Here is a 57,671-nt window from a genome sequence, read left to right as displayed (position 1 = left end):
TTTGGTTGAAAGAACTTGTCCTATGTGTAAAAAAGACACTTTCAAAAAGTTAACAAGAGAAGAATACAATCAGTATGCCAGCTATGTATGCTACGGTGATTCAATTCAAAAAAAGCTAACATTATCTGACAAGTTTGGCAGAGAGTTCTTTAAGACAGGGTATTGCCCAAGTTGTCAAGAAGTGTTGTTTAATTCAAAACTTGCTGATAAGTCAGAATATTTCACAGAGGATTCAATAAGAGAAAATGTTGTGAAAACTTTTATTAAAGAAAAAGAAAAAGAAAAAATGACATGGAGCAAAGCACTTCAGTCGGACATTGCAGATATGTTGACTGCTAATGAAAAGTTATTGATTTTACTTGAGTTAGACTTAATGGATGAATTTTATCTTGATGAAAACGGTCAAGTAAAAGTTGTAGAATAAGTGTGTTTCAAGCAAAGATTGGAGGAAATTATTACATTACAAAGTTTTAGAGAAAGGCAGGTAAATATGAAGAGAATTAGTGATGAATGTTTTGTAAAAACAAAACCAAATAAAGATAATGTAATTGCAATTAAAATTTGCAACGGAGAAATGTTATTTATTGGATGGATGGAAAATGCAGAAAGTTATAGTATTCAGCTTGCATTGAACAGGGAAAATTGTAGGCTGGATATTTTAGACGTTATTGGTGAAGGTGATTTGAATGGTTCAGTTAATGAATTACGTAAGAAATCATTGTATGTAGCCATTACAACAAGTGATGGTTATAACAATCTAACAGTGATAGACAATGAGGATGGTTTCTCTGACAAGTCGTATGAAACCTTTCTATCGTTTATCAACAAGAATTGTTCAGAAGAAGACCACGATATTTTTGAATTAACTGAAAAGGAATTAATTGATATTTGCGATGTATTGATTAATGGAGAATACATTTTCGTGGTTGATGACTTTGCAAAGAACATATAAAACTACATCAAAAAGGACTGCCTTCACAGCAGCCCTTTTTATTTAAAAGAAAGTTTATCAAGAAAATAATTTTTAATGAGGTGAAACATGAAAAGAAAATATATATTAACAGAAAACACAAAAGAAATTGATGGGCATACTTTGTATCAGATTAAGGCTGTAAAGGATATATACATAAATGGCGAAGACGAAGAACCGGAAGTTGAGTCTGGTGAGCTTGGTGGTTGGATTGAAAGCGAAGAAAACTTAAGCCATAAAGGTAGCTGTTGGGTTGATAATGATTCATGTGTATATGGCAAAGCTAAAGTATATGGTGGTGGCATAATAAGCGGTGATGCGATTGTATGTGAAAATGCCGAAGTATGCGATAGAGCTTCTGTGCATGGTAGCTCAAAAATACGTGGCAATGCTGTGGTTTGTGGAAATAGCAGTATTTTCGAATTTGGCATAGTGGAAGGAGATGCATATGTGAAAAACAGTAGTGTTTCTGGTAGAAGCAAGATTTATGGACATGCATATGTAAAAGAAAGTATTCTCTATGGCGACACAAGAATTTGCGGTAATACTCATATTGAGAATTCAGAAATTTTTGGGTTTGCAAAGATATATGGAGATATACGTGTAAAAAGCGCAATTCTCTATGATAATGCAGATATATCAAAGCCCGGAGATTACTTTTCAATTAATGGATTTGGAATGTCAGGAAAATCAGTGACATTTTTTAAATCTGATGATGGAAAGGTAAAAACAAGTCTGCCTGAACTTTATGAAGCATACCCATATGCGTTTGCTGAAAGCGTAAACAGTTTTAAATCAATAGCTGCTGAGTGTTACAAAAGAGATAAAATTTGGGCTGACAGAGCATCAATGCTTGCAGAGTTTGCTGAAAAATATTTTGCTGAAAAATGCATTAATAAATAAGTAGGAGGAAGTAATATGGTAACAAGAGCATGGAAAGTATATGGATTGAATGAACATAGGCAAAAGGTTTCTTTTCAAAAGTCATGTCAGTATGACTTCTCTAATGAAAAGGATGGAAGACGAATAATTTCTGTTGAAAATTTTGATGTAACTGGCACAAATGAATACAGTGTGATTAGAATTACTAGAAATACCGCAAAACTTTGCGAAAAAGAGTTAGAGGGACAGCTTAGTGATGGTGTTTTTGAGAATTCTAACGTGGGAGATGTTATTGAAATCTTTGACTAAAAAGTTAAAAAAATAAGAGAGCCACAATGTGGCTCTTTTTTTATTGACAAATTGAGAAAATAATATATATTTTAAACAAAGATTGATGTTTGCTATAAGCACCCGTAAGGCTTAATAATTAAGCCCGTAGCAGACATCAGTCTTTTTTGTTGAAAAAAAATAGATATTAAGAAAGGAAAAAGACAATGACATTTAAAGAGTTAATATGTAAAGGGTTACATGATGAGATTATAGAAATAATCAACAATCAAAGAAGCGAAAGAAAAATACAAAGATGAATTAAAATGAAACTAAGATTTACAAAGAAGATTGTAAATACGTGTTTCATTTGAAGATTGGAGGATAGGACATGATTACAAGAGAAATGATTAGAAATGGTTTTGAATCTGGAACTGTTTCAATCGAAGAAGAATATGCAGGATGTATTGGCATTTGCTGTAGAATTGGTGATAACGCATTTTATTTTCTCGGTTCAGAAGATGATAATTTAACAAAAGAAGAATATTGGGAATCATATACATTAGATATGACAATAGATATGATTTTTAATATTCTGAAAGACGTTGAATCTGCTGAAGAACATGGATTAGATGAAACTGAGTTAGATTATTATGCATCTGTATTAGCCGAATGAAACTAAAATTTACAAAGAAGATTGATTGGAATGAGTTAGAAGGAGAGTAACATGACAAACAAAGAATTTTACAAAAATGCATTAGATTCAATATTAGAAAGTGTAGTTGCAGTTGACAAGGAAAGCCTGCAAGTTGTGAGATGCTCAGATACAAATTGTGTCGACTGCTTGTTTGAAAATTTAGCAGGAGAGTGCGAAGTAAATGCTAGGGACTGGCTGCAATCTGAACACCTTGAGCAAGTAGATTGGAGCAAGGTTAAAGTCGATACGCCGATTTATGTAAGAGATAGAACCAGTGACCCATGGGCTAAAGCACATTTTGCCAAATACGAAAAAGGAGAGGTATGTGCATGGTTTGGTGGCTGTACATCATTCACATCAGAAGGTGAAGATGATTATTACTCATGGCACCATGCCAAGTTAGCAGAAAATTAGAGGAAGGAGAAAACAGATGATGAAAAAAGATTTTTACGAATTGGTAATTGAATTACTGGATGAGCCTGTGGAAGATGAAAATAACAGAATCAAATTCACGGAAAGGTCAATTGAACTTATACATCAGATTGCAGACATTTGCAAAGAGTCCTCTCTTGCAAATAAGGGAAAAGAACGAATTGAAACTTATGCAAGAGGAAAATCAGCAGGAGATGTGTACTGTGACATGCTTTATAAAACCGTTGCTGCACCAACAAATATGCATATGGTAAGTACAGTAAAGCTATTGATACCTGTTATTGATGAAAAATTAAAAGAAAAAAATTTATAGTGAAAAAATAGAATTGACAGCATAGAATAAAAGTAAAAATTACAAAAATAGTAACCAATCACAAAGGCAACCAGAGAATACAACTGACTACCTTTTATCATTATGAAATTTAGAAAGAAAGTTAAAGATGTTAGAAATAAAAACATTTTTTGGAGAATGGGAAAAGTTAATAAGGAAGAAGCAGAGCGTTTTTATAGACACTTTTCAGAAGCATTTTGACGATAAATTTCATTCAGATTTTTACTTAGGATTAACCGATGAAGAACCTAATTGGTAATTATAAAACAAAAAATCAAGAAAATAAGAAACACAAAAGGAGAAGAAAATGAAAATTGAAAATATTTCCAAGAAAAACAATGAAGTAAATGTAACTTTGAGTTCTGAAGAGTTGGTAAAAATTTGCAATGCACTATTTGCAATAAGACACGACTGTAAAGATAATCCAATTTATCATAGATTGTATAGTGATATGGTCATTGCGAGAGATTTAAGTCAGTATGGTCAGCTCAATAATTGTAGCATTGCAAAGATAGTGGAGCAAAGAGGTGCAAATGTAATAAAATCAGAATTAGAAATGATTACGGAGAAAAATTCCGAAAGTATAATGGATTTATTAGATTAAGTGAAATTCAAAAAAGGGCTGCAGTTGCAGCTCTTTTTTACTAAGAAAGGAATAATATGATAAAAGTAGAAAAATATGATTATAACCAAGAAAAAGAGCTGTGGTTTGAAACATACTTAAATTACAACGACTATAATCTTTCACATGCATATTGTGCATTTATATCTAACGGATATGACGTAGAAAATCAGGAAAATGCCAAGAAAATGCATAAAAGAAGATTGGAAATTAAAAAAAGATATGGAATAATAGAATAATGAATGTACTAAGAATTTTAAAAACTGAGAATATGAGCCGGGAAAATTTTAATTCATCCCGGCTTAATTTTATTTTTATGATGACAAGTTAAAGAGAGATTGTATATAATAATATTATTAATGAATAAAAATAATATCTACTCATGTAGATACACACGGACTTCTTGGTAATACGAGGCTTAAATAATTAAAAGAATATCTACTGTTGTAGACCATAATAAACACCCCCCTTCAATTTAAAGTTTAAGAAAAAAATAAATATCTACTGTTGTAGACTAATTGAACTTCTCGTATTTTTCATTTGTTTAAGAAAAAAAATAAATATCTACTGTTGTAGACTGTTACCATGATGTATTTGAGGACTGTGTTTAAGAAAAAAATAAATATCTACTGTTGTAGACCTTCTGATGTTTCGTATGCTCTAAGGGTTTAAGAAAAAAATAAATATCTACTGTTGTAGACAATGATTACAAACCATTATTTAGCATTGTTTAAGAAAAAAAATGAATATCTTGACAAACTAAAAAAATATTATATATTTTATGTAAAGATTGATGTTTGCTTAGGCACCCCGGCTTTAATAAAGCCACTAGCAGACAGCAGTCTTTTTTTATTACAAAAAATTATTTTAGGAGGTAAAAATGGCAAAATACAAAATGATAATTAACGCAGATACATACAAGTGTGGAAGATGCAGTAGAAAGAATTGGAAACCGGGAACACGAAACGATTATATGATTGCAATTAACGGTATTTCAAGAACACTATATAATATGCGTGAGGTTATGTGGCAGCTTGAATTGTTCCGTGGAAATTCATTTATTACGTCAGAGTATAGTGATGACAACCCGGAAGAAAATTATGGATTATCTGATAGATACGTTAAATTATTACAGAAAAATACCATTAAATATTACGACAGATTGTGTGAATTAAACAGACAACAGTATTTATCAGGTTATGGATTCATGCAAGGATATTTTAGCATTGATAAAATAATAGAAAAATTAAAAGCAGAAGGAACAGTTAAAATACCGTTTAAATGGCTTTATGATATTAGACAATATGACAAGGCTATGGATGGTTGCTACATGGAAATTACAAAGATTGCATAAGGAGTAATGATAATGGAAATTAAAAATGTTATAAACAATGGAGTAAAAATACCAAACGAATGTACTTGTATCTGGTGTGGCTCAAAAATGAGGCAGGCTGGTCCAATTCATATGGGTGCAGGAGTTAATAGCTTTGCTTTATGGTGTAATAATTGCGGGGCTGTAACTGTACATGCTCGTGATTTTGGAAAGAAAATTACTGGTTATGAAGTGAAATGGAATGTAGAATAGGCAAGTAAACAAGAGTTTCCTTTGGACTTTAGAATGGAGGAATATGATGAAATATCCATCGGACGCAATATCAGACGAACAAATTATGAATATTATTGATACAGTTACAGAATACATGTGCTGTAATTGGAGCGATTGTTGTATGAATGAAGGAATGACATGGGATAAATTACAAAAGGTGCGTAATGAAATCAAAGAAAACGCAATGGAAATGATTAAAATAAATTTGGACATGAAACGATGATTTTTTGATTAAGAAAGTGAGGAAATGATATGGTAAGAAAAATTAACAATAGATTGTATAAAGTTAATACATATGCTTCTGCACACATTATTGAAGTAGATGATAATTATGATAAAGAAGTACAGAAGCTAAGAAAAGAAATCCAATTTGACAGCCTTGGATATAAATTGAATTTACTTGTATATCTTGCTACATTAACAGTACAGGGATATGCAATTTTAAGTGTAACTGAGTTTAATTCAGATGGAAGTAAGCCTAGAGTTGCTTATGCAAGTAATAAAGATTTTAAGAAAATTGTTAAGTATTATTTTGAAAAGAAAGCATAGGAAACGGCGATTTAGATAAGGAGAGTTAATATGATTAAATTGAATGCAAGAATTTTGGGAGTATTACGCTTAATTTATTATTATAAGCATTATAGAATCGCTTTAGCAAATTTATATCCAGACCAGAAGTTCAACTGGTATGAAGATACAAGAAAATTTTACTTTGGTTTAGATTTACCAGAAGGACTTAATAAAAATGAAATGGATTTTGATAGAGATATGTTTTTTTGCCCAGAATTGAGACCATATAGAGAATGGATGGAAACAAATAGGAATGAGCTTGATAAATTCGTTTGGAAAAGCTGATAATGAAACGGAAATTTGCTGTCCTTTTAATAGGACACGAAAATTTTGTTCAGAATATGTGCAAATGAACAAAGGTAGATTTAACTTATTTGATTTAACAAATGGCGCATTAAAATATGCAATGGAAAAATGTAAATCAAAATAAAGAATTGACAAAAATTAAAAAAAATATACATTATAATCAAAGATTGATGTTTGCATTAGCACAAGTCGAAAGACTAACTTGCAGACATCAGCCTTTTTTTATTTGGAAAATTTTTAAGAATGGAGGAAGCGATATGTACTGCGTAGTTATAAACAAATTAAAAGGTATTTATATGCTAAGACATATAATTTATGGAATAAATCCAAAAGAAAGTATGTCAAGTATAAAAAAGAATTATTATAAGAATTATTGCAGAACAGACACAGACACTTTTTACTTATGCAAAAACAAAAAAGAAATAAACAAATTACTACTTATGCATAAAATTTCTTTTTAAAATAAGAAGATGTTAGATATAAAATAGTAATAATTTGATTAAGAAAGTGAGGAAAATATTATGGGACAGAGAAGCCAGATATATATTAGATATAATGTGAACTATGTAAGTGGTTCAGCAACAGCAAATCCAAAAACACGTAATTATAAAGGTTTAATTGCAAGACGTTTTGGATGGAATTATGGAGAAAGAATGATAAGCCGTGCAAGATATGTCATAGAGGAAATTCAGGATGAATTTATGAAATATAAATGGAACTTTGGTGAAAAAGAAAAGCTCGAAAAATTAAAACGGTTTTGCGAAACAAATTTTGATATGAAGGACATTATTTTTAGTTCTGATATTGTTAAAGAGATTGAGGATTATTTTGACGGAGATTTACAATATTTATTCAATCAGGATAATAATGATGGGCAACTTTTTATTGATGTTACTGATAATGGAATTAAATATTGTTTTATGAGTTTCTTTAATGAAGGTGAACCTATGAATGGTGAACATTATATGAAATGGAATTGTGAAAATGAACAGCGTCCGGATTGGCATAAGCCTTATGAGCATATAGATGAAGAAACAATAAAATATACAGAAAATAATATTAAAGAAATCAATAATATGGCTACACTTATGACAATGGATGAAATTGAGGCATTTATAGAAGATGATTATAGTTATTTATTAATGTCTTAATTTTAAATGTTATAAGTAAATAAAAATTTTAATAAAGGAGAAATTAGTATTATGAAATGCGGTTGGAAAGAATGCAAGTTTAATGATGACGGATTATGTCATCAGAAAGTATACTTTGTTTCGAGAAATTATCCATTGTACGAGACGATATATAACAAAAATTCAGAAGAAATAAAGAAAAATTGTAGATGCCTTGAACCGGATTTAGGGCAGGAAAGGAATTAAATGAGAAAAATTACAGAAGAACAAAGAAAAGGATTGGAGAATGATATTGTTAATATAATGAACAGAGTAATAAGCTCAGAATATATAAACAAAATTCTTAATCAATATGATTATACTTCAGATGAAACACTTATAGATGCAGTAATAAAAAATGTGCTTGAAACATCTGCTGATGAAGAATATTATAATGAAGATGATATTCGTCTTGCTATAGGAAGAGAACTTGTTGCAAGATTGGGTGCAGAAGATTAAAAAAGGAGAAAATTATGAAAAGAAAAATAGAACAATTTATTTATCCGGGAAAAGTAAAAATAATTTCTATACCAAAAAGGCAATTATCTCCTGAGAGTGAATACCCTGAGTTAATTGGCTTAGAAGGAAAAATTGCAGCTATATCAGGAAATAGTGTTGGAATTATTGTTGATGGAAAATACAATAAACATAGTCAATTTGGTTGGTATTGGTTCGATTCAGAATGTATAGAAAAGATAAATAAAGAAACACTAGAGAATTTTATAAGAGAAAAAGCAGTGGATGAAGGTTTTCTTCAAGACTGGTATCAAAATTCGGTGGCACAAGAACAATCTCCTGTATGGAGTGACGAACATATTTCTGAAGTTAATAATGACTTTTATTTAATACCAAAGGAGGATATTGATGGAAAAAATTAAAAAATCAGAATTAACAAGATTTGCAAAGGACTGTGCATTTACACATAAAAATGCTGTTATATTTGTATGTATGAGTGAAGAAATTGCACACTCAAAAATTGGAAAAATGTTAAAAGAGGAAAATAGCGGCATTTTGATTGAAGTTTCCAAACGTTTTGCAAAGTATGCAACAGAAGAAATGGAGTTTGACACAGAAACAAGTGAAACACAGGATACACAAAATATAATTAATGATATTATTAATTGTTGTGAAGAAAATAATTGGTTTAGAGAGTGAGACAGATATATGGAAGAGATAAAAAAAGATTGTCTGTCATGTAGTAATAGTTTTCAGAAGAAACTAATGACAACTTATAGAAAAAATACGAGGTGACTAGATGAAAGTATATATATGATGATTGGGAAAACTATTCTCTTGACATGACAATAGACATGATTTTCAATATTTTAAAAAGTGAGCAGGCAGCAGAAGAAAATGGTATATTTGCAATAGAATATCAATATTATGTTGATGTTTTAAAATCACAATAAGATGCTCTGTAAATAATCATTGCCAGAGGAGATGTAAGAATGAATTGAGAAGAGTCGTTATACGGCTCTTCTTTTTTATTGACAAAATGAAAAAAACATATACATTATAATCAAAGATTGATGTTTGCATTGGCACAAGTCCTAAGACTAAATTGCAGACATCAGTCTTTTTTTTACAAGAAAATAAATTATAAGTTTTGTGAAAGGCGAAGGATACATTGTTTCAGAAAAATTAATATAAAAATATAGACTAAATTCGCATTTCAAAGACAGATTGGAGGAAAGTATTATGGCAGATACAAAGAAAACAAAAAGATTGCACATTGGTATGGCTTACACATATGTAGGAGATACAGGAATTGATATTCCTATGGAATTATTAGAAGGTAAGACCGAGGAAGAACAGTTAGAAATTGCTTGTAAATATGCACAGGAACACATTGATGAAATTCCTGTTTCCACTAATGCAGAATATATTCCATACTCTGATAATTTTGGAATTGACGATATTGATTTTAAAGATGAATAAAGCACAGTAAACTAAGATTTAGAAAGAAGTTTGTTATGCAGATGGAATTGGAAATAAAAATAGAAATTGAAAATGTAGACGATTTTTTTCAGGATATTGCAAGAGAATAGGAGTGTAATGTAGCGAAGAGACAATAAGGCAGTTTAAGAAAATGTGCAAGGGAGAGTGATGTAAATGAAAGTTAGAGAATTAAATCTTAATGGGGAACGATTGTATATGTTATATGAAAGTATGTGTAATATGGATAATTGTGAAGATGCATTATTGAACGCAGAGGTAAAAAGTTACGAATGGCGAAGAAGTACAACATTCTCAAAAAGAATGATATTGCTTATTGATTTATAGAAGTGCAAGGCAGTCAGGAGAATAAATAAAAAAATACCTAGCTGCCTATTTTATTACAAGGAGGAAACAAAAAATGTTAAAGGTAAATGACAAAGTAAAAGCACATATGTACGATACATGCAACAGAGAAATCAAAACACGGAACTACGGAACTGTATTCACAGTGAAAGAAGCGAACGGAAAACTTGGCATTGACTGGAATACAGAAAAGTCACCATTAACTTGTAATGGTGAAGTATTTACACCATTTGAAACATTTGCACCTACGGCAATCTTTGAGAATGTAGAGAACGGGAAGAAGTACCATTGGAGCAACGCAGAAAACGGAATTGTAGAGGAAGTCTAATATGAGCAAATGGATAATCCTGAAACGGATTCACGGAATGAAAAAGAGTTTACTTATAACTCACCAATACATGAGAATGATACATTATTTAGTGGCTTCTCATATAGAGAAATTATTGAAGGTTGCAATCAATTTCATATAAAGCGAAATACTGGTTCATTGATTGGCTATATGAATGCAGAACAGTGTTGGTATGCGATTAAAGGAATTATGACAAGTTTATTATATATAGAAAGGCAGGTTGATTAATATGAGAGTAAAATTTGTAGGATTCGGTGGCTATACGGAAGTTCCTTGCTATGAGGACGAAAACGGAAAATTATATTTTGATGAAAATGATGGTCGTAACGGACTTAATCTCTACACAGGTGCTTACAAAGAAGAATGGGGAGAAGTTTGTGGAGAACCAAATACAAGAGTTATAGAGGAAATTGAATGTGATGAGCCATTTGTAAGACATCCAAGAGAATTTGATTACATGATGTTAGCTAGATATAGAACAGATTGTGAATATTTCTTGGGTTATGGAAATGGATATGAAGGACATTTGTATTTCAAATCAGTAGAGGAACACTGTGACGAAATGGAAAAGTTGTGGAATTCGTTTGCTGATGATGAAAAGCCTGAGTGGTTGACGTTGAAACAAATACATGAGTATAGAGAAAAAATGTTAAAGGCAAGGAGAAAATAATGAATACTATATTAATTAATAAAACAGAATAAGTAAAAGAGTCGCTATGCGGCTCTTTTTTTATTGACAAATGAGGAAAATAATATATATTTTAGACAAAGATTGATGTTTGCATTGGCACAAGTCAGATGACTAACCATAAAGCATCAGTCTTTATTTTTTTACAGGAAAATAAAAATTACAAAACGAAAGGAGAAAACAATATATGTTTATAAGACGGAAAGATTATAAAGAAAATTTAGAACAGTTAAAATTGTTGGAGAAAAAGAACAATCATCTAAACGAAGATATAAAAGAATGGAAATCATTAGTTGAAATTTCAGATGATAAGATTGAAAAAATGGAAAATGAAATTTGGAATTTAAAAGAAAAATTACATTTTTCAGAAGAAGAAAATAAAGGGTATTTAAAAATTATTGAAAATATAAAAAATGGAGTATGGGTTGTTCTAAAAAATGATGAGGAACAAATAGTAATTCAAGAGGAAATAAAAAGAATTAAAGAAATTTATGATGAAATGCAGATAATTACAAGAGATTTTGAAGATTTAACTGGAATATGCACTGATGATATATCAGACAACCTTTATGATGATTATTATAATGATATAAAAAATAAAGAGTTAGCATTACAATTAGGATTTAAAATTTCTGATTCTTTAAATGTAGATAGAATGCTTAAAGAAAAAGAATCATTGGATGGATTTTTTGAACAAAAATATAAAGATTTTATAAGAAAATAAAATCAAGTAAATAAAAAAAAGTAGAAAGGAACAAACAGATGAAAGATGATTATTGTGAAAATTGCCCTATGCACTATTTAGAATGTGACTATTGGGGTGAATGGGACGAAGGCTGTAGTGCAGGTTTAGATGGATGGTTTGACGGAAAATATTCTTTAATTTGCAAAATGCCAAAAGTTGTGAAAAAGGTTTATTTAAAATATCGAAAATGGAAAGATGAATTGTATTGGAAAATACATATAAAAAAATATGAAGAAGAATTAACAGAAAGAAAGGAAGAAAATTAAATAATGATGAAAAAACGATGTAGTGTATGTGGAAAGGAAATTGATGCAGTAAACGAAGGATATGTGAAAATATTAGACAATTTTCTTCAAATAAAATATTTTGATACAGATGAAGAAAATTGTTTTTGTAGCAATGAATGTATGGCTAAAAGTCTGTCAGCAGAAACGGTTTACGAGGAGGAATAAAAATGCGATTAATAGATGCAGATAATTTGATAGAAGTATTGCATAAATCATTGGAAGGTGATTGTGATTTAAAAAAAGATTACGAACTTCTTGGAATAGACGATTTTATTGATAATCAGGCAATAATCTACGACATAGAGCATAAATGTGAATGTAAAGATTGTACAGGATGTACTCAGTGGAAGTGTGATACAGCTAATGTAATACAGGAATATAAAGAAAATCTTGTAAAACAATTGGAAATTGTGAAACAAAAACACAAAATTGAAATGCAAAAGGAAGAAAATGAAACAGATTTCTATTCGAACTACATTGTGTCAGAAGAACATGGATATATCATGGGATTGCAAGAAGTAATAGAAATGGTAAAAGGAGGAGAAAATAATGTTAATATTACCAATTACGAAAAAATGGTTTGACATGATTTTGTCAGGTGAAAAGAAAGAAGAATACAGAGAAATTAAGCCATACTATACAACCAGATTAAACAAGATATTTAATATGGTTGATGATATTCCGGTTGATTTAGCCGAAACAGAAGTGAAATTTACAAATGGTTATGGAAATAGAGTACCTTCTTTCATTGCTGATTGTCACTTAGAAAAAAGAACAGGCAAGGAAGAATGGGGAGCTGAGCCTAATAAAGAATACTATGTACTCGTAATTGAAAAGATTCGTTGGAAAAGTATGGATGGTTTAGGTGGGTATTTAGATAAAAATAAGGAGAAGAAACAGAAAGAGTTTAGAACGGAGGAATTAATGAATAATATATCTACAAAAACAAAAGAATTAATTGAAAAGTTAACGGAAGAAGAAATTGATGAAATTTACAGATATGCAAAGTGCAAAAGCATTGCAGAAGATGTAAAAAGTTACGCTGAAGATAATAATATTGAAATATCAGATGCGGATGTTTATAAAGCAGCAAGCCTATGGGTATATCACGGCTTACATAACTGTGAAGCTACTTATTGGGATAATATACATGCAGTAATTTCAGAGGTAACTAACCTTGAATAAACATTTTACATTAACTGTTAGCATAATAGCAGAAAATTAGAAGAAGAGAATGAGAAAAAAGAGAGGATTTTAAACACCCTCTCTTTTTTTGTATTATAATTTCTAATTGACAAATCAAGAAAATCATATACATTGTAATCAAAGATTGATGTTTGCTATTGCACAAGCGAAAGCTAGTTAGCAGTCATCAATCTTTTTTTTGTAAGAAAATAAAAAGAAAGGATGAGATGCGTGAGAAATTTAAAAAATTTGGAAAGATTAAAAAATTTAAAAGATGAAGCAAGGAAAATTAATGATGAAATAAGAACGGAGAACGAAAAACTAACAGAGGAGTTGAATGAACTCATAGAAATTAAGTGTGATGAATTTATTGCAGAATTAAAGCAAATGTCAGAATATGGTCAGGCAGGAGATACAGAAATTGATTTGGATTTCTACTGTTCGTATTCGAACAATAAATATCCACATTTAATTCACAAAGTAACCTCAGAAGGATTTGTATTAAAAGCAAACCCTCCGGGATATAGTCAGCGAGTAATTGTATATAAAGAAAATGTTGGATGGGAGTGGTATAAAAAAGAATCAAAGAAATTTATTGCCATGAATAAAGACAGAATTCTTGATGCAATAGAGAAAAAGATAGCTGATAACATGACAAGGGATATTGAAAACTCAAAAGTGGTTGATGTAAACGTTAAATTGAAAAAAGGAATCGAAACGTTAAAGGAAAATAAACTGATATACGAAATCAGAAAAGCAGATATGTTAAATTATGATGAGTATACTATCAGAAAACATGAGAATGAAGATGTGTGGGAAAAGTGTAGTGATGGTTTCATTTCCGGTTCAGATTCTCTTGTAATGGTAGATACAAAACTTGTGAGGGAATTTGATTATAACAATACCCACTTCAGAGTTTTTGCAAAGCCAAACAACGAGGACAGTTTTACAAGAGTGGAAGAGTTTAAAAATTTAGGACCACAAAATGTTATCTATTACAGGTTTTCAGTAAATGACTTTGTAAATGTACCTATTATATAGAAGAAACTAATAATAGAAACGGAGAAAGCAAATGGTAGGATATGAAATAGATGTTACAAAGATGACTAAGGATGAAGCAGTTAACTATATACTAAATCACTGTAACAGATGTGAGAAAAACTTACAGTGTAGTGATGAAGAATCAGCTAAGTGTAATGGAAAGGTTAAATATCTTCTGAAAAGATTTTCAGAAGCAGAATAAATAAGAAAGAAGGTAGAATATGGAGTTTAACAACAGACAGAAAAAGAAACTGTTAAAAACAAATGCCATAATTGAAGATATTTTCGATAATGGAAACATAAAAAAGTATAACATAACAACAATGGAAGCAGATGTAATCGCAAGAGTTTATTCGAACATAGTTATGGGAAACTCTGGACGAACCATTAATGGAAGAGTAAAAGAATTCTTCGAAAATGAAGGTTACAAAATAAAGGAAGATGGCATCGGCTGGAAAATTAATGTGTAAGAAAGAAAAATCAACTATGGAAGAAAAAAGTCAAAGTTTAATACCTTTAAAAGCAAAGTTATGGATTGTAATGGGAATTAATGATATGGAAGGAATGATTTATGCATTTTGTACAACAAGACAAAAGGCAGAAAAAGCAGTAAAACTGCTAGAACCGGAAGGTCTTGATAATATGCTTACAATCAAACAGGCGCAGCTTGAAATTAACAATGTTTGTTTAAATGGAACAAATATTGAAATTTAGTCACAATGGAAAAATAAGATTAATTATGATAAAATGTAATTAATCAGTTAGGATTTGAAGAAAGTCCTGACTGGGCTTTCTTCAGATAGAAAGCGAGGATAAATGTTAAAAGAAACAGAAATAACCATAAACGCAACAAAAAGCATAAAAGCAAAATATGATGAATGTGCAAAAGCATTGTTTAAAAATCCTGAAATTTTAGCACCGATTCTAAAGTATGTAGTTCCTGAATATAAGGATTATACTGCAGAAGAAATAGTGGATTTTATTGTTAAGGACAGTATAGATGAACCGCCTGTAGACAGTGTGTCAACAATGGCTAATCAATTAGGCACTGAAATGAATTCATTAGGTGAAAAAAAGATATGCTACGACATGCATTTTAAGGCGATAAATCCAAAATTGTCTAATTCAAAGACTACTATTTATTTACATATGGATTTGGAAATACAAAACGATTACAGACCCGGTAATCCAAAATATCCCATTGTAAAACGAGGAATATATTACGGAGCAAGGGAAATCAGTTCTCAATTGGGAGTCTTAACAGGAAAAACAAATTACAATGATGTGGAAAAAGTGTATAGTGTTTGGATTTGCAATGAAAATATACCAAAGGAATTGCAAAATACCGTAACTGAGTATACAATTAAGAAAAACGAAGTAATTGGAAAGGTTGACGAACCTGAAGCTGATTATGACCTGCTTAGTGTAATTATGGTTAGATTGGGAAGTAACGAAGGCAAGGAAGAAATTTTTGACTACCTGAATTCGGTTTTTAAAGGAGACGTTGAAAAAGTAAAAGAATACATTGACATTGAAGACAATGAAGATATTGTGGAAGGAGTGAATGGTATGGATGGTTTCAGTGAATCTATAAGCAGAAGGGCAGAGAACAGAGGATTTCAGAAAGGCTTACAAGAAGGCTTACAAATGATATATAGACTTGTTGAAAAAGGACTTGTAAAAATATCTGATGCTGCAGTTGAAGCAAATATGACGGAAGAAGAATTCAAGAAAGGATTCGAGGAATACTCAAAAAAAGAAAATAAATAAACAAAACGATATAATACCCGGCAGAAATGCCGGGTAATTTTTTTTATTGACAAAATGAAAAAAACATATATATTTTAAGCAAAGATTGATGTTTGCATTGGCACAAGTCAGATGACTAACCATAAAGCATCAGTCTTTATTTTTTACAATAAAATAAAAATTACAAAACGAAAGGAAAAAAAGAATAACAAAGAAAATATATGATAAAAAATTTAAAATATACGGAGGTAATTTAAATGAAAACATATAAAGGATTTAATAAAGATATGACTTGTAGAGGATTTCAGTACGAAGAAGGTAAATCTTATGAAGAGAAAGAAGCAATTATATGTGAAACAGGATTTCATGCTTGTGAATATCCATTAGCTTGTTTTAAATATTATAGACCAAGTGAAAGTATATTTCATGTTGTAGAACAAGATGGAAAAATTAGTAAACATAATGATGATTCAAAAGTAGTATCTACAAAAATAAAAATTGGAACAGAAATTAGTATTTCAGGATTAGTTAAAGCTGCAATTGAATACACAAAAGAAAGAACAAAGACTGAAAATGATAGTGATAGTAATTATGGAGCATCAAATGCGACAGGTAACTATGGAGCATCAAATGCGACAGGTAGTTGTGGAGCATCAAGTGCAACAGGTGATTGTGGAGCATCAAGTGCAACAGGTAATTATGGAGCATCAAATGCAACAGGTAATTATGGAGCATCAAGTGTGACAGGTTATTGTGGAGCATCAAGTGCAACAGGTGATTGTGGAGCATCAAGTGCGACAGGTAATCGTGGAGCATCAAGTACAACAGGTTATTGTGGAGCATCAAGTGCAACAGGTAATTGTGGAGCATCAAGTGCAACAGGTGATTGTGGAGCATCAAGTGCAACAGGTGATTGTGGAACATCAAGTGCAACAGGTGATTGTGGAGCATCAAGTGCGACAGGTTATTGTGGAGCATCAAGTGCGACAGGTGATTATGGAGCATCAAATGCAACAGGTAATTATGGAGCATCAAGTGTGACAGGTTATTGTGGAGCATCAAGTGCAACAGGTGATTGTGGAGCATCAAGTGCGACAGGTAATCGTGGAGCATCAAGTACAACAGGTGATTGTGGAGCATCAAGTGCGACAGGTTATTGTGGAGCATCAAGTGCAACAGGTGATTGTGGAGCATCAAGTGCGACAGGTAATTATGGAGCATCAAGTGCGACAGGTAACTATGGAGCATCAAGTGCAACAGGTGATTATGGAACATCAAGTGCGACAGGTTATAAGGGAGCATCAAGTGCAACAGGTGATTATGGAACATCATATGTAACAGGTAATTGTGGAGTTTCATCTGCAACAGGTTATAAAGGAAATTCAAAAGTTGATAATCCAGAAAGCATTGCAGTTGCATGGGGGTATCATAGCAAGGCAAAAGGTGTTATTGGTTCATATCTAGTTTTTGCTGATTGGAAAGGAAATGAAAAAAATTATTGGATTCAAGATGAATGGCATTTACAAGGAGCAAAAATGGTTAGAGTTGATGGTATTAATGTAAAAGAAAATGTATGGTATACATTAAAAAATGGTGAACTTATAGAGGCTTAAAGAAATGGAAATAAACTTTTTCTGTTATGGATTAGTGTAATTGATTAATAACAGGAGAGTAAAAAAGGAAAAATGTTATGGCAATTAAATCAAGAGAAGAAATAATTAAAGGACTGGAACTTTGTTCTTTGGGAAACGAAAAGAAGAAAATAAATAAACAGAACGATATAATACCCGGCAGAAATGCCGGGTAATTTTTTTTATTGACAAAATGAAAAAAACATATATATTTTAAGCAAAGATTGATGTTTGCATTGGCACAAGTCAGATGACTAACCATAAAGCATCAGTCTTTATTTTTTTACAGGAAAATAAAAATTACAAAACGAAAGGAAAAAAAGACATGGATAAAAATTATGAATTGGAACTTTACAAACTAATAATGAATCCAGATGAAGATGATTCTGATATTTTATATGTAGATGAATTTGGATGGACTAACGATGATGAATTTATCGTTTGGATTGACATTGCTTGGTTTTATGAGTTCATAAAACAGCTTAGAGAAATCTTTGATGTAACAATTTTTGATGAAGGCGGCTTTGAGGCAACAATTGGTGATAACTATGTTTGCATTGACCTTAAGGATGTTCTTAGTGGCTATGGTATTGACTTTGAAAAAGTGTTTCCAAAAAGTAAATTTAAACATTAAAAAGAAGAAAAAAAGGAGAATAGCAATGAAAGTAAATGAATTATCAGGATTATATGTAGTTGAAAATAAGAAAGAAAATTTTAAAATTCTTGTTGCAGCATTGGATGAGCAGGAAGTAATGGAAATAGCAAGAGATTATTTTATGGACTCACACATGGAACATGAAAATCTTACAGTACATAAGTTTACGGATGTTGACACAAATTTTGACTGTGACTACATAGTGACTAAAGGACAGTAAGTATAATAAGCGTAAGAAAGGACTCAGACATGGAAAATAAGAAAAGAAAATATTATAGAGTAAAAATAGAAAGAATCCCACCGTACAGTGCAGTTAATGGAAGTTACTGTTATGAAGAAGATATTTGGGCTTATTCAGAAAAAGGAGCTGTTAACAAAGTAAACAAGGAGCATAAAAACAGTTATGGAAGAAATTATGTTCTTGATGTTAATGAAATCACCAAAGAAGATTTTCGTGGTGACAAGTTTATAAAAAGTTAAACGAGAAAGGAAAAATGTTATGGCAATTAAATCAAGAGAAGAAATAATTAAAGGACTGGAACTTTGTTCTTTGGGAAACAAAAAGAAGAAAATGGATGTCAGTTGTGATGACTGCCCGTATCATCCATATGCATACGGATAACCATTATACAAAGGAACAAATTGTGACGAAGAATTAATGAAAGATGCTTTGGAATACATAAAAACAAAAGCATAATAAGTGAGGTGCTATATGACGGTACATGAAAATGCAAGGTTTACCTGCGACAGATTAGTACAGGAGTACGTAAACAATGGTTCCTTTAAGGATGAAAATAAGTTCTGGGAAACATTGGCTATCATTAAAAATTCATTAAAAATTAATGCAATAAGTATGGAAGATGCAAAGCGGTATTGTTATCATTTGCATGTTACATTTGATGAAATGATGACAGCTTAAAAGAGAAAATTTGATAAGTAAAGTTTGAAAACTACTCGGTGCAAATGCCGGGTAGTTTTTTATTGACAAAATGAGAAAATAATATATATTTTAAGCAAAGATTGATGTTTGCAGTGGCACAAGTCAGATGACTAACCATAAGGCATCAGTCTTTATTTTTTAGAAAAAATTATAAGGTAAAGGAGAAAAAGAATGAAAAATAAAAAATATATACTGATAAAATCAAATGATTTTTTTGATACAGATAATATTGATGATAGGTTGCAGACAGAAATATATGATACATATGAAAAAGCATATAGCGTAATGCAAGCTGAAGTGATTAAGAAATTAATAATTGATGATAAAGGATGGCAAAAATATATTTCAGGTGTATTAAATCATGTTGAATATACGAATATATATCTTGATACATGGTCTGCAAGGATTCATACTGATTTTGGAGAATATAGTAATTATTGGAAAATAATTGAAGTGTAAATATATGAACCTTAAAAATGATTTATGTCAGTGAAGATATAAATAAACATTGAATTTATTGATTCAGAAGATGAAGAAGAATACAAGGAGTAAAAGCAGAAGGGAGCTGAAGATATGGCTAAAGCAGTAAATGTAAAATGGGAGACAGACGGATGTGATGTTGATTTACCAACTCAATTTGAAATTCCTGAAAGATTTATTGATGAGAATGGAGTTGATACAGAGGCAGTTTCAGACTGGCTGTCTGATGAAAACGGATGGCTACATGATGGTTTTGAAGTTATAGAATGATAATACAATCAAAATAGAGGTAACAATTAATGAAACTGATATATGAAAATACAGGTAAGGAAGTACAAAAGGGAGACGTTCTCACAGATTTTCGTGGGGATAAAGCAATAGCAGATTATTGGAGAGAACCCGCACATGGAAACGGAAAAATAACAGTAAAAAATAACCCGGATGACACAACGAGCAGTGGTGAATATTACGTATCTGTTTTCGGATTAAAATGGGTTGATTAGATAGGAGGAAGTAGAAATGTTAGATAAAGATATTAAATTTGATGAAAGAGTTGACAGTGCAGCGTATGGAACAACCACATTGTATTTTAATGCACCAAAGAAATACCTTCATGGTAAATATCCTGAAGCAGCATCTTGTGAAATAAGTGTTGAATTTCCATTTGGTAAAGCAAAAGCTGCTCATGCAAGTGTGGAATTTAGTCCGACAATGTCTGATGATGCAGGAGATACCGACTATGAATGGTTTGATGTTGATTTGCCATATGATGAAATTGAGGAATTGATAGACATTGGATTAAAAGCAAGTAAAACGGATGTGGAATTTAAGTTTATAATCAACGATGACATTGACAGCACCGATTGCTATAAGACTACATACGAAACGTCAGCTCAGGCTTTTGCATTTGCATATCAATATTCTGAAGACCATAGAATCAAAAATGCTGAAATTGAAGTATATCGCAGAAAAGCGGATAGCGATAAAGAATGGAAATTAGAAAACAGTAGAAATTATTAAGATAAAAGATACACAAGCATCGACAAATGTCGGTGCTTTTTCTTTAACTCTGAGAAAGGAGTGAGAGTGGTACTGTAGTGAACCATTAAATTATAATAATATCATTGACAATTATAAATTTTATTGTATATTTTACGTGGGATTAAGAAACATAAATCTCAAATAAGCATTTTTCAAGAAAATACTACCGTTTACTGCGGTGGTATTTTTTTATGAAAAAATAAATCTAGTAAAAGTGAATTGATTTTTACTAGAAAGTTATTGACAAAAATGAAATATAATATATATTGTATTTGAGTAAAAAAATAAATTCATTTTTTTGAAAAAAAACAAAAGGAACTGCCATAACGGTAGTTCTTTTTTGTGAAGAAACAATATCTAGTAAAAGTGAATTGACATTTACTAGAAAATTATTGACATAAATAAATTATGGTATATATTATAGATGAATATAATTGTATTTTTAGACATGATGCTTGTAAGTTATCACCTCCTTTTTTGAAAACTTACAAACAAACCTAAATTTCCAACTCAATAACAAAAGAGAACTGCTGTAATAGCAGTTCTTTTTTATGAAAGAATAAAATCTAGTAAAAGTGAATTGACTTTTACTAGAAAATCGTTGACAGAAAAAATTTATAATGTATATTATGTATAGAATTGACATTATCTTTCTAACTTTATAATAAATTTTTGCAGAAAGTGGAGTTACCTCCATGACTGCCACTTGCAACTGAAACTGTCGTTAAAAGCGGCAGTTTTTTAGTGCAAATTAAAAAAATAGTAAGTATGAAATGACTTTTACTATTTTTTATTGACATAATAAATTCACAGGATATATTATAAGGGTACTAATTTATATAATTGTTTTCCTGACAGAAAACGTTAAGAACTATCGTGATATGCGGTAGTTCTTTTTTTTGAAAAATTCATTGACAAAATGAAATAATCATATATATTTTAAGCAAAGATTGATTAATGTTTAAACACATACCGTAAAGGTAAGTTATAAGACATCAGTCTTTTGTTTCTAAATAATTATAAAACTTCAATAAAGAGAGAAGCCGTAAGGTTTCTCTCTTTGTGAATAAAGAAAGGAGAGTAGTAAACAGAGAATTTTTTATTGTAAATACGGTTTTTAAATTGTATAATTACAGTAATCAAGGGCAGTCCCTAAACGAAAGCAGGGAGTGTCCGATGCATTCCCTGTTTAGCATTCAAAAAGAACAGAAGGAGGCAGAAGAATGCAGGATAATTATAAGAAATACTTGGAAATAGTAAAAAAGTTAAGACCCATTGACGATGTCTTGTTTCATAAACTTGCTGAGGACAAAGGGTTTTGTCAGGAGCTATTAAGAGTAATACTTCAGGATGAAAATTTAGAAGTAATAAGTAACAGAGTACAGGTTAGCCTTAAAAATTTGCAAGGGCGTTCAGTTATATTGGATTTGGAATGTGTCTTATCAGACGGATTACACTACAATATTGAGGTACAAAAGTCTGATGATGAAAACCACATAAGAAGAGCAGCATATAATGCATCATTAATGGAGATGCAGCATTCAGAAAAGAATAAGCCTATTGACGAATCACCAATGGTAATCGTAATATTCATAACACAGAATGATTTTCTTCATGGAAACAAGGCTATTTATCATCAGGATTCATACATTGATGGAAAGTTAATTGATGATAGAGATGTTGGAAGAAAAATATTGTACGTAAATGCTCAGGCAGACGATAATACAGAATTAAGTGAATACATGAAACAGTTTTTGGAGCCGGACGACGAAAAAATTGTTTCTTCAAACTTAAAAAGAGTTATGACCAACTATAAAAAAGAGGAGGTAAAGAGTTATATGTGCAAGGAATTAGATGAACTTATTAAGCAGGAAAGAGCTGAAGTTGAATCAGAAGTTAGAGCGAAAGAAAGAACAAAAGCAATCAAAAACATACTTTTGATTGGCGGAAGCAAGGAAAAAATTATTGAATTAGGATATTCAGAAGATGAATACGAAAAAGCAGTTTCATTAATAAATGAAAATTAATGAACTGGTTCAATAAATTTTAATCCATTATAAATAATAGGAAGAAACTAAAAATTTTATCCCCCATATTTATTGTGGGGGATATTTATTAGATTATTTTATGAAAGGAAGATGTACTATGAAAAAATTAGTAAGAAAATTATTAATATTTACATTTATGGCACTTTTAGTTGCTGTTCCTGTTACTACAGTGACAACTACTAACGTAAGTGCAGCAACAGTTAAACTTAACAAGAAAAAACTTGTTATCAAAAAAGGAAAAAGCAAGAAAATCAAATTACAGGGCGTTAGCTCAAAAAACGTAAAGTGGAAAACAACTGACAAAACAGTTGCCAAGGTAAAAAACGGTAAGGTGACTGCAAAAAATGTTGGTGTTTGTTACATCAATGCAACTAACAAGAAAACAAAAAAGACTTACAAATGCAGAGTGGCAGTACCGGGAGTGAGGGTTGTTGACGGATATGATACAAAAGTAACATCAGACCCTAAAAAGCCAATTGAGATTATGCCTAGTGGGTATAAAAACATTTATACAGTTAATAAAAAAGGCGTAGGAAAATTTAAATGGACTACTTCAGACAAAAGCATTGCTAGAGTTTATGGTGAAGATGGAAGAGTAGCTGTAGCAGCAAACGACAATTCAAAAACAGGAAGATGCACAGTCATTGGGAAATTGAAAGGAAAAGTTGTATATAAATTTGAAATTGTTATATTAGATAAAAATGGCAATGACCCTTCAGAGGCATCAAAAGTTCTTGAAAAGCCAAATTTCAAGATTATTGATAAGGATGGAAACGAACTCTTACAGTTAGACAGTATTAATCAGTTATACAGATATGAATATACAGAGATGGATGCATCAAAAGGTTGTTATACAGAGTTATTCAAGGATGTGTCAGGAGTATTCGTTTTAAAAGCTCAGAATATTGAAAATCCTACTTGGCAGTATTATTTCAAGGAATCAAAGACACCTTATACAACATATAATGATGTTATAAATAAGATACAGGTAGTAGGTACTAATGAAAAGGTTGTGTATGATTATGATAACATGACTAACCATGACGAAGGAGTTGATAAAGCCTATAAGGGGCATCCCGGAGCAGACAATTCATCAAAGATTCTTGCAGATGGAACAGTAGTTGGTGGTAATAACGGTTCAAGTAAAGACTGTTCTGTAAGTAAAATTAAAGTTGGAGATAAATATTATCTTATAGAAGTTATATTCAGCAGAAAAGGATTTGAGTATTATAGAAGTCATTATGGAATATCTCCAATAGCAGCCTTAAAACATGATGAAATATTTAATGAAGATTTGAGCGCATGGAGAAGTAAACCTACAAGTCCTCTAAATGACATTAAAAACAAAACACAAACAAATGAATAAACCAGTAAAAAAAGAGTCACATTGTGGCTCTTTTTTTATGCACAAAAATTAATAATGCGTATTTAATACGTACATAATACGTGTTAAATACGTGTAAACGAAAAGTAAAAAAAAAGATGCTTAAAACCTAAAAAAACACTTGTTTTACGAAGGATTTGTCATTATATTTTGATAAAATGAAAGATAAATTTTTGATAAATTACACCACCATTAGTAAAGGAGAGTCGTATGAAAATGAAAAGAAAAAAATTTTTAGAAAAAGTGGTTTTCGGACTTTTAATGTTTGGTTTTATGTTTCTTTTTAATGGAAACATTAAGGCAGACATAACGGTAACAACAGAAGCACAGTTAAGAGCTGCGATGACTTCAGGTAAAAGCGAAACAATAAATGTTGCAGCGAACATAACAATGACAGGAGGATGGATAGAAGTAAACGGAAATTACCGTTTGGTTGCATCCGGGGCAGAACACACAATAATGAGAGCTGCCAACAAGGAAGGATGGATGTTTCATGTCGGAACATACTCATCAGTAATCGTAGGCTATACCGGAGCGTCTTACAATCTCAACATTGGCGGTAATAAATCTGCAAATCCCAATTTTAAATCCAGTGGATGTTTCTTTATTGAAGGAAATGATAAGGGAGCAGGTTCACTTATTGTAACAAGTCATGGTGTAATAAGAAACTTCAGAAACAAGGATTCAAATGCGGGAGCTGCGATATACAATCTTAACGGAAGTGTTACTATAAGAAACGGTGGAACAATATACGGATGTGAGGGAGCAATGGGTCCGGCAATAATGAACTCAGGTGGAACAGTGACAATCAGTGACGGATTTCTTCATAGTAACACTGCAAGTTCATCTCTTGGAGCAAATGACAAGGACAGTTCAGGTAATGGCGGAGCAATAGCAATGCTTGGCGGAACATTAACTTTAAGCGGTGGTAACATATACAACAATACAGCAACAAACAATGGTGGTGGTATATCCATAAAAAGAAATGCAACAGTAACAATGTCAGGTGGATACATAGGACAGTACGGACACGGAAACAGTTCCGGTTCAGAAGGCGGTGGAATATACGTTGGTGAAAATTCATCATTTACAATGACAGGCGGGGTAATCGGAGGAAGCGGAAACAAGAATACCTCCGGAGAAGAAGGTGGCGGACTGTTTGTAACCGGAAGTGGAACGAGTGCAATAATAAGAAGTGCAGAAATATCATATAATAATGCATCCGGAAGCGGTGGCGGTATTTTTAGCGGATATGGAGCATCTCTTACTCTTGGTTACAGAAATAACAGAACAGTTGGAAGCGGTCCTGTCATATCACATAATACTTCATCCGCTTCGGGTGGTGGAATAAGAGCAAATGGTGGTGGAAATAATGAAAACAACCGTGGTGGAACAACTGTAATATATGGTGCAACGGTAGATGCAAATACATCAAGAGGAACATATGGTGGTGGAATTTCAGTACAGGATTCCGTAAGTAGTGGTGGAAGCAGTTTTTCCATGTCATATACAAGAGTAACAAATAATAATGTATCTAATTTATCTGTTGGTGACAGTATTGGCGGTGGAGTAAGCATCAAAAATGATAACGGAAACGGTACGGTTGTACCAACATTCGACCATAATCAGATATATTACAATACAAGTGCAGGTTCGGGTGGCGGACTTCACACTCAGGCAAGCATGAACATAACAGACACCTCATTTATTAACATTCCTGATGGCGGTGGAACGGGAAATGCTGCACAAAACGGTAACGGTGGTAATGTTTTAATTCAAAGCGCAACTCACAGAAGCACCGTGGTAACAATGAACGCATCTGTTTCAATGGCAAGAGGTTATTCAAATGGAAACGGTGGAAGCATATGCATGACAGGAAACGGACCGGGAGAATTAACATTAAATGGAACCAACGTATTATATAATCTTGCAACCGGAAACGGTGGCGGAATATATGTATCAGGAATATATAATGCATTAACTATCAACAGTGCAAGCGTAAATTATAACACGGCAGGCTATAACACCACAACCGGAAACGGTGGTGGAATATGGTGTGAGGGAAATCTTCAAATTAACGGTAATGCAAGCGGACTTTCATATGTATCGGCAAATAATGCACCTGAAAACGGTGGAGCAATATATACAAGAGGAAGTTCAAAAATAAATTATACTCACATGGATTCGAATACCGCAGGTAGAAACGGCGGTGGAATATATACAACAAAGTCTGATAAATCAGCAGGCTCAACAGAACTTAATACCGTATCGTTTACAATCGACCATGCAAGAAACGGTCACGGTGGAGCAGTTGCATATGAAACAGGAACAACCGGATTAATGTATAACTGTGTTGCAGGAGCAAATGGAAATGCAGCCGCAAACTGTACGGCTACATCAAGTGGTGGAGCAGTATTTAATAATGGTACATTAAGGGAAATGAACATAAATGTTTACCATAGCACAGCTAGTCAGATGGGCGGAGCAATCTATAATGGCGGAACGGTAAGAAGTTTACTCAGAGGTCAGGTTATTGGATGTTCAGTAAGCGGTCAGGGTGGAGCAATTGCAAATACAGGCACGATTGAACGATTGACATTGGTAAGCAGTTCTTCAAACTCAGTAACCGGAACAGGAAACAGACAAGGACTTGGCGGAGCAATCTATAACAGTGGAGAAATAAATGAAATTGTTGGCGAGGGAAACTTAGTGGCAAACACGGCATCAACGTATGGCGGTGGAATATATAATTCAGGAACAATAAACAAAATAAATGAGCAACAGATTTCATACAGTACTGCAGTAAACGGAGGCGGAATATATAATGAAGGAAAAATTGGTTCAATAACCGGAATAATCAATAACAATGTTGCTACCGTAAACGGAGGTGGCATTTACAATAAAAGCAAAATCGACTATGAATCATCAGAAATAAGTGCAAATTCAAGTGGCACGCTTGGAGGTGGAATATGTAACACCGAAGGGGGAAACATAGGATACCGTGAAAACGTGGCTGAAAATGGCATTGCAAACATGGTACACGATAACACATCAGGTTATGGTGGAGGCATATTTACAAATGGAAGTGGCTCGTTGTATGTAAATGGAGCAAAAATATATAATAATATTGCAAACGGAAATGCCGGAGCAATATCTAGCGCTGGAAATGCATACATATACAGTGCATCAATCTACCATAACACGGCAAAGATTGTTGGAGGAGCAATTGTAAACGAGGCAACAGCAAACGGACAAAATTACATGATGATTGAAAGCTGCACAATTTATAACAACAGCGTGTCAGACAATGACGGTATGGGAGGAGCAATATATAATGTAGGAAACAATCTTACAATAAGAAGTTCAAACATGTATGGAAATCAGGCTATACAAAAAGGTGGAGCAATATGCAATGATGGTTCGGCAGTAATAAATTACATATTCAACACAACGGTTCACGAGAACAGGTCAAATAATGGAGCAGGCATTTACAACTCAGGAAATGCAGGCGGAATGGCTAGAATAGGAACACTTAATGTACAGATAAACAACAATTCATACATAAACAATAACTCTGATTCATACGGAAGCGGACTTTACAATGGAGGATATGTTGAAATAGTATCTTCAGATGTAATGCAAAGAAATGAGTTTGGTAACAATAATGCAACGTATGGAGCGGGAATGTATCTGAATTATAACAGTAGGACATACTTTAACGGAATGACATATGTTGATGGAAACACTGCAGTTGCTGAGGGTGGTGGAATTTACATAACTGAAAATTCAGGCGTGACTTCAAGTTATTCAGATGCACGGGCTGTCACGATTATAAACAATAATGCAGCAAATGCAGGCGGTGTATATCAGGACACAAACAAGGAAAAAGATGGCGGTTCGTTGGTAAGTTTGAAGGCAAACATAGGATTTAACACATCAACGGCAGGTTCAACCGCAGGATATTATAATAAGAACGGTTCTTGTGAAATTGGTGGAAAAGTTTATAACAACATTCAGACCAATAATGGAGCAGTATTAATAAATGATACGTGTAAGGTTGCAGACATAGGACTTGAAATATATGTAAATAAGACAAACGCAAACAACAGCGTGCCGGGGCTTGAAATATCAAAGGGAGCAACCTTTGAATGTAACTATAACCTTATATCTTGGAACAATGTTATAAAAGGAAGCATTTCATCAGATGCAGGACTTGGAATTAGTAACGCCGGAACATTTAAGATGAATGGTGGTACATTGGCAGTGTATGGAAATTATGCATCATATTATGGTATTTCAACGGGAGTACAGTTTGGCAGTAAAAAAGACAGTTCGACAACAATATCAAACACAAGATTTGAGTTTGGAAGGGAAACAACAACTGATGATGCAGTTGCACCAACAGGAATACTTGCATCAGGAGACATAAACATTTTAAATGCAACAGGATATGTGAGGGCATTGGGTGCAGCATTTATAAGACCTGCAAACAACGTATCTGGGGCAGTTGTAATCAGTGGAGAAAATGATTCTCATTTGAGACTTGAAAGCGTGAGGGGCTTAAATTCAGTTGTAAGTAACTTGGGAAAAGATGATGCATTAAACGGACTAAACATTTCATATTGTGACATTTATTCAGAAGCAGACATATGTTATTCAGGAATTGAAAATTATGCAAAGCTGACAATAAGCGGATGCAAAATTGACGGAAGAAAACAGAAGTTTGATTTAGCAACAAAAGAATTTTCAAAGATAAATGATGAAACACTTGGATTGTTAAATGGTGTGGTAACATACGGAGCCACAATATTTGAAAAAAATTCAGATACCGAAAGCATAGTAGAGTATTGTGCAAAGAAAGGTATTTGGTCGAGGTCATCAAAAAATTTTAATAATACACTGGCTTTCCATAGAGATACGATTGCACATAACAATGATTGCGGAATTTATTTACAGAAAACCACAATGACAACAAATCATAAGGAATTTAAAGTGTTAAACAATAAAGCGTCACTTGATGGAGCAGGCATTTACATAGATTCAGGAAGTTATGCAATATTAACTGCAAATGCCGGAACAGCAGAAGCAATGCTAACACCTAACTACTTTAGTGGAAACAAGGCAGGAAGAAACGGAGATGCAATTTATGTAAATACAGACGGACGACTTTGGATTGGTGGTATTTTCTCGATAAATACAGATAATGATGTTTACTTGTCAGAGGACACTTATGTAAGACTGTTGTTAAGACTAACGGATGGAATTGAACCATATCAGTATTTAGACAGAATGAAGATAACACCTTCGGACAGAGGTGAGGAATCTCAGCTTGGAAGAGTTGTTGCAAGAGTAGAAAAGGTTGACGGAAGTGGAAAAACAGGTGAAAGCGAACTTTACTACAATACGGAAATCAAGGCATCATGTTATGGAGAGGCAGAAAGACAGGATGAAGTAGTATACAAGAAGTTTTCACTTTCAGATAAGTTTAAGAGTTATCATACTGTAAGTAATAAATATACACTCCGTTCTGCAGAACATGTTAAGAGCGACATTAAGACAGAATATAAACTTGCTGATAAGGACATCATCATAAGTGAAAAGTACAAACTTAAGTATAATAAGAACACTAATGATGAAGTTTCAAACATGCCAAAGGACGATAATAAGTTTTGGAATGAAACGATAAAGATAACAAAAGAAGTTCCTAGCAGGGAAAATTATGAATTTGATAAAAATTTGAGTTGGAATACTGAGAAAACCGGAAAGGGAACAGCATATAACGGTGGAGTTGATTTTGATGAAAATTCAGATACAACACTATATGCTATTTGGAACGGAAACAAAACAAACGTAACAGTACATTACTTCTTAATGAATAAGAAAGGAGAATATGAGGAAAAGGAAAAGATTTATGACAGCCTAAATATAGGCGATACAGTAAGCGTAAGTGCATACTATAAGGATGATAAGTATAGTGAAAAAGGAGTAACCTATAATGACAGAAAAGTTCATACAATTAATGGTTCACAGTGTAGTGAAGCTAAGGTTACAGAAGATACGCAAATAAACATCTACTATGCAAGAGAAAAACACAGAGTAACACTAAGAACCTCTGAGGGAATCGGAACAGTTAAACTTACTGATGAAAACAAGAAAACAAGAAGTGGAAGTCAGTTAATTGCAAGAGAAGTATACGCATCATCAGTTAAGGATAAAGACCCAATAGAGGTAACGGCTGATGCAACTATAAAGAACGGATATACTTTCAATAACTGGAAGATAACAGATACGTCAATGATTTATACGATTAATCAGAAAGAAGAAATTGCCGTATACAATGAGGACATAGACATTACAGCAACAGCTAAGAAAGATGGTGGTGAAACACCTTCAAATCCTGATGGCGGTACACCTACTTTAATTGTAAATCACTATGTAATGAATACAGACGGTGGTTACAGCAATATTCCAACAAAGCAGGATATTGTATCAGACGTTAAGAGCAATGATACAATTACTCCATACAAGTACATGGATGAAGGATTGGAAGTTAGCTGCAAGACAAGTTATGATTCAAATAAACTTACTAAGGTGGTTCATTTTGACAACGCTCAGTGTGACGGAGTTACATACGATAAGACAAAGACACTTACATTAAGCAAAAACAAGATGTATGTAGTTAACATTTATTATCTTAGAGAAAAATGTACAGTAAAACTTTATGGTGATGATAACATTAATACTATTACGGCAATAAGTGAAAAGTATACGGTTGATGATTACAGTACAAGAATGATTCCTGAGATAAAAACTTATTTTGGAGCAACATTACACTTTGATGCAGAGGCTAAGACAACAGGAGACGGTTATCATTACACAAGTCCTATATGGAAATATGGAACATATAACAATGAAAAGGAAACCGTATGTGTATCTTCGAAGTTTGATTATGATGTAGAATATTTCATTTCAGAATTTGTGGCAACAACAGATTACGAACCTATTCATTACACGGTAGTATATCATTCAAATGAACCATATGGTGTAGTAACGGGAACAATGGAAGATTCCGTATATACATATAACGTAAGAGGAAAGTTACGAAAGAATACATTTAAACACGATACTCTTAAGTTTATTGGATGGAATACTAAGAAAGATGGAAAGGGAACGTCTTACGTTGATGAAAATGAGGTATATAACTGGTCAGATAAAAACGGAGACGTGATTAATTTATACGCAATGTGGAAACCAAACGAAGATGATGATATTCCATATCCACATATTAGTGTAAAAGACCAATACTATGAAGTTGGAACAACGTTAACAATAAATGATATTCTTGGAGAAATTAAAGTTAGTGATGGCTATGGTGATTTAATTGATAATGACTTGGCTGAGCTTGGAATAGTAAGAATTGTCTGGGATGTTGATGAAGATGGAGAAGTTGATGCAAATGATGTTCCTGTATTCCCGGCAGACAGTGTTAACTCATTCTCAGACACAAATCTTTCAAAAGGACTTGTAAGCAGATATTTAACAACTGATTGTGAGAAGAACTTCCTTGTTACAGTTCAGGCACACAATTACAATTATGCAACTGATGAAATAGGTCACTACGCAAAGGAACAATTTTCAGTTACAATTTACAGGTTAAAGAATATAAAAGGATATGTAAGAAGCATAACACTTGATACTCTTAACACCATTGACCCTGACAGTAAATGGGCTACAGGTGCTTATTATGCAGAACTTGTTAAGGGAATAATGAAAGGAAATCATGTTGCAGACAAGGCAACAGGTTATACTTCACTACAGGCTCAATCTGATAATTATGCGGAAGCAGAAGCTATTTACAGATTTACTGACAAGGAAGTTGAAGAAATTAAAGAACATGACAGTAAGTATGGATTTAGCGCTGAATGGTTTGATAATCATTTCAGTCCTGTTTATGAAAACAGAGATGATGAATAATTTACTTGGGGCTACTAATGTAACCCCGGAAAGGGAAAAATATATGGAAGAAAATTTAAAGACTGAAGAAACAGTAGAAGAAAAAGAATATGAAATGACAAGAGATGAATACAAAAAAGAAATTCTAAAAATGATAACTGCTGATAGTAAAGTAAACAAAATGCAGATTATGGCTATAAAAAAGAAACTTAAGACTATCACTATGGATGAAATAGATGATATGTACCACAGATTTAAAGAAGAAGGTTTTGGAAACATTTTAAACAAAGCAAAGAAAATGAAACAGGAAGAAGATGAAGCCAAAAAAGCAGAAAAGGAGAAAAAATCAGAAAAATAAAAAATTTTGAAAAACTTTTAAAAATTACGATAAAAATAGCAACTCAATTTGCTATGATTAAATTACAAGCATAAAGCCTGACTAACTTTATGCTTGATACTTTCAAGGAGCATGTGTATTGAGGCTACATATGCTCTTTTGTTTTAGAGAGGAAATAAGCATGAGAAGAAACAATAATAAAATATTTTTGGTTGTACTTATAATTGCAATCATTTCAGTCATTGTAGGAATTGTAATGTTGTTTAATCACGATTCCGACATAGTAAAAGTTTATAAATACCAAAATGAATTTAGGAAAATAACAAAAGAATTTAATGAAGAGGATGATAAAGAAAGTAAAAAGAAAAAAGAGAAAAGTAAATCTGAAAATATAAAAAAATTAAAAAAAGAAAATAGCGACACAATAGCATATTTATACATACCGGGAACAAAAGTGTCTTATCCTGTTATGCAGACAGTTAACAATAAAAACTATTATTTAAACCATAGTTTTTCTAAAGAAAACAGTTTTATGGGAGTTCCGTATCTTGATGAAAGATGCAGCATTGATTCATCTACAAACCTCTTTATTTACGGTCATAACATAACAGGAAAGAGGATGTTTGGTGAATTAATTAATTACACGTCTGAAAGTTATTATGAAAAACATAAGAAAATGATTTTAACAACTGAAACAGAAGAAAAAGAATATAAAATTTTCTGCGTAATGAGAGTAGCAGGTGACTCAGAGTTTTATTCATTTACAGATGCAGAAAATGAAGAAGAATACAAAAGTATCATAAATCAGTTGGTAAGTAAAAGTATTTATGATTGTAGCGCAAATATAAATGGCGTTACTATGAAAAACCAACTTATGACATTATCAACATGTGCTGATGCAAGTGGAAAAAGTAGGCTTTTGGTCATAGGAGTAGATTAATACGTATTTAATACGTATTAATCAATAATATTAAAAATTTTTTATGTTTTATGTTTTTTTACGAAAGAATTAAAAGCCTATTTTGTTAGTCTTTATATATGGGAAAATTTCCAAATAAATTTTAAGGAGGCTAAAAATGGCAGACAAAAAAGAAGTAAACATTAATCAGGAAGATGACATTCTTGCTGAACCTGAACAGAGCGGTGGATTTTTCAGTTCAATGTTCAACATGAAAACTAAAAAGAAAAGCACAAGAATTTTAACAGCAGTTGTCTACATCGCTTTATTAATAACAGTTGTTATTGTAATTTTATTAAACATCTAAAAATGAGTTAAGGGCTACATTTAATGTAGCCCTTTAAAAAGAAAATTAGAGAGGTGAAAAATTTTTGTTTGGGTTTAAAAGAAAAAAATATAAGGAAATTGTTTATCCTGTATTAAATGACAAAGTATGGGTTTTAGAAAGTTTAGACATAAACGAATGTTTTAACATTATTAAAAATTTTATAGAAGAGAATAAGAAAGAAAATTACACTTTATCAGTTTATGATTCCATTGAAGGAAAAACGATGGAAATTAAGTGTAAAGTATCTGATATTTTAAAGATAGTGCAGACAATCTCTAATGCGGAACATTCTTTGATAAATTCAATCGGAACGAACTCAGTTACAGAATGCTATGTAGTTGGAATGGATTTTACCAGGGGAGTTTGCAAGCCGGGAATGTATGAATATGAGAATGGGAAAATAATTAAAATAAGAGATTGGGATATAAACGATTAATATGAGGATAATTTATGATACTTTTAATTATAATAATATTATTGAACATCATAAGTGCATTCGAAATAACAAAAGACAGAAAAAGATACCCGGAAAGAAATTATCCAAAGGCATATGTAATAATATTACTCAATATATTTGCTGTAATAATGCTTTTTGTGTCTATTAAAATTTATTTTGGATAAATGGAGTAAGTTATGGTGACAAATATAAAAACAACATTATATAATAAATTTAGATATATATGCAGACCTTGGTCTTTATGAGACAAAACACTTTAAATTTTTAAGATTGTTTTATATAATTAACAAGAATTTGGTGAATTAAAATAGTTGTTTTAATAATTTTTGTACATAATGACTAATTAAGGATTTAAGTAAAGAAAGAATATCTACTGTTGTAGACTTGCAAATTCCAATTCCTCTTTCATATCTGTTTAAGAAAAAAATAAATATCTACTTTTGTAGACATTAGAATCAAAAAAATGATTAATAAAAGGTTTAAGTAAAGAAAGAATATCTACTTTTGTAGACTACCACGCAAGCAATATACCCCCAACTAGGTTTAAGAAAAAAATAAATATCTACTGTTGTAGACATATCTCCTGAGGCTGCTGAATTGGATGTTTAAGAAAAAAATAAATATCTACTGTTGTAGACCATAATAAACACCCCCTTCAATTTAAAGTTTAAGAAAAAAATAAATATCTACTGTTGTAGACTAATTGAACTTCTCGTATTTTTCATTTGTTTAAGAAAAAAATAAATATCTACTGTTGTAGACCAGCAAATATCTTAGGCAAATCTTTTTTGTTTAAGAAAAAAATAAATATCTACTGTTGTAGACTGAAACAGGAAAACGGGAAATGGGTATGTTTAAGAAAAAAATAAATATCTACTTTTGTAGACCGTTCGCTGTTTATCTAAAACAATTAAGTTTAAGAAAAAAATAAATATCTACTGTTGTAGACAGCATCTGCTCACGGAGATACTCGTGCGTTTAAGAAAAAAATAAATATCTACTGTTGTAGACTAATTGAACTTCTCGTATTTTTCATTTGTTTAAGAAAAAAAATAAATATCTACTTTTGTAGACAGTTGCTCCTCAACTTCGTCATAAAAGTTTATTCTTTATAATTATTTTAGAAAGAAAAAAGAGTTGTTAGTTCAACTCTTTTTTTATTGTGAATAAAAAACTGATGATGTATAATGAACTTAAATATATATGCAAACTTTTGTCTTTATGCGACAAAGAATTCTAGAATTTTAATATTATTTTATATAATTAACAAAAAATTGGATGATTAAAACAGTTATTTTAATATTTTTTGTTCAAATTGACGGAGAAAGAGTTTAAATAATTATAATAATTATAATAATACCTACTATTGTAGGCTCTTTTGACATATTCTGGTGTTTTTAGTTTAAATAATTATAATAATACCTACTATTGTAGGCTTGTATAATTTTTATTGAAATTTAATTGTTTAAGCAATTAAGGTACTATTTACTATTGTAGATGCGTAGATAATGATAATTAAGTCTAAAGTTTAAACGCTGATATAAATGTCTGCTGTTGCAGGCACTTTAACAAACCTACGTTTTATGGGCAAAAAAATATTGACACATAAAAAATTGCATATATATTAATAATTAAGATTGATGAATGCTAAGGCACAACCGAAAGCTGATTAGCAGACATCAGTCTTTTTTATTTAAATTTGAAATTTGAAAATTTTTTTATTTTTTACGAAAGAATTTAAATTTCAATTTGATAAGATTTTTATATAAAAATTATTTAAAAGAAAGGAAAAATTATTATGAATCAAGAAACAATTGAAAAAATGGCAGGTTTGAACAAAAAAACTCTTACAATCTGTCAGAAATTAATCCCTGTTGGGAAAACAAGAGAGAACATTGACAAATTTAATTCCATGGCTGAAGATGAATTTGTAAAGGCAAACAAAGAGAAAATTAATACTTTAATCAAAAAAGCAGCTTCAGAAAAAATTGATAAGGCATTAGAAACAATAGCACAAGATATGGATTTTACAAAGATGTTTGAACTGATGGAAAAATACTCAGACAGTAAAGAAGATGAAAGAGATGAGATTTCTGAAAAATTATTTGCTGAGAGAATAAATGTTTCCACAAAATTAACAAGCGTTTTTGATTTTAAGTTTGAATGTAAGGACACCATTGAAGTTCTTTTACCGGAATACTTAAATAATCACGACTTAAAAGATAAGGCGGAGTTATGGGAACTGGTTGAAAAAATAAAAAACCGTCAGTCGATGTTCAATAAGTTCGAAGGTCACATTGATGCGATGTTGGAAAATAGCCACAAAAAAGGAAAAATTGTTTACAGGCTTTTGTACGAAAACGCAATTATCTTACTTGCAAACGTCAAGAAAATAGAATCATTTGATTTTGAAAAAGTTATTTCAGGTCTTGATGAAGCAGAAAACATTAAGAGAGACCTTCTTGATGTTAAACCTAGCAGTTACAATAAATATCTGCGACAGAAACAGATAGATGTATACAATTTCTGCGTTGGAGCAGTAAATAATGAATTAAATCTTTACTGCCAAAAAAACAAAATAAATTACAGTAAGTTAGAACTGAAAAAACTCAATAAAATGCTTTTGTCAGAAACGGAAAGTTTCTTTGAAAAAACACCTGTTTTTGAAAAAGATAATGATGTTATTGATGCTTACAATTCAGTAATATGTAATATCAATAAAGAAAAATTCACATTGGATGATAAAAAAGTAAATGCAAATGAAATAATCATTAAGGGCAGCAACATTGCTAATTATTCATACAATGTATATGGCGACTGGAAAATAGTAAGAGATTGCTTACAGTTACATTGTTCCGACATGGTGACTGCATCTAAATCAAAAAAGAGCGAAAAGACACTCTATGATGAGTATGTAAAAAAAGGAATCAGTGTTAGCATGATACATAATATAGTTACCGAATATGCACCTGATTTAAACATTAGCTGCTCAGAGGTCCCATTAACTCAAAAGATTGACACCATAATGAGCGGGTCATTTAGAGAATGTGCTTATCCAAAAGTATCCATTAAAAGAGATGACTGTATAGAAGCTGATGATATAAGAGTAACGCTCGACAGAATTCTTGAAGCAAGAAGACTTTTATGTTTGTACGATACTGAGAATAAGGAATTTGATATGGAATTTGGTGAATTAATTGAAAGCTATCTTGATATTTTATCACCTGCAATACTCCTATATAATATGTGTAGAAATTACATTGCATCTAAACCGTCTCCAAGTAAAAAAACATCATTAACGTTTAACTGTGCAGCCTTTGCACAAGGTTGGAGTGAAAGCGTAGAAGATTCTAAGAGAGTTTCTTTATTTAAGGATGAAAAAGATAATAAATACTTGGCAATATATAATGTCTTAGGATGTAAGGAAAATAACATGCCTGTAACAAGGCTTGTGTCTGAAATTTATGATAATATGACGACTGAAAAACAGGATGATTGCTATATGAAGTTCATTCAGAATAAAACAGGAAATGTCAGTCAGGCACTACCTAGATTATTCCTAAATCCTACGCTTAGTGACGAGGACAGGGCTAGATTTAAAGCAAAAGAATACAACAGTGATAAGGAATTCTTGAATTACATTATAGACGTTGTAAAGAATAAAATATCAGAACACGCAACATGGAAAAAATATAACTTTAATTACAAGGATAATTATGAGAGTTATGCTGAATTCATTAATGATTTACAAGAGCAGGGATATAAGACAGAATGGCGATATATAAAAAAGAGTATTATAGATGATTATGTTGATAGAGGAATGATTTATTTATTCAAAATTTACAATAAAGACTACAGTGAATTTAAGACATCTAACAAGTTGGATATTCAGACACAATATTTAAATTATCTGTTCTCTGAGGAGAATTGTGAAACGGGTCTTGTTAAACTGTTGGCAAATGCTGAAGTGTTCTACAGAAAACCACAAATTACGAATCCTTATATTCACAAGAAAGGAAGCGTTCTTGTAAATAAGCACTATACAGACGGTAGAACAATTGGAACGGAATACAAGAAAATTGTTGAAAATCCAAACAATTTCAGTAACATAGTTACAAAAGTTGCAAAACACGACATTGTCAAAGACAAGAGATACACTAAGGAGCAGTTTGAGTTACATGTACCTATTTGCATTGATAACATTAGAAAGGAAACGAGAAATTATAATGAGTTGTCAAAGGATTATATAACTGAAAGCAAAAATGTAATTACAATAACAAGAAGTAGAAATCATCTTTTATATGTTTGCGTTTTTGATGAAAACCGAAACATTCTTGAACAACGTTCATTGGATATTGCTAATGGCATAAATTACAAGGCTAAAATCCAATTAAAAGAAGATGCTAAAAAGGAAAACATAAAAAATTGGAAAACAATCGGTTCAAATCAGTCAATTATCGAAGGATATATTTCAGGAGCTATTAAGGAAGTAACGGATTTAGTTCTAAAATATAATGCAATAGTGGTTCTTGAAGAAGATAGTGCGACAGCAGATAGAAACCTGTTAAAGATTAGAAACTACAAACAGTTTAAAGTAGCGTTAATCAACAAGTTATGCTACCTTGTAGATACTTCTAAGGATGAAAAAGAAGCCGGAGGAACACTTAACCCTTATAATTTATGTAAGATTGAAAAAGACAGGGATTATAAGAAAATGTGGAATGGCATTGTCATTCAAGTTCCTGCTTATTATCTTTCTGTTAAAGACGTTGATTCTGATTATATTGCATTGGCTGACGTTTTCGCTTCAACACAAATTCAGCGAAAAAATGTTGTTAAAAAGTTTAACGAATTCAGATTTAACAAGAAAACACATTTGTTTGAGTTAAAATATGAATCTGCTAAATTCAAGGAAGACTTTAAAACAACATTTATTTGCGACAGCTCAGGAAGCAGAATCATTCGCAATAAGAACGAAGCGTTTGAAATTGATTTAACGGAAGCAATAAAAAATGAAATGGATAAAGCAGATATTGATTATGAAAGTGGTGATAATGTCTATGATTTATTAGATTTAGACGATAGAAAACAGCTTGCAGCATTACATAATGCTATTAGACTCACATTACAATTGTACAATGTAGGTGATAACAATTCATATTTTTATTCTCCTGTTAGTCATACTTTAATCGAAGCAGATAGAGATATTTTCGAAACAATTACATGTATGAATGCATTTGAAAGAGCAATGCGACTTAAAAATAAGATTGTCGAGGACAAACCTGTTAAATTTAAAAACCTTAGCGATATTGTTATCGGCAAATAATTAAAAAAGCGGATGTGTAAGCATCCGTTTTTTTATTGACATAATAGAATTATCGTGTATATTTTAGGCAAAGATTGATTTTTGTTTTACACTGGCTTACAGCTATATAACAGATTTCGGTCTTTACAATACAGTTTTACACACTAAAAAGGGAGACTAGAAGTTTCTCTTTTTTATTATTTACAAAGAAAGGAAAATGAAAATGGAGACAATTGTAGGCGAATGGATAAAAACTGATGATTTACAGTATTTAAGAAAAACAGGTCAAAAAAATGGTCACGGAGTTTACGAAGTGATAGAAGCAAGATGTGCTGAAGATGATTACGTACTATGTTCTGGAAGCATATCGGTATGTGATTATTTTGACGATGACAACAGCTATAATTCATACTGCACTAACGTAATTAATTCATATTATGAAAGTGTAGAAAATTTTGAGAATAACTACAAAGATAAGGAAACAAGAGAACAGATTCTTGCTGAAATGTTATTTGAAGAAACGTTCTATTTTGAGTTGTCTTATAGAATTGTTTCGGGTGATGATATTGAAAAGGAATTGGAAAAAGAAGTTAATTTAAAGAAGTAAAAGGTTATTATGAGTGAATTAAACAAAAGGAGAGGTGGAGAAAATGATTTTTCTTAAAAAAGAAATTGTAGAAGAATTAAGAAGAAAATACCCTGTGGGAGCTAAAGTGAAATTAGTAAAAATGGATGACATTCAGGCACCACCCATCGGATGTAAAGGTGTAGTCAGGGGTGTCGATGACACAGGTTCAATTTTAGTTAATTGGGAAAATGGCAGCAGTTTGAATGTCGTTTATGGCGAAGACAAATGTCAAATAATTTAGGAAAGGAGAACGTAGTAGACAGTATTTTATGTAAAAGAAGTAATAAATGCTTATTTTACAATACTTTCATGCATACGATACAGTCTGCTACTAAAAATAATAGGTGAATTCTAAAGAAGAAAAGTTTTTTAAGATTGCAAAGTGGTTTCATGGAACAACTTTACATGACTGGAAAAATATGTGTAATACTCTAATAAATGTAAAATACAATATTGGTACGTCATTAGATTTTGGCAATGGATTTTATTTATCACCAAATGAAAAAAACACGCAATTATATGCTATAAATACAGTAAAGTATAATAATATTTTTGAAGATGATTATAAAACTCCTGTAGTAATTGAATTTGAATATGTTCCGTATCAGGATATAATGCAAGGTGCAAATTTCAAATATTTTGCTAAATATGATAATGACTTTGCTAATTTTGTTTTTACCTGTAGAAATAATTATATGTATGAAAAAACTCATCCATATGATATTACAGGAGGTGTTATGACAGATGCTATACCAACAAAATTAATGCAGGAATTTGCAATGGGAATAAGAAGTAAAGAATCAGTTATAAATGAATTTATGAAAAGTACAAGTAAAAAACAGTTATGTTTGCACACACAAGAATTATGTGATAAACTTTTATTAAGAAGAGCTTACATAGTTAATGGAGAGGAGTTGGATATAAATGAATACAAAAAGAAATAAAAAACTTGTTGATTCTTTTGTGACAGGTATGGAAGAATGCATTCGTTTTTATTCAAACGGAAAAATTTCTGACAAAGATATTAAATACCTATCAGAATATGAAGTTAACAGGTTGGATTTTGAAAATCAATGGCAAATGCATAAAGGGCTTGGCTATTTTGCAAGAGGAGCAGTAGAAAGATTCTTAGCAAATGAAGCTAGACTAAAAAAGAATGTTTAATGATAAAAAGCACCATATTGGTGCTTTTTATTGACAAATGGAGAAAATGATATATATTTTATAGAAAGATTGATGAATGCATAGCAAAAGCACAAAATTGCAGCCGTCAATCTTTTTTTATTGAGAAAATGATTTAATAAGAAAGGAAAGATGCATATGATAGGACAGAATGTCAAAAAAATAAGAAATCAAAAAGGAATATCTCTTGAAGAATTAGCAAATAAACTGGGTATCAACAAAGGAACGCTTTCAAATTATGAAAATAATAAGCGTGACATGTCAATAGAAAAAGCAAGCCAGATTGCAGATAGCTTAGGAGTAACATTGACAGAATTAATCACCGGAATTATTTATGAAGAAAATAAAGAAGATGAGCAGTCAAAAAAACTTGATTATAGTATCAGAAGACCAAGGAGTGAAATTAATCCAATTGGTAGTGAAGTAATAATTAAACTTACACAAAATGAAATAAAAGGATGCTATCTCATATACGAAAACATGTATGCAGTACAGGATGCAACAATGGTAGCAACCACAATGCTTTGTAATAATGAAATTACAAAAAATGATGTGCTTAATTTATCCTTCAGAGGTGTCGCCAAAGAATATTTAGAAAACCACGATAATAATGTGGATGATTTTTCACAGTTAAGAAATATAATCAGAAAACATATAGAAAGATTGTCTAAATAAGAAAGATAATAGCATCAGTAATACTGGTGCTATTTTTTTTTGAAAATTTTTAAATTTACGAAAGAATTAAAATCTTAAATTGATAAAATTAGAAGAAAAAAGAAAAGGAGAAAGGCAATAATGAGCAAGAACTTAAGTATAATTATGATTTTGACAATTGCAGTATATGGAGCAACAATGCTAACAGTTATGGCAAATAACAATGAAACCTCTGAGAATGGAATAGAAACAGCCTCAGTACACTATCAAAACTCCAACGAAACAACTGTTGTTGGTGATGATAATGGAGAAAATGAAATTTCAGAAGAAGTTGAGATAACAGTTGTCGCTCAGGAAACAGTAGCAAATCAGACTCCGGATATTGCAAATAATGAGCCGGGACAGGTGGAAAATACAGACATAAATGATAATGGTGAAAACAACGAACCCGTACAGGTCCCAGAAACAATAATAGAAACCGAACCGGAAGTACCTGTAGCACCTGAAACTCAAACAGTTAGAAAAAAGAAGAAAAAGAAACATAAAACAGTAATTACAACTGCTGCAATTACTACGACTACAGTGCAGGTTACAACAAAAAAAGAAGAGACAACAAAAAAACAAGTCAAATCCGTAGGTTCTCATTCTGAAAGTAATAAAATAACGTCCAGCAAAATATCTGTAGTTAGAAATTCAGTAACATCTAATTTTAGTGGTTATAGTGACAGTGAAAAAACAAATCTTGCAAGATATATGTCTGCAAGTGGAAAGTCAAATGCAAAAGATGCTTATAAGGAGCTTACAAATTCAGATAAGAATTTATCTTCTAAAACATGTAGCATTTCAATAGCGTCAGATTCGCAGGAAGATATTTTAAATGCAGCTCAAAAAGCAGCTAATTCAATAGGGCGAGTATCAGGAAGTTATGGTATCGGAATATCAAGCGTTGAGAAAACGGTGGGATATAAGATATACATTGTTGTAGTATATTAGAAATAGTGACATAAATATGGCATAAAAACGGCATAAAAATGGCATTTTATAAGAAAAGGTAATAAATTTGTTGAAAAAGCAAAAAAGTTGGAAAATTTCCAACTTTTTTTGCTTTTTTACGAAAGAATTGAAAAGCCGTTTTGCTATACTTCGAAACAAGGAGGTAATGCTGATGAACTTAAGAAAATATTTTGATGATTTTCTTGTAAAAATTAAAGAGAAAAAAGACGGTTTAATTCAAGAGGCTATTCGTGATGTATATATAGTTGCCTGCATTTTCAGTGACGATTACCCAACTGAAGATGAAAAAATTTTAGAGCCTTTAATTAAATGCAAGAATGGATTAACGCTGTCAGTCATCTTATTTCTTTTAACAGCTTTAGGTTCAATTATCGCACTGATAAAAGGATATTCTGTTAAATCTTTTTTATACGCATTAACCTTTATGCTTGTTTTGTCGGTTGTATTTTTTGTAAACAACATAAAAATTTATAAGAAAATACAAAGTTGTGCTTATGAGCATATAAGGGGTGCAGTCATTAAAAGAAACACGCCACTTGTAAATAAAGTAGTCATATTAACAGAAAAAAAGCAGGAAGTAGAAGTCAAAGTTGATAGTTCAATAAAACTTAAGAAAAGGCATTTCTATGACCTATGTGTTGAAAAAGATGAATACGGAGACTATGAAGCAGTATATTGCAGACACATCAAAAGATTGAGCAAAAAGCAATATGAAAGTTATCAGAATGAAGATATGGAGGGATAAAATTTTGAATAATATGGAGTCAAAAGAAAGCGAGACATTGAGAAACATGGCATTGGAAAACGAGATGGAGACAGAGGACGATGAATTTAAATTAGAAGATGCAGCAGAAACGTTGGAAGGGGACATATTAAAGGATGTTGATGAAAGCGAATTTGAATTAAAGGTAAATGAAAACCTTGGAACTGAGGAGTTAGATAATCTTAATGCAAATGAAATCAGTTATTTAAGGAGATACCTTGTTGAAATAGGGTCAATTCCATTACTAACAAGAGAAGAAGAAAAGAAATACGGTCTTCTTGCAAAAAACGGAGATTCATATGCAAGAGAAATAATGATTAATTCAAATTTGAAATTAGTAGTTAAAATTGCAAAAAAATATAAGAATGTAAGCGGAATATCATTTGAAGACTTAATTCAAGAAGGCAACATTGGTTTAATGAAGGCTGTAGATAAGTTTGATGCCACTAAGGAAAATAAATTCAGTACATATGCTGTATGGTGGATTAGACAAAGTATGTGGAGAGCGATTTGTCAGTCATCAAGAAATATCAGACTTCCGGTCCATATCCATGAAATGATGTTTACAGTCAAAAAGGCAGCTAAAATGTTTTATGAAGAAAACTTTAGAGAGCCAACCATTGATGAATTAGCTGATTATTCAAATCTTCCACCTGCGAAAATAGAAATGATATTAAATAATTCAAAGGGGACTGATTCACTAGATAGAATTATAGTTACTGATAATTCCGATGATACTACGCTTATAGATATGATTAAGGATGAAACCGCTGAAACTCCTGAAGAAAAAACAATGAAAAAAATTCTTAAGGAAGAATTTGATGAGATACTTTTTGATTTGAACGAAAAAGAGAGAAACATTATTATCATGCGATTCGGATTAAATGGATGTAGAACATTTACGTTGCAAGAAGTCGGCGGTGTATATGGAATATCAAGAGAAAGAGTTCGACAAATTGAAAATAAGGTATTGGCAAAATTAAAAATTAAATGTTCAAAGAAAGGATTAAATTCTTTTTTGAAATAATTATTGACAAAAAATTTTTATCGGATATATTCTAAGCAAGGATTGATTAATGCATAGGCAAAGCACTTAGACTAAATAGAGATTAATTAATCGCCCTAAAACTTATACAAAATAATATTTAATCATTAAAAAAAGAAGATGCAGTAAGTATCTTCTTTTTTGTATTTAAGAAAGGATGAAAACAGATGGAAAAAAGAATTTATATTAACAAAGTAGAAGGATTTAACCCTGAAGAATGCATCAAGACTTGTGATGCAAATGGTATTGAAGTTGAAATATTACCAACAAAAGCAAAAGAAATGTGGTTCTTTTCAAAATATCCGGAAGGAGCAATTAGAAAAGGACTTGTAGGAAAAAGCGATACTTCGGCAATTTTTGAGTGCAGATTATATGCAAACAGAAATGATGAAAAAGATAATTTCATTGCAAATGGTTTTGCTGAGAGAATAATAAGACCGGGAGACAGCATCGGAGAAAAGTTCCTTGAATGTGGCGAAACTGCTGCAACAAGCAGAGCTTTAGATGCAGCAGGTTTTACATTCCTTGGCTGTAACAGTGACATGGATGAAGTTATTGAACCACTTCCTTATGAAGAAAATAAACCTTCAGAAAAAAAACAGGAAAAACATAAGAAAACAACTAAAAAGAAAGAAAAAAATGTAATTGAAGCACCTGAACCAAAACAGGATATTGTTAAAAACATTGAGAAAACAATTAGTGTTGATGATGGATATGCATTAAATCTACCGGAAGGTGTTACACCTGATGTTAAGCCCGCAAATATATCAAATGTAATGCCTGAACCAGTAAATACAGATTCAGATATAGACGTTAATGAAGAATCAGATGATTTTAACACAACTCCTGAAAATAATAAGGGTGAAGAAAACGTTGATAATGAAAATAAAGAAAAAGCAGTAGAAGAAAGTGCCGAAGATAGTGTTGCTGAAAAAACAGAAGAAAACGAAGCTGTAAGCGAACCTGAACCAGAAGTTCCTTCACAGGCAGAGGAAAATGATGAAAATAAAGAAGAAAGTGTTACGGATTCAGATGATGAATATAAGAAAGCACTTCTTATTCCATTTCCTTTCGGTGGCGGGGCATTAAAGGGTAAAACAATCGGAGATATTGTTAAAGATGCAGCATCAGATAACGAAAAGATAGCCAAAAATGCAATCACTGCATTGACGTGGACTGTTAACAGTTACAGAGGTGAAGACAAAGAAGTAGTAAAAGCGTGCAAGATAGTATTAAATAAAATAAAAAACGCTTAATTATAAGGGGCTTTACAGCCCCTTTTTTGAAGGAAGGGAGTATAAAACATGATTTTGAATAATGTTAATCAAAACAGGAATAACGAAAAAATCAAGGTTGGAGATGATGTAGCCATAGTAAACGCAGGCGAGTTGTATTCAACTTATTACAATTTTTTCGAAGAAAATGATTTGAGTTTGAACATAGCTGCCCGATATGCATTTAGGGGAGAGGCAAGTACAATGTTCAAGCATAGAGTAATATACATCGGAAAGCATACTAAAGATGGTGAAGATGTATATGTTATTGAAAACAAATTAAACAAAACAATATATCTTATCGGTGGAAAAGGTATAGTTAAGGCATAGGTGTAAAATTATGGGTAAATATAACTTTGAAGAAAAATTTAACATATTAGACGTGGCACAATTACTTGGCTTCAAAGTCATACATAGTAATGACTACGATTGGACTGTCGAATGTCCTTACTGTGGTTCTCCAAAGGCTAATGTGTGCTACAGAAAAAATGGTAAAGACATAAACGGATTCAATTGCTACGGATGTGGTCAAAAAGGAAATCTATATACCATATATGTAGATGCTATGGGTATAAGAGAAGATATAAAAAATGGCAAGACTGCAAATCAGGTAGCAAGAAGAGAAATACTTGAACGATTAAACTTAAGTAGTAATAACTACAAACCTATATCAAACAGAGTTTCGACTAAAACAGTAAAGGAGAGACCGGATAAAGAAAAAGATATAGTCAATAAAGCATTTCTCAAAGAATTAAAACTTAATAAAGAAAATTATGAAAATCTTATTAAAAGAGGATTGTCGAAAAAAGACATATTATCGTATGGATTCAGAACTGTAGAAGGTAAAAATCAGATAGAAGTTTGCAGAAGAATGCAAAGCAAAGGAATTAATCCTTCAACAATTTCAGGATTTTTTAAAACTTCAGGTGGAGATTTTACTGTCAATACGAGAAACAAACAAGGTTTTTTATGCCCGGTTATAAGTGTTGAAGGCTATCTTGTAGGATTTCAAATAAGGGTAAATAATCCTAAAAATGGGCAAAAATATATTTGGCTTTCGTCAAATAATAAACCTGAAGGTATTTCTTCAGGCAGTCCATGTGGTTATTATGGACCTAAAAAAGCAGAGGAAGTATATGTTGTAGATGGAGTTCTAAAAGCTCTTATATGTCATTGCATATGCGAAGATAAAACCATAGGATTTTTAGGAACACCCGGAGTAAGTAATTACAAGAACATTGAACCCGCCATTTCAAAACTCGAGAAAATTGTTGGCATTAAAAAGGTTTGGAATGCTTATGATATGGATGAGTTTACTAATCCTATATGCAGACATGACTACAAGACAGAAAAATGTGATGAATGCGATTATTACCTTTGTTCTTTTCATTTAGAAAATTGTACTAATAAAATCAAGAAAATAAAAATGCTCACAGATGGTTCTAAAAAATTGCAGCAGATAGCAAAAAAATACGGACTTGAATATGAGAGAAAATTATGGGATATTGATGAAATTACAAAAAAATGGAAACAGAATGTAAAGGGATTAGATGACATGCTACTGATAAGTGAAATTAAAGACCCAAAATACATAAAATAATCATTGACATATTTTGATTATATTGTATATTTTAAGAAAGATTGATTTATGCGTGAGCAGTAAGTATTTAAGATACAGGCAGACCCACGGGAATTAATCTTAATGGTTCATAATTTTTTAAGAAGATGCCCGATTGGGTATCTTCTTTTTTATTACAAGAAAGCGTAGGTGAATTATGTGGAATTAGAAAGATTTAAATTTGTACATGAAGTATTCTATAGTGAAGATTCAGGATATACAGTTATTAAAGTAAGAAAGGGAGATGAAAAAGGTGAAATAACACTTGTAGGCAATTTCCTACCAAGAGGAAAAGGCATTGAATTCAAGGCTAGTACCGAAAAAGTTAATACCAATTACGGTGTTCAGTATAAAGTAACTTATTTTGAAGAAATTGAACCGGACAACAAAGATTCAATAATAGCATATATAATTGCATCAAAATTAAAAGGAATTGGTCCTAAAAAGGCTGAAGCCATTTATAATCAGTTTGGAGATGATACCTTGAAAGTTCTTGATTCTAATTTCTCCGAAATAAAGAAAGTTAAAGGCTTATCAAGTGCAAATTGCAGTGCTTGTGAGAAAAAATGGAAAGAGAGTAGAAGTTTAAGAAATATAATGAAGACCATAGGCTCTGATACAGGATTAAGTCAGAACAAATTACTAACTCTACACGAAAAGTTTGGTAACAAACTTGAAGAAACAATCAAGTACAGGACATACGATATTACAAAGATTAATGGAATTACGTTTGCCGTAGCTGACAAGATTGCAAAAAAGCAGTTGAATTATGACCCTTCAAGTGATGAACGTATTAAGTCTTGTATAAGACAATGCTTACTTGATGCAATGCAGGACGGTCACTTATTCTTAACTCCAAACCAACTTATATATGGATATAAGACAGGAATTTCTAAAAGAGAAGGGGCGTATAGAATTTTAAACAATGGAATGGGCGAAGTTGTTGTTGATGCCAAAATGCTTAACGATGTAATTTTAAACCTCTGCAAGAGAAATGATTTGAGAAAACTGGATGTTAACGGAAATCTTGCATTATATCTTGACCGTAACTTTAAAAACGAAGAAATTAGCGCCAAGAAAATAGTTTCCATGATGAAAAATGTCTATCTGGGTAATGCAAAAATCGTTGACGAGAAAAAAGTCGAAAAAATTATCAAGAAAATAGAAAAGCAGGAAAATATCAAATTAGCAGAAAAACAGAAACAGGGAGTAATGTATGCAATAAAATATCCGGTAAGTATCATAATTGGCGGACCCGGACGAGGCAAAACAACAACTCTTAATACTTTAACAAAAACATTGGAAGAATATTTTGACCCAAAACCGTTAATGTGTCTGGGCGCACCGACAGGAAGAGCAGCAAGACGTATTACAGAAAGTACAGGACTTCCGGCAAATACAATTCACAGTATTCTTGAAATACGAGGTGATGAAGCTGATTCAATAGATGCAGACAGTTATCTTGACGAACCTCTTGATGCAGATGTTATCATCATAGATGAAATGTCTATGGTTGACATGAATATTTTCTCAAAGTTAGTTTGTAAAATAAAAGACGGAGCCAAACTTATTTTGGTTGGAGATAAAGACCAGTTACCTAGTGTTGGAGCAGGAAACGTTTTGGCTGAACTTATAAAGTCAAAGGTTATCCCTACGACAGAACTTGATGTACCGTTTAGACAATCAAAGGAAAATTTGATTTATTCCAACATTGAAAAAATCAATAAGGGAGAAACAGATTTATCTTTTGATAAAGATTCTTTTATATCTGTAGAGGCACATGGAGCAGAAGAAATTTCTAAAATATGTGAAAAAATATACAAGGCTGAATATGATAGATTAAAGGATTTTGATAAAGTTTGGTGTCTTACTCCATTTAGAAAAAGTACGCTAATTGGTGCAAATGAATTAAATCTTGCATTAAGGCAAATGGTAAATCCTTTACTGAAAAACAAACTTGAAATATCAAGAAAAGGACGTACATACCGAATTAGAGACCGTGTTATGCAACTTAAGAATGTTAACGATTCAGACGGAGTATTGTCTAACGGAGATATGGGTATTGTTATAAGAGTCAACAAATCAATAACAGACGATGAAAGCAGCGTGGTTGTTGATTTTGGAGATGAACTGGGAAGTAGAGAATATGTTACCTCAGAGGATTTTGAAAATCTTGATTTGGCGTATGCGTCAACGATTCATAAATCTCAGGGGTCAGAATGTGAAGTGGTAATAATGCCAATGAGTAAGATATTCAGCGGTATGCTGAAACGAAATCTTGTATATACCGGAATTTCAAGAGCAAAGAAAAGAGTGTATATAGTAGGAGATGTTGCTGCATTAAACATGGCAATACGTGATAATTCATATGCTGCAAGAAATACTTTGTTTGCATATAGATTATATGGTGAGGCTATGAAAATTAAAATGAGTCTAAACAAGCAAAAAGAAAATGAAGAAAGCAATAGTAATAATAGTAACGAAGAGTTCAAGCAGCTAAGTATTACAGATTACGTGTAAAATACGTATAAAGGAGAGAAGAATGGAAAAAGATTTTAACGAAATACTAGAAACGGAATATTGCGAAGAATTTGATGAAATACGAAAGAAAATGATGATTATGTCATATTTTAAATATGGTTTAGCAAAAGATAATTACGAAAAGTATAAATCAATTAATGCCATAGAAAACATCAAAAAACGATTAGAAAAATATGAAGAAACAAAGAACACAGAGTTTCTTGCTGATGTTGCAAATTTTGCGATGCTGGAATTTATGTTTCCGAGTATTGAGGGAGCGAAATATACTCCAACAGATAGCGGAGCTTGTGAACTTCAGGGATTTTCAATTAATGAAATAAGAGACTATGATAAGTTTTAACAATGAAAAAGTCACCTCAAAAAAATTGAGGTGGCTTTTTTTATTCCTTTGAAACAATTGATAATACTTTCTTATAATTTTTAACGAGTATATCCGGGCATTTAATGGCACCGTAAGATACAAGAAAAGCATATTCTTTTTCATTATAGAGATAATCAAGAACAAATTTAAAAAATTCATCTATATTAATTGTCATATCTGATTTGTCGCTCTTATACATAGATTGAATAAATGAATTAGCAATTTTTCGGGCGAGTGAAATAGATGAATATTTCAAGTCACAACAACTGCAAAATGAATTTACAAACTTCTGCGTTGAAAAATATTCAATTTTATTATTCTTGCTTATTTTTATCATATCGTTTTTGTATATTGATTCAACAGTCGTAAATTCTTTCTGACAATTCTTACAATAGTAATTTCTGTAAGTATTGTTAAAATCCTTTTGCTCTCTGGTATCTCTTACAACAAGTGATTTCTCACCGCAATAAGGGCATAATTTCATAATACATATCCTCCATAAAAGCACTAATTAATATGTAATCTTTTGTAAAATCCACCAAATTATTAAACTGCAACCCAAGTTTAACATTTTAAAAAATAACAATCAATAAAGATATGGAAAAAATTACCATATGTCAACATAAAAACGTTTCATAATACGTTTTGTACACGTGCTTAATACGTATAAATAAAATTTTTATAAATTTACCATTATTTACGAAAGAATGAAAAAGTCACTTTGCTATAATTTATCTATAGACATTAATAATGTATTAAATGAGGAAAAAATTATGAATATTACAGAAATAAAAGGAATAGGAGAGAAAAAAGCAAAATTATTTGAAAAAAAAGGAATATTAACTGCAAATGATTTAATCAGATACTATCCTTCAGGTTACGAAAAATATCCTGAAGCTGCAACTGTGTTTGAAACTGCAATGGTAGAAAATATTCCTCTATTAGCCATTGTTTCTAGTTCACCTAAAGTTGAGAGAAAAAACGGCAGATGCATTGTCAAGGTATATGTGAAAGATAATACCGGAGGATTAATATGCTGTACGTGGTTTAACATTGTTGAACCTATACTTAAAAATGTGACTTTAGGAAAATTAATGGTGTTTAATGGGAAAATGACGGTTAACGGTAAATATAAAAACATAGTTCAACCGGATTATTACGAAATGCTTGATTATGGAGAACGTGTTGGAACTTTTAAGACAACATATCCGCTAACTGAAAAGTTAACAAACAACACGGTATCTAATGCAATAAGCAACTTATTTGAAATGAATTACACGGTTGAAAATGTTGTACCAAAGGCTTTAAGAATTAAACATCATATGCCTGAAATTATGGATATACTCAAAGATGTTCATTATCCTAAAAAGGAAAGTGACTTCAAAAATTCTAATTTATGGTTGCAATACGAAGAAATGTTTGCATTTTTATATAATTTGAAGAAAAACCTGAAAGAATCAAGCGTTTCTGAAAATAAATTTCAATTTTTTAATAAAAAGGATTTACAAATGCTAATTCAGTCGTTACCTTATGAGTTAACAAAAGACCAAAAAGGAGCATTAGATACTATAGTGGCTGATTTAGATGGAAAACATTTGTCAAATAGGCTGATTCAGGGAGATGTAGGTTGCGGTAAAACGGTGGTCGCATTGTTATCGGTAATGTATGCAGCAACTAATAATTATCAGGCTGCATTAATTGCACCAACTGAAGTTTTGGCTAAACAGCATTATGATGAAGCACTAAATTTGATTAAAGTTTCAGGTCTCAACATTAAAGTTGAATTTCTTGCAGGAAGTACAACAAAGAAAAAGAAAGAAAAAGTTGAACAAATGTTGTTAAGTAAAGAACCTGTAGTAGTTATAGGAACACATTCAGTAATTAATATTGCAAATGCTTTTACAACATTAGCCGTAACAGTGATAGATGAACAACATAAGTTTGGCGTAGTTCAACGAAACATAATCGGAAGCAAAGGGTCACATTTCATTGCAATGACGGCAACACCGATTCCGAGAACTCTTAGCCTTGCCATGTTTGGTAATGGGTCAATAGCCGAAATAAAAAGTATGCCAAATGGGAGATTGCCTGTACAAACATGTTTTATTAATAATAAGTCTATTGCGAAGGCTTTCAACTTTATAAATGCAGAAGTTGTAAAAGGAAATCAGGCGTATATTGTATGCCCGGCAATTGAAGAGAATGAAAATGTTCCTCTTATAAGCGTTGATGAAATACATAAGATGATAACTGCGCATCTTCCAAATCTGAAAGTAGCGGTAGTCCACGGTAAGACAAAGGCTAAAGAAAAGGAACAGATAATGACGGCATATAAAAACAATGAAATAAATGTATTAATATCAACGACTGTAATTGAAGTTGGAGTTAATGTACCAAATGCAACAGTAATTACAATAATTAATGCTGAAAGATTTGGACTTTCAACTCTGCATCAGCTAAGAGGTCGTGTTGGCAGAGGAAATAAACAATCATACTGTATTCTTGTTGACTGTCTTGAAAGTGCAGATTCAAAAAACAGAATGGAAATAATGACTAGAAGTACAGACGGATTTGAAATTGCTGAGGCGGACTTAAGAATGAGAGGACCGGGAGAACTTTTAGGAAAAGAACAAAGCGGTCAGCTTAAGTTTAAAATTGCAAAAATTGAAAATCAACGATTGTTTAGTGCAGCAATGATGGATGCCGAAGATGTTGTAAATGGCAAACTACTAATAACTGACATAGAAAAAGAAAATTTACGTAAATTTATTTAGGAGACAAAAAATGAAAATATTACCGAGAAAAGAAGATACCTTCAAAATAATAGACATGGCAGAAGAATACATGTATTTTTCAATTTTAAATGTACTTTTAATTGTTGCGTCATTTTGCATTTACTTCTTACTTTGCAAGAGTGTAGTAATATTCATAATGATTGCGATAGAAATTATAAATGTAATCTATGGAGTACTTAATTACAAAAAATTTGAAGAGAAGAAATTAAAATTAGATGATTGTTTTATTGAGGTGACAGATAAGACAATGGAATGTTATCAGATTAATAACGGAACATATGAACATATTCAGTTTGTATTAAGTGATGTTACAAGAATTATGGAGATAACAACTAAAGGAAAAAGTGCAATACAAATCTGGTTAAATGAAGAATCGGACTCATTTTTCAGTATAGATGATGAAAAACAGGACAGAAAAGTGTTTGTAATCAATTTTTTTGCATATGATAAGGAAGAATTTCTCGAAATGTATGCATTTCTCAATTCTCACCTGCAGGAAGATGTAGAAAAATATACAAACAATCAGAACTGGCAGGATTTAAGTGAAAAAGACATATTAGTTTCACTTATAATTCCACTAGCTCTGTACGCTATCCCATTAATAATCAGTTTTGTATTAAAGTAAAATAATATTGACTAAGTTGAATTTTAAGGTTTAGGAGGATTTATCCATGAAAAAAAAATTAATTGCAACTTTTGTTGCAGCAGCACTTGCAATCACGGGTGCGTTTTCATTTTCACTTGAATGTGATGTTTATGCCGCTCAGATTGCAGAAGGAGTAGGAAATGTTAACCCTATTTATGTAAATGACATTACCAATGTCCCAAAAGAAGGAACGGGAGATTACACAACAATTAGTTGGTTGCCTGCCGAGCTGACAAAAATGTATTCCTTTTCATTAACAAAGACAAGTTATGTAAGAATTGATGCAATGTCTGATATGGGTAAGCAGGTTCTTATGAATAAGGAAGGCTATGTAAATATGAGAGTTGATTATAATGGAACACCTGTCAACTGTGACAATGTTACATCATCTACGCTTTCTACATATTCAGTATCACATCGCTACCTTGTATTGGAACCAGGCAACTACAATATTTATATGAGCAGAGAAGATGATGACACTGCCAATACTCAGAGTGGAACAACAAAATTAAGAGTTTATGCAAAGGAAATTGTTCGTTCTTATCCTACAGGTGGTGATTTATTATCAAATGCTGTTTCAATTCCCGAAAGAACAGTTGTTAAGGGAACATTAAGTGCAACAACTAGAAATCAGTGGTATATGTTTTCAGTAAAAAAAGAGTCAAAAATAAACATTGATTTTATGCAGGAAAATGATTTTGAAGGAAACATAAAGGCAAGGTCTGCAGGCGTTACTCTTTATAGCGCTGACGGGAATACAGTTATGGCAACTGTACAGACATTTGGCATTTACGGACAGACATATTCAAACTCAGTTATTGTACCCGCAGGAACTTACTACTTTAGAATTACAGGCGATTATAAAACAAGTTCAAATTCTTTAAGGGAACTAAATCCTGGGGCATATTCAGTAACTAATTTATCATACACAATAGGAAATGCTGATAATATACCACCAAAAGTACCTGAAGTAGACTCAAAAAGAGCAGGAACAACAAAAATCACTGGTACAGGAGAGGAAAATGCAAGAGTTTTTGTTGAAGTAAATGGAAAGAAATACGAAGGAACTGTTGCATCTAACGGACATTTTGAAATATATGTTGGCGAATTCCTAAAGGTTGGTGATGCTGTAAAGGTATATCTTCAGGATGAAGCAGGAAATAAGAGTGACCTTAAGGAATTTAAAGTTGCAGGTCATTTAATTGCCCGACCAAAATTAACGACATGCCGTAAAGGATTAAGATACATAAAAGGTTCATGTAGTAAGAAGAAAGCAACAATAACCGTAAAGGTTGGTAATGTGTATCGTTTTGCTAAATCAAGTAATTTTGGAATCTTTAAGGTTAAATTAAAGACTAGACTAAAAAAAGGTCAGAAAATCAAGGTTATGGTTACTGACAAATATGGAAATAAGAGTAAATGGAGAACTGTTAAAGTTAAATAGACAAATTTTTCTCCTTGTATATATGCCGACACCTTAATGGTGTCGGTAATCTTATAAGAAAGGAAAATAAACATATGGTATTATGTAGTAATGGAGAGTTTTTACATGATTTTAGAGTTCAACACAACATATCTTTACAACAAGTATCAAAAGATACGGGAATACCTGAAATTAAGATAAAACAATGGGAAGAGGGCGTAAACATTCCTTCAAAATGGTATTTAAAAACTCTGACAGACTATTATCACTGTACTTTATCAGATACGCATAAAAGTTCAAATAAATACAGAAATCAAAAGGTAATGGTTGACGGAATAATGTTTGATTCATTAAAAGAAGCAAACCGTTATCAGGAACTAAAGATATTAGAAAAAAGCGGAAGAATAAAAAATTTGCAAAGGCAGGTAAAATATGTTCTCATTCCAAAGCAAGAAAATGAAAGAGCCGTAAATTACATAGCAGATTTTGTTTATGAAGAAAATGATAACTTAGTTGTTGAAGATACTAAAGGTGTTAAAACTAAGGAATACATTATAAAAAGAAAACTTATGCTATACATTCACGGCATTAAGATTAAAGAAGTTTAAAATGGAGAAGTTATGTATTTAATAGAATCTATTATCATAATAATACTTATCACAATTGCAATGCAGATTTTATCGTTTATATATTCTGCAATTTCATATTATATAAATCATTATATGCTTGTTAAAAGCGTGTCTGCAAAGAAAATTAAAGCAGCAGGTGTATTTTTAACCATATTATATATATTGATTTCAATTACCTGCTTAGGCGGTGTATATGAGGGAATCAAGCATTTGCCTTCATTAATTGGAATTGATGAAAGTTTAGTTAATGCGATAGTTAATCCACCAAGAGATTTAACTAAGATTAATACTGCGTACATTTACATTCCGGTTATTGTGATGATATTGGAAATTGTGAAAAATATTGCAGATTATGTTATTGAAAAAAAGAAAATTAACGCAGCAATAATTTTACCAATTATATATACATTTATGTTTACATATTGGTCATTTATTTTGCCTACGGGAATATCTGTTTATTGGATTACAAGAAGTGTAATCAGCTTTGCTAAAAAACAAATATTGAATAAGTTATATGGAATTTGTGATAAGATTATTCAAAAGCAGTTATTTAAAAATCCTGAAAAATACAGAAAATTTATAGAACAGAAACAGTTGGAAAAAGCTGAGAAAATAAAAAATGAATGAGGTTAGAAAATTCTTTATTGACAAAAATAAATTTTATTATATATTCTAAGAAAAGATTGATGTAATGCTTAAGGCACATGCGAAAATTAACAAGCAGACATCAGTCTTTTTTATTACATACATGATTAAATTTTTACAGGCACCAATAATGGTGTCTTTTTGTTTAGAAAGGAGACAAAATGAGCAATATATATAAAGCTGCAAATGGATTGGAGATGGATTTAGATTACAAGCCGGATGTATTTGTGGAAGACATTGAAAAATTATCAAATGATGAATGGTTGGAAAAGAGAAGAACCGGAATCGGTGGCTCTGATTATGGAGTATTATATGGATTAAGTCCGTTTAACACAACCAAAGATTTATACTTAGATAAAGTTGGATTAAAAGAAAGACTACCTGAAGGTGAAGAAGATAACTGGGCTGCAAAAGAAATTGGTCACAGACTTGAAGAGGTCGTAGCCATGATTTTTTATAAAAAAACTGGAATTCAGCCATACGCAGTTCGAAAAATGTTCAGACATCCTAAATACTATTGGATGTTAGCGGATGTTGACTATTTCGTAGACATACCCGACAGAGATGGAAATATGAGAACATACATACTTGAAATCAAAACTACTGCATTCAACAATAAGGATAAATGGGGAACGGAGTTTTCTCCGGCAGTTCCTTATACGTATCAGTTACAGACACGTTCATACTGTGCAGTATGTAATGTGTCAGGTGTAATTATATGCTGCTTATTTGATAATAA

At 31.6% G+C, this 57,671-nt stretch carries 73 protein-coding genes (2 of these 73 only partly in view); 72 read left to right on the top strand and 1 reads right to left on the bottom strand.

Going from position 1 to position 57,671, the window contains the following annotated elements:
- The 66 genes from N5B56_RS01545 to N5B56_RS01220 all read left to right on the top strand — a co-directional run.
- Positions 1-424 carry the 3' portion of a hypothetical protein gene (locus N5B56_RS01545; protein WP_260978206.1) on the top strand. 17 nt of this gene lie to the left of the window's left edge, so 424 of the gene's 441 nt are visible here — the last part of the coding sequence; its start codon lies off the left edge, out of view; it ends in the stop codon at positions 422-424.
- 66 nt (positions 425-490) lie between these two features.
- Complete coding sequence (locus N5B56_RS01540; RefSeq protein WP_260978205.1) at positions 491-952, top strand: hypothetical protein; 462 nt, start codon at positions 491-493, stop codon at positions 950-952.
- A gap of 87 nt (positions 953-1,039) precedes the next feature.
- Positions 1,040-1,873: a hypothetical protein gene (locus N5B56_RS01535; protein WP_260978204.1), complete on the top strand. Its 834-nt coding sequence runs from the start codon at positions 1,040-1,042 to the stop codon at positions 1,871-1,873.
- Between the two features lie 15 nt (positions 1,874-1,888).
- Positions 1,889-2,161, top strand: coding sequence for a hypothetical protein (locus tag N5B56_RS01530; RefSeq protein WP_260978203.1), 273 nt, complete (start codon positions 1,889-1,891; stop codon positions 2,159-2,161).
- A gap of 349 nt (positions 2,162-2,510) precedes the next feature.
- Complete coding sequence (locus tag N5B56_RS01525) at positions 2,511-2,795, top strand: hypothetical protein (protein WP_260978202.1); 285 nt, start codon at positions 2,511-2,513, stop codon at positions 2,793-2,795.
- Between the two features lie 51 nt (positions 2,796-2,846).
- Positions 2,847-3,230, top strand: coding sequence for a hypothetical protein (locus N5B56_RS01520; protein ID WP_260978201.1), 384 nt, complete (start codon positions 2,847-2,849; stop codon positions 3,228-3,230).
- A gap of 16 nt (positions 3,231-3,246) precedes the next feature.
- Complete coding sequence (locus tag N5B56_RS01515; RefSeq protein ID WP_260978200.1) at positions 3,247-3,561, top strand: hypothetical protein; 315 nt, start codon at positions 3,247-3,249, stop codon at positions 3,559-3,561.
- A gap of 127 nt (positions 3,562-3,688) precedes the next feature.
- On the top strand, positions 3,689-3,838 hold the full coding sequence (locus N5B56_RS01510; RefSeq protein ID WP_260978199.1) for a hypothetical protein: 150 nt from the start codon (positions 3,689-3,691) through the stop codon (positions 3,836-3,838).
- A 48-nt stretch (positions 3,839-3,886) separates the two neighbouring features.
- Positions 3,887-4,183, top strand: a complete 297-nt coding sequence (locus tag N5B56_RS01505; protein WP_260978198.1) for a hypothetical protein — start codon at positions 3,887-3,889, stop codon at positions 4,181-4,183.
- A gap of 56 nt (positions 4,184-4,239) precedes the next feature.
- The gene (locus N5B56_RS01500; RefSeq protein WP_260978197.1) at positions 4,240-4,440 is read left to right on the top strand and encodes a hypothetical protein; all 201 of its coding nucleotides are present in this window, start codon (positions 4,240-4,242) and stop codon (positions 4,438-4,440) included.
- A 641-nt stretch (positions 4,441-5,081) separates the two neighbouring features.
- Positions 5,082-5,555 carry a hypothetical protein gene (locus N5B56_RS01495; protein WP_260978196.1) on the top strand — a complete coding sequence of 158 codons (474 nt, stop codon included), beginning with the start codon at positions 5,082-5,084 and terminating at the stop codon, positions 5,553-5,555.
- A 12-nt stretch (positions 5,556-5,567) separates the two neighbouring features.
- Positions 5,568-5,786, top strand: coding sequence for a hypothetical protein (locus N5B56_RS01490; protein WP_260978195.1), 219 nt, complete (start codon positions 5,568-5,570; stop codon positions 5,784-5,786).
- 46 nt (positions 5,787-5,832) lie between these two features.
- Positions 5,833-6,030, top strand: coding sequence for a hypothetical protein (locus N5B56_RS01485; RefSeq protein WP_260978194.1), 198 nt, complete (start codon positions 5,833-5,835; stop codon positions 6,028-6,030).
- Positions 6,031-6,059: 29 nt separating this feature from the next.
- Entirely contained in the window at positions 6,060-6,356 is a 297-nt protein-coding gene (locus N5B56_RS01480; RefSeq protein ID WP_260978193.1) for a hypothetical protein, read from the top strand.
- A 30-nt stretch (positions 6,357-6,386) separates the two neighbouring features.
- Positions 6,387-6,662 carry a hypothetical protein gene (locus tag N5B56_RS01475; protein ID WP_260978192.1) on the top strand — a complete coding sequence of 92 codons (276 nt, stop codon included), beginning with the start codon at positions 6,387-6,389 and terminating at the stop codon, positions 6,660-6,662.
- Between the two features lie 542 nt (positions 6,663-7,204).
- On the top strand, positions 7,205-7,834 hold the full coding sequence (locus N5B56_RS01470; protein WP_260978191.1) for a hypothetical protein: 630 nt from the start codon (positions 7,205-7,207) through the stop codon (positions 7,832-7,834).
- 51 nt (positions 7,835-7,885) lie between these two features.
- Entirely contained in the window at positions 7,886-8,059 is a 174-nt protein-coding gene (locus N5B56_RS01465) for a hypothetical protein (RefSeq protein WP_260978190.1), read from the top strand.
- Positions 8,060-8,311: a hypothetical protein gene (locus N5B56_RS01460; protein WP_260978189.1), complete on the top strand. Its 252-nt coding sequence runs from the start codon at positions 8,060-8,062 to the stop codon at positions 8,309-8,311.
- A gap of 14 nt (positions 8,312-8,325) precedes the next feature.
- The gene (locus N5B56_RS01455; protein ID WP_260978188.1) at positions 8,326-8,730 is read left to right on the top strand and encodes a hypothetical protein; all 405 of its coding nucleotides are present in this window, start codon (positions 8,326-8,328) and stop codon (positions 8,728-8,730) included.
- Positions 8,717-9,007, top strand: coding sequence for a hypothetical protein (locus N5B56_RS01450; RefSeq protein WP_260978187.1), 291 nt, complete (start codon positions 8,717-8,719; stop codon positions 9,005-9,007). Before N5B56_RS01455 ends, N5B56_RS01450 begins: the two co-directional genes overlap by 14 nt.
- Before the next feature lie 543 nt (positions 9,008-9,550).
- A complete protein-coding gene (locus N5B56_RS01445; protein ID WP_260978186.1) occupies positions 9,551-9,790 on the top strand; it encodes a hypothetical protein in 240 nt (79 codons plus the stop codon).
- Positions 9,791-9,964: 174 nt separating this feature from the next.
- Positions 9,965-10,135: a hypothetical protein gene (locus N5B56_RS01440; protein ID WP_260978185.1), complete on the top strand. Its 171-nt coding sequence runs from the start codon at positions 9,965-9,967 to the stop codon at positions 10,133-10,135.
- Between the two features lie 73 nt (positions 10,136-10,208).
- Positions 10,209-10,481 carry a hypothetical protein gene (locus N5B56_RS01435; RefSeq protein WP_260978184.1) on the top strand — a complete coding sequence of 91 codons (273 nt, stop codon included), beginning with the start codon at positions 10,209-10,211 and terminating at the stop codon, positions 10,479-10,481.
- A 9-nt stretch (positions 10,482-10,490) separates the two neighbouring features.
- Positions 10,491-10,730: a hypothetical protein gene (locus tag N5B56_RS01430; protein WP_260978183.1), complete on the top strand. Its 240-nt coding sequence runs from the start codon at positions 10,491-10,493 to the stop codon at positions 10,728-10,730.
- A gap of 1 nt (position 10,731) precedes the next feature.
- Positions 10,732-11,172, top strand: coding sequence for an LPD11 domain-containing protein (locus N5B56_RS01425; protein ID WP_260978182.1), 441 nt, complete (start codon positions 10,732-10,734; stop codon positions 11,170-11,172).
- 205 nt (positions 11,173-11,377) lie between these two features.
- A complete protein-coding gene (locus N5B56_RS01420) occupies positions 11,378-11,914 on the top strand; it encodes a hypothetical protein (protein WP_260978181.1) in 537 nt (178 codons plus the stop codon).
- A gap of 38 nt (positions 11,915-11,952) precedes the next feature.
- Positions 11,953-12,201, top strand: a complete 249-nt coding sequence (locus N5B56_RS01415) for a hypothetical protein (protein ID WP_260978180.1) — start codon at positions 11,953-11,955, stop codon at positions 12,199-12,201.
- A 3-nt stretch (positions 12,202-12,204) separates the two neighbouring features.
- Entirely contained in the window at positions 12,205-12,387 is a 183-nt protein-coding gene (locus N5B56_RS01410) for a hypothetical protein (RefSeq protein WP_260978179.1), read from the top strand.
- Positions 12,388-12,389: 2 nt separating this feature from the next.
- Positions 12,390-12,806, top strand: a complete 417-nt coding sequence (locus N5B56_RS01405; protein ID WP_260978178.1) for a hypothetical protein — start codon at positions 12,390-12,392, stop codon at positions 12,804-12,806.
- A complete protein-coding gene (locus N5B56_RS01400; protein WP_260978177.1) occupies positions 12,772-13,407 on the top strand; it encodes a hypothetical protein in 636 nt (211 codons plus the stop codon). The genes N5B56_RS01405 and N5B56_RS01400 overlap by 35 nt, the downstream gene beginning before the upstream one ends.
- Before the next feature lie 231 nt (positions 13,408-13,638).
- Entirely contained in the window at positions 13,639-14,448 is an 810-nt protein-coding gene (locus N5B56_RS01395; protein ID WP_260978176.1) for a hypothetical protein, read from the top strand.
- A gap of 31 nt (positions 14,449-14,479) precedes the next feature.
- Positions 14,480-14,650 (top strand): hypothetical protein, encoded by a 171-nt coding sequence (locus N5B56_RS01390; protein WP_260978175.1) that lies wholly within the window; start codon positions 14,480-14,482, stop codon positions 14,648-14,650.
- A gap of 19 nt (positions 14,651-14,669) precedes the next feature.
- Complete coding sequence (locus N5B56_RS01385; RefSeq protein WP_260978174.1) at positions 14,670-14,918, top strand: hypothetical protein; 249 nt, start codon at positions 14,670-14,672, stop codon at positions 14,916-14,918.
- Positions 14,911-15,162 carry a hypothetical protein gene (locus tag N5B56_RS01380; protein ID WP_260978173.1) on the top strand — a complete coding sequence of 84 codons (252 nt, stop codon included), beginning with the start codon at positions 14,911-14,913 and terminating at the stop codon, positions 15,160-15,162. The genes N5B56_RS01385 and N5B56_RS01380 overlap by 8 nt, the downstream gene beginning before the upstream one ends.
- A 102-nt stretch (positions 15,163-15,264) precedes the next feature.
- Positions 15,265-16,218, top strand: coding sequence for a hypothetical protein (locus N5B56_RS01375; protein ID WP_260978172.1), 954 nt, complete (start codon positions 15,265-15,267; stop codon positions 16,216-16,218).
- Between the two features lie 236 nt (positions 16,219-16,454).
- Positions 16,455-17,810 (top strand): DUF7666 domain-containing protein, encoded by a 1,356-nt coding sequence (locus tag N5B56_RS01370; RefSeq protein ID WP_260978171.1) that lies wholly within the window; start codon positions 16,455-16,457, stop codon positions 17,808-17,810.
- 268 nt (positions 17,811-18,078) lie between these two features.
- Positions 18,079-18,462 (top strand): hypothetical protein, encoded by a 384-nt coding sequence (locus N5B56_RS01365; RefSeq protein WP_260978170.1) that lies wholly within the window; start codon positions 18,079-18,081, stop codon positions 18,460-18,462.
- Between the two features lie 25 nt (positions 18,463-18,487).
- The gene (locus N5B56_RS01360) at positions 18,488-18,703 is read left to right on the top strand and encodes a hypothetical protein (protein ID WP_260978169.1); all 216 of its coding nucleotides are present in this window, start codon (positions 18,488-18,490) and stop codon (positions 18,701-18,703) included.
- A 29-nt stretch (positions 18,704-18,732) separates the two neighbouring features.
- Positions 18,733-18,963: a hypothetical protein gene (locus N5B56_RS01355; protein ID WP_260978168.1), complete on the top strand. Its 231-nt coding sequence runs from the start codon at positions 18,733-18,735 to the stop codon at positions 18,961-18,963.
- A 19-nt stretch (positions 18,964-18,982) separates the two neighbouring features.
- Positions 18,983-19,105 carry a hypothetical protein gene (locus N5B56_RS01350; RefSeq protein WP_260978167.1) on the top strand — a complete coding sequence of 41 codons (123 nt, stop codon included), beginning with the start codon at positions 18,983-18,985 and terminating at the stop codon, positions 19,103-19,105.
- Positions 19,106-19,195: 90 nt separating this feature from the next.
- Complete coding sequence (locus N5B56_RS01345; protein ID WP_260978166.1) at positions 19,196-19,402, top strand: hypothetical protein; 207 nt, start codon at positions 19,196-19,198, stop codon at positions 19,400-19,402.
- 192 nt (positions 19,403-19,594) lie between these two features.
- On the top strand, positions 19,595-19,882 hold the full coding sequence (locus N5B56_RS01340; RefSeq protein ID WP_260978165.1) for a hypothetical protein: 288 nt from the start codon (positions 19,595-19,597) through the stop codon (positions 19,880-19,882).
- 114 nt (positions 19,883-19,996) lie between these two features.
- Positions 19,997-20,173 carry a hypothetical protein gene (locus N5B56_RS01335; protein ID WP_260978164.1) on the top strand — a complete coding sequence of 59 codons (177 nt, stop codon included), beginning with the start codon at positions 19,997-19,999 and terminating at the stop codon, positions 20,171-20,173.
- Between the two features lie 29 nt (positions 20,174-20,202).
- A complete protein-coding gene (locus N5B56_RS01330; protein ID WP_260978163.1) occupies positions 20,203-20,406 on the top strand; it encodes a hypothetical protein in 204 nt (67 codons plus the stop codon).
- A 16-nt stretch (positions 20,407-20,422) separates the two neighbouring features.
- Positions 20,423-20,923, top strand: a complete 501-nt coding sequence (locus N5B56_RS01325) for a hypothetical protein (protein WP_260978162.1) — start codon at positions 20,423-20,425, stop codon at positions 20,921-20,923.
- A gap of 1,244 nt (positions 20,924-22,167) precedes the next feature.
- Positions 22,168-22,971, top strand: a complete 804-nt coding sequence (locus N5B56_RS01320; protein ID WP_260978161.1) for a PD-(D/E)XK nuclease family transposase — start codon at positions 22,168-22,170, stop codon at positions 22,969-22,971.
- A gap of 118 nt (positions 22,972-23,089) precedes the next feature.
- A complete protein-coding gene (locus N5B56_RS01315; protein WP_260978160.1) occupies positions 23,090-24,358 on the top strand; it encodes a hypothetical protein in 1,269 nt (422 codons plus the stop codon).
- Between the two features lie 228 nt (positions 24,359-24,586).
- A complete protein-coding gene (locus tag N5B56_RS01310; RefSeq protein WP_260978159.1) occupies positions 24,587-32,350 on the top strand; it encodes a hypothetical protein in 7,764 nt (2,587 codons plus the stop codon).
- A gap of 43 nt (positions 32,351-32,393) precedes the next feature.
- Positions 32,394-32,687 (top strand): hypothetical protein, encoded by a 294-nt coding sequence (locus tag N5B56_RS01305; protein ID WP_260978158.1) that lies wholly within the window; start codon positions 32,394-32,396, stop codon positions 32,685-32,687.
- Positions 32,688-32,847: 160 nt separating this feature from the next.
- Positions 32,848-33,606 carry a class B sortase gene (gene srtB / locus N5B56_RS01300; protein WP_260978157.1) on the top strand — a complete coding sequence of 253 codons (759 nt, stop codon included), beginning with the start codon at positions 32,848-32,850 and terminating at the stop codon, positions 33,604-33,606.
- Between the two features lie 136 nt (positions 33,607-33,742).
- Entirely contained in the window at positions 33,743-33,931 is a 189-nt protein-coding gene (locus N5B56_RS01295) for a hypothetical protein (RefSeq protein ID WP_260978156.1), read from the top strand.
- A gap of 64 nt (positions 33,932-33,995) precedes the next feature.
- On the top strand, positions 33,996-34,388 hold the full coding sequence (locus tag N5B56_RS01290) for a hypothetical protein (protein WP_260978155.1): 393 nt from the start codon (positions 33,996-33,998) through the stop codon (positions 34,386-34,388).
- 1,819 nt (positions 34,389-36,207) lie between these two features.
- Positions 36,208-39,735, top strand: coding sequence for a type V CRISPR-associated protein Cas12a/Cpf1 (cas12a, locus tag N5B56_RS01285; RefSeq protein WP_260978154.1), 3,528 nt, complete (start codon positions 36,208-36,210; stop codon positions 39,733-39,735).
- 202 nt (positions 39,736-39,937) lie between these two features.
- Complete coding sequence (locus N5B56_RS01280; protein ID WP_260978153.1) at positions 39,938-40,321, top strand: hypothetical protein; 384 nt, start codon at positions 39,938-39,940, stop codon at positions 40,319-40,321.
- 43 nt (positions 40,322-40,364) lie between these two features.
- Positions 40,365-40,583 (top strand): DUF4314 domain-containing protein, encoded by a 219-nt coding sequence (locus tag N5B56_RS01275; protein WP_260978152.1) that lies wholly within the window; start codon positions 40,365-40,367, stop codon positions 40,581-40,583.
- A gap of 103 nt (positions 40,584-40,686) precedes the next feature.
- Positions 40,687-41,286, top strand: a complete 600-nt coding sequence (locus tag N5B56_RS01270; RefSeq protein WP_260978151.1) for a DUF3990 domain-containing protein — start codon at positions 40,687-40,689, stop codon at positions 41,284-41,286.
- On the top strand, positions 41,267-41,506 hold the full coding sequence (locus N5B56_RS01265) for a hypothetical protein (protein WP_260978150.1): 240 nt from the start codon (positions 41,267-41,269) through the stop codon (positions 41,504-41,506). Before N5B56_RS01270 ends, N5B56_RS01265 begins: the two co-directional genes overlap by 20 nt.
- Before the next feature lie 156 nt (positions 41,507-41,662).
- Positions 41,663-42,199 carry a helix-turn-helix domain-containing protein gene (locus N5B56_RS01260; protein WP_260978149.1) on the top strand — a complete coding sequence of 179 codons (537 nt, stop codon included), beginning with the start codon at positions 41,663-41,665 and terminating at the stop codon, positions 42,197-42,199.
- A 120-nt stretch (positions 42,200-42,319) separates the two neighbouring features.
- Positions 42,320-43,171 carry a hypothetical protein gene (locus tag N5B56_RS01255; protein ID WP_260978148.1) on the top strand — a complete coding sequence of 284 codons (852 nt, stop codon included), beginning with the start codon at positions 42,320-42,322 and terminating at the stop codon, positions 43,169-43,171.
- A gap of 172 nt (positions 43,172-43,343) precedes the next feature.
- Positions 43,344-43,937, top strand: a complete 594-nt coding sequence (locus N5B56_RS01250) for a hypothetical protein (protein WP_260978147.1) — start codon at positions 43,344-43,346, stop codon at positions 43,935-43,937.
- A 13-nt stretch (positions 43,938-43,950) separates the two neighbouring features.
- Positions 43,951-44,982: a sigma-70 family RNA polymerase sigma factor gene (locus N5B56_RS01245; protein ID WP_260978327.1), complete on the top strand. Its 1,032-nt coding sequence runs from the start codon at positions 43,951-43,953 to the stop codon at positions 44,980-44,982.
- A gap of 185 nt (positions 44,983-45,167) precedes the next feature.
- Positions 45,168-46,256, top strand: a complete 1,089-nt coding sequence (locus N5B56_RS01240; protein WP_260978146.1) for a hypothetical protein — start codon at positions 45,168-45,170, stop codon at positions 46,254-46,256.
- A gap of 48 nt (positions 46,257-46,304) precedes the next feature.
- A complete protein-coding gene (locus tag N5B56_RS01235) occupies positions 46,305-46,604 on the top strand; it encodes a hypothetical protein (protein WP_260978145.1) in 300 nt (99 codons plus the stop codon).
- A gap of 10 nt (positions 46,605-46,614) precedes the next feature.
- Entirely contained in the window at positions 46,615-47,874 is a 1,260-nt protein-coding gene (locus N5B56_RS01230; RefSeq protein ID WP_260978144.1) for a hypothetical protein, read from the top strand.
- Positions 47,875-48,051: 177 nt separating this feature from the next.
- Positions 48,052-50,412 (top strand): SF1B family DNA helicase RecD2, encoded by a 2,361-nt coding sequence (gene recD2, locus N5B56_RS01225; protein ID WP_260978143.1) that lies wholly within the window; start codon positions 48,052-48,054, stop codon positions 50,410-50,412.
- Positions 50,413-50,434: 22 nt separating this feature from the next.
- Positions 50,435-50,773 carry a hypothetical protein gene (locus tag N5B56_RS01220; protein ID WP_260978142.1) on the top strand — a complete coding sequence of 113 codons (339 nt, stop codon included), beginning with the start codon at positions 50,435-50,437 and terminating at the stop codon, positions 50,771-50,773.
- Between the two features lie 40 nt (positions 50,774-50,813).
- Here N5B56_RS01220 and N5B56_RS01215 read toward each other — a convergent pair whose 3' ends face one another.
- Positions 50,814-51,278, bottom strand: a complete 465-nt coding sequence (locus tag N5B56_RS01215) for an NrdR family transcriptional regulator (protein ID WP_260978141.1) — start codon at positions 51,276-51,278, stop codon at positions 50,814-50,816.
- A 289-nt stretch (positions 51,279-51,567) separates the two neighbouring features.
- Between N5B56_RS01215 and N5B56_RS01210 the strand changes: the two genes are divergently transcribed.
- The 6 genes from N5B56_RS01210 to N5B56_RS01185 all read left to right on the top strand — a co-directional run.
- Positions 51,568-53,568: an ATP-dependent DNA helicase RecG gene (locus N5B56_RS01210; protein WP_260978140.1), complete on the top strand. Its 2,001-nt coding sequence runs from the start codon at positions 51,568-51,570 to the stop codon at positions 53,566-53,568.
- Positions 53,569-53,578: 10 nt separating this feature from the next.
- Complete coding sequence (locus N5B56_RS01205) at positions 53,579-54,214, top strand: hypothetical protein (RefSeq protein ID WP_260978139.1); 636 nt, start codon at positions 53,579-53,581, stop codon at positions 54,212-54,214.
- A 46-nt stretch (positions 54,215-54,260) separates the two neighbouring features.
- Entirely contained in the window at positions 54,261-55,679 is a 1,419-nt protein-coding gene (locus N5B56_RS01200; protein ID WP_260978138.1) for an Ig-like domain-containing protein, read from the top strand.
- Between the two features lie 74 nt (positions 55,680-55,753).
- Positions 55,754-56,266: a DUF1064 domain-containing protein gene (locus N5B56_RS01195; protein WP_260978137.1), complete on the top strand. Its 513-nt coding sequence runs from the start codon at positions 55,754-55,756 to the stop codon at positions 56,264-56,266.
- 12 nt (positions 56,267-56,278) lie between these two features.
- Positions 56,279-56,914, top strand: a complete 636-nt coding sequence (locus N5B56_RS01190) for a YidC/Oxa1 family membrane protein insertase (protein WP_260978136.1) — start codon at positions 56,279-56,281, stop codon at positions 56,912-56,914.
- A 179-nt stretch (positions 56,915-57,093) separates the two neighbouring features.
- Positions 57,094-57,671, top strand: the 5' portion of a protein-coding gene (locus N5B56_RS01185) for a YqaJ viral recombinase family nuclease (RefSeq protein WP_260978135.1). The gene runs 577 nt beyond the window's last position; the window shows 578 of its 1,155 coding nt (coding positions 1-578); it begins with the start codon at positions 57,094-57,096; the stop codon falls past the right edge of the window.

Origin of the sequence: Eubacterium album (genome assembly GCF_025336545.1) — a bacterium.
In the GTDB taxonomy this organism is placed as follows: Bacteria; Bacillota; Clostridia; order Lachnospirales; family Lachnospiraceae; genus Eubacterium_U; species Eubacterium_U album.
Note: the sequence above shows the minus strand (reverse complement) of the source record. Positions and strands in the feature narration are given on the sequence as shown.

Bases quoted from the DNA above. Each gene is read 5' to 3' on its own strand.
- N5B56_RS01540 (WP_260978205.1), top strand. From the start codon at position 491: ATGAAGAGAATTAGTGATGAATGTTTTGTAAAAACAAAACCAAATAAA.
- N5B56_RS01535 (WP_260978204.1), top strand. From the start codon at position 1,040: ATGAAAAGAAAATATATATTAACAGAAAACACAAAAGAAATTGATGGG.
- N5B56_RS01530 (WP_260978203.1), top strand. From the start codon at position 1,889: ATGGTAACAAGAGCATGGAAAGTATATGGATTGAATGAACATAGGCAA.
- N5B56_RS01525 (WP_260978202.1), top strand. From the start codon at position 2,511: ATGATTACAAGAGAAATGATTAGAAATGGTTTTGAATCTGGAACTGTT.
- N5B56_RS01520 (WP_260978201.1), top strand. From the start codon at position 2,847: ATGACAAACAAAGAATTTTACAAAAATGCATTAGATTCAATATTAGAA.
- N5B56_RS01515 (WP_260978200.1), top strand. From the start codon at position 3,247: ATGATGAAAAAAGATTTTTACGAATTGGTAATTGAATTACTGGATGAG.
- N5B56_RS01510 (WP_260978199.1), top strand. From the start codon at position 3,689: ATGTTAGAAATAAAAACATTTTTTGGAGAATGGGAAAAGTTAATAAGG.
- N5B56_RS01505 (WP_260978198.1), top strand. From the start codon at position 3,887: ATGAAAATTGAAAATATTTCCAAGAAAAACAATGAAGTAAATGTAACT.
- N5B56_RS01500 (WP_260978197.1), top strand. From the start codon at position 4,240: ATGATAAAAGTAGAAAAATATGATTATAACCAAGAAAAAGAGCTGTGG.
- N5B56_RS01495 (WP_260978196.1), top strand. From the start codon at position 5,082: ATGGCAAAATACAAAATGATAATTAACGCAGATACATACAAGTGTGGA.
- N5B56_RS01490 (WP_260978195.1), top strand. From the start codon at position 5,568: ATGGAAATTAAAAATGTTATAAACAATGGAGTAAAAATACCAAACGAA.
- N5B56_RS01485 (WP_260978194.1), top strand. From the start codon at position 5,833: ATGAAATATCCATCGGACGCAATATCAGACGAACAAATTATGAATATT.
- N5B56_RS01480 (WP_260978193.1), top strand. From the start codon at position 6,060: ATGGTAAGAAAAATTAACAATAGATTGTATAAAGTTAATACATATGCT.
- N5B56_RS01475 (WP_260978192.1), top strand. From the start codon at position 6,387: ATGATTAAATTGAATGCAAGAATTTTGGGAGTATTACGCTTAATTTAT.
- N5B56_RS01470 (WP_260978191.1), top strand. From the start codon at position 7,205: ATGGGACAGAGAAGCCAGATATATATTAGATATAATGTGAACTATGTA.
- N5B56_RS01465 (WP_260978190.1), top strand. From the start codon at position 7,886: ATGAAATGCGGTTGGAAAGAATGCAAGTTTAATGATGACGGATTATGT.
- N5B56_RS01460 (WP_260978189.1), top strand. From the start codon at position 8,060: ATGAGAAAAATTACAGAAGAACAAAGAAAAGGATTGGAGAATGATATT.
- N5B56_RS01455 (WP_260978188.1), top strand. From the start codon at position 8,326: ATGAAAAGAAAAATAGAACAATTTATTTATCCGGGAAAAGTAAAAATA.
- N5B56_RS01450 (WP_260978187.1), top strand. From the start codon at position 8,717: ATGGAAAAAATTAAAAAATCAGAATTAACAAGATTTGCAAAGGACTGT.
- N5B56_RS01445 (WP_260978186.1), top strand. From the start codon at position 9,551: ATGGCAGATACAAAGAAAACAAAAAGATTGCACATTGGTATGGCTTAC.
- N5B56_RS01440 (WP_260978185.1), top strand. From the start codon at position 9,965: ATGAAAGTTAGAGAATTAAATCTTAATGGGGAACGATTGTATATGTTA.
- N5B56_RS01435 (WP_260978184.1), top strand. From the start codon at position 10,209: ATGTTAAAGGTAAATGACAAAGTAAAAGCACATATGTACGATACATGC.
- N5B56_RS01430 (WP_260978183.1), top strand. From the start codon at position 10,491: ATGGATAATCCTGAAACGGATTCACGGAATGAAAAAGAGTTTACTTAT.
- N5B56_RS01425 (WP_260978182.1), top strand. From the start codon at position 10,732: ATGAGAGTAAAATTTGTAGGATTCGGTGGCTATACGGAAGTTCCTTGC.
- N5B56_RS01420 (WP_260978181.1), top strand. From the start codon at position 11,378: ATGTTTATAAGACGGAAAGATTATAAAGAAAATTTAGAACAGTTAAAA.
- N5B56_RS01415 (WP_260978180.1), top strand. From the start codon at position 11,953: ATGAAAGATGATTATTGTGAAAATTGCCCTATGCACTATTTAGAATGT.
- N5B56_RS01410 (WP_260978179.1), top strand. From the start codon at position 12,205: ATGATGAAAAAACGATGTAGTGTATGTGGAAAGGAAATTGATGCAGTA.
- N5B56_RS01405 (WP_260978178.1), top strand. From the start codon at position 12,390: ATGCGATTAATAGATGCAGATAATTTGATAGAAGTATTGCATAAATCA.
- N5B56_RS01400 (WP_260978177.1), top strand. From the start codon at position 12,772: ATGTTAATATTACCAATTACGAAAAAATGGTTTGACATGATTTTGTCA.
- N5B56_RS01390 (WP_260978175.1), top strand. From the start codon at position 14,480: ATGGTAGGATATGAAATAGATGTTACAAAGATGACTAAGGATGAAGCA.
- N5B56_RS01385 (WP_260978174.1), top strand. From the start codon at position 14,670: ATGGAGTTTAACAACAGACAGAAAAAGAAACTGTTAAAAACAAATGCC.
- N5B56_RS01380 (WP_260978173.1), top strand. From the start codon at position 14,911: ATGTGTAAGAAAGAAAAATCAACTATGGAAGAAAAAAGTCAAAGTTTA.
- N5B56_RS01375 (WP_260978172.1), top strand. From the start codon at position 15,265: ATGTTAAAAGAAACAGAAATAACCATAAACGCAACAAAAAGCATAAAA.
- N5B56_RS01370 (WP_260978171.1), top strand. From the start codon at position 16,455: ATGAAAACATATAAAGGATTTAATAAAGATATGACTTGTAGAGGATTT.
- N5B56_RS01365 (WP_260978170.1), top strand. From the start codon at position 18,079: ATGACTAACCATAAAGCATCAGTCTTTATTTTTTTACAGGAAAATAAA.
- N5B56_RS01360 (WP_260978169.1), top strand. From the start codon at position 18,488: ATGAAAGTAAATGAATTATCAGGATTATATGTAGTTGAAAATAAGAAA.
- N5B56_RS01355 (WP_260978168.1), top strand. From the start codon at position 18,733: ATGGAAAATAAGAAAAGAAAATATTATAGAGTAAAAATAGAAAGAATC.
- N5B56_RS01350 (WP_260978167.1), top strand. From the start codon at position 18,983: ATGGCAATTAAATCAAGAGAAGAAATAATTAAAGGACTGGAACTTTGT.
- N5B56_RS01345 (WP_260978166.1), top strand. From the start codon at position 19,196: ATGACGGTACATGAAAATGCAAGGTTTACCTGCGACAGATTAGTACAG.
- N5B56_RS01340 (WP_260978165.1), top strand. From the start codon at position 19,595: ATGAAAAATAAAAAATATATACTGATAAAATCAAATGATTTTTTTGAT.
- N5B56_RS01335 (WP_260978164.1), top strand. From the start codon at position 19,997: ATGGCTAAAGCAGTAAATGTAAAATGGGAGACAGACGGATGTGATGTT.
- N5B56_RS01330 (WP_260978163.1), top strand. From the start codon at position 20,203: ATGAAACTGATATATGAAAATACAGGTAAGGAAGTACAAAAGGGAGAC.
- N5B56_RS01325 (WP_260978162.1), top strand. From the start codon at position 20,423: ATGTTAGATAAAGATATTAAATTTGATGAAAGAGTTGACAGTGCAGCG.
- N5B56_RS01320 (WP_260978161.1), top strand. From the start codon at position 22,168: ATGCAGGATAATTATAAGAAATACTTGGAAATAGTAAAAAAGTTAAGA.
- N5B56_RS01315 (WP_260978160.1), top strand. From the start codon at position 23,090: ATGAAAAAATTAGTAAGAAAATTATTAATATTTACATTTATGGCACTT.
- N5B56_RS01310 (WP_260978159.1), top strand. From the start codon at position 24,587: ATGAAAATGAAAAGAAAAAAATTTTTAGAAAAAGTGGTTTTCGGACTT.
- N5B56_RS01305 (WP_260978158.1), top strand. From the start codon at position 32,394: ATGGAAGAAAATTTAAAGACTGAAGAAACAGTAGAAGAAAAAGAATAT.
- srtB (WP_260978157.1), top strand. From the start codon at position 32,848: ATGAGAAGAAACAATAATAAAATATTTTTGGTTGTACTTATAATTGCA.
- N5B56_RS01295 (WP_260978156.1), top strand. From the start codon at position 33,743: ATGGCAGACAAAAAAGAAGTAAACATTAATCAGGAAGATGACATTCTT.
- cas12a (WP_260978154.1), top strand. From the start codon at position 36,208: ATGAATCAAGAAACAATTGAAAAAATGGCAGGTTTGAACAAAAAAACT.
- N5B56_RS01280 (WP_260978153.1), top strand. From the start codon at position 39,938: ATGGAGACAATTGTAGGCGAATGGATAAAAACTGATGATTTACAGTAT.
- N5B56_RS01275 (WP_260978152.1), top strand. From the start codon at position 40,365: ATGATTTTTCTTAAAAAAGAAATTGTAGAAGAATTAAGAAGAAAATAC.
- N5B56_RS01265 (WP_260978150.1), top strand. From the start codon at position 41,267: ATGAATACAAAAAGAAATAAAAAACTTGTTGATTCTTTTGTGACAGGT.
- N5B56_RS01260 (WP_260978149.1), top strand. From the start codon at position 41,663: ATGATAGGACAGAATGTCAAAAAAATAAGAAATCAAAAAGGAATATCT.
- N5B56_RS01255 (WP_260978148.1), top strand. From the start codon at position 42,320: ATGAGCAAGAACTTAAGTATAATTATGATTTTGACAATTGCAGTATAT.
- N5B56_RS01250 (WP_260978147.1), top strand. From the start codon at position 43,344: ATGAACTTAAGAAAATATTTTGATGATTTTCTTGTAAAAATTAAAGAG.
- N5B56_RS01245 (WP_260978327.1), top strand. From the start codon at position 43,951: ATGGAGTCAAAAGAAAGCGAGACATTGAGAAACATGGCATTGGAAAAC.
- N5B56_RS01240 (WP_260978146.1), top strand. From the start codon at position 45,168: ATGGAAAAAAGAATTTATATTAACAAAGTAGAAGGATTTAACCCTGAA.
- N5B56_RS01235 (WP_260978145.1), top strand. From the start codon at position 46,305: ATGATTTTGAATAATGTTAATCAAAACAGGAATAACGAAAAAATCAAG.
- N5B56_RS01230 (WP_260978144.1), top strand. From the start codon at position 46,615: ATGGGTAAATATAACTTTGAAGAAAAATTTAACATATTAGACGTGGCA.
- N5B56_RS01220 (WP_260978142.1), top strand. From the start codon at position 50,435: ATGGAAAAAGATTTTAACGAAATACTAGAAACGGAATATTGCGAAGAA.
- N5B56_RS01215 (WP_260978141.1), bottom strand. From the start codon at position 51,278: ATGAAATTATGCCCTTATTGCGGTGAGAAATCACTTGTTGTAAGAGAT.
- N5B56_RS01210 (WP_260978140.1), top strand. From the start codon at position 51,568: ATGAATATTACAGAAATAAAAGGAATAGGAGAGAAAAAAGCAAAATTA.
- N5B56_RS01205 (WP_260978139.1), top strand. From the start codon at position 53,579: ATGAAAATATTACCGAGAAAAGAAGATACCTTCAAAATAATAGACATG.
- N5B56_RS01200 (WP_260978138.1), top strand. From the start codon at position 54,261: ATGAAAAAAAAATTAATTGCAACTTTTGTTGCAGCAGCACTTGCAATC.
- N5B56_RS01195 (WP_260978137.1), top strand. From the start codon at position 55,754: ATGGTATTATGTAGTAATGGAGAGTTTTTACATGATTTTAGAGTTCAA.
- N5B56_RS01190 (WP_260978136.1), top strand. From the start codon at position 56,279: ATGTATTTAATAGAATCTATTATCATAATAATACTTATCACAATTGCA.